Genomic DNA, 55710 nt, shown 5'->3' on the forward strand with positions numbered 1-55710 from the left:
TGCCTTCACGTTCGCATGAGGCGATGGAGTCCCAAAGCGCGATATGGTGGCGGAGCAGCATCTGGAGCCGTGCCGCATAGTCTTGCGGCGGCTCATCGCCCTCCAACAGATACGCCATGAGCCGCCAGAAGCGATTCTGCGGATAGGCATAGTATTGCTGCGCTCTGAGCGACGCCGCGCCCGGCATCGAGCCGAGAATGATATGCGTGCAGTTTGCGTCGATGCTCGGAGGAAAGCCGACGCAGGTGAAGGGAGAATGGGGCATGAGCAGGACTCCTTTGCAGCGGAATTTGACGAATCTGCCTTTACGTCGTATAATAGGCGTAGAAAAGGTGCTACTGGTAACGGTCAGCCCCGCTAGAGAAATTTGGGTTAAGAAAGCCCGCCTCTTCCGGCAAAGACTAGGCGGGTTTTCTTATGCTTTCAGAACGATAAGGATGAAAAGCGTTACCAAGAGCAACGCAATCAAATCATTAATCGTCATAAGCAACGCCCCCTTTCGAGGGCTAAGAATCGACCGCCACCGTTGTAGTAGCACCGTCTATATTATAGCACACATCCAATCTTCATGGGAAGATTCCCGAAAAGGAAGCGCCTTAAGGAGTTCTCCGATTCTTTCGATACAGAAAACGGAGGTGTTTTCTATGAGTATGATCGGGAAGATTGGCGGGCATGGCTTCGCATCTGCTGCAGGTGCGGCATACAAGAAGCCCGAGGCGGCAAAGGACGCTTTTTCCGCCATCCTGCGTCAGATGGAAACGGGCGGCGGCGCACCGCGCGGCGAGAATTCCAGCGACAAGAACGAGGAAGAAACGACGACCGTGACGAAGGTGATGGCGGACGGTTCCGTGCTCGTCACCGTCTATCGTGGGACGGAAATCATTTCGGAGAACAAGACGAAGGCGACGACTGCCGAGAAAGATCCGACGGTCATCAGCACGAGGACAGAGCACATTGGGGGTGCGAAAGAAGCCGAGCTGAATGGTCGAACTGGTGCTGCGAGCGGAGCGAGCGCAGCGATGCTTCTGCAGTCGTTGGGCTGAGCATAGCTTTCATAGGAGACGAAGGGAAGGGGCTGCCTTTTGGCAGCCCCTTGTCGTTCTTCTTAAAGTGCATTGACAAGCCGAGAGTTTTGCGGTAGCATAGGGTCTGAATTAAGTCTATTTATAATTTCATAAGTTACAGCGGAGAAAATCACGCTGTGGAGCAGGTACCCGCAAGGGTCTAAGAGAAAATCCGGTTATGCCGGAGCGGTCCCGCCACTGTGAGGGGAGCGAAGCTGCAAGGATGTCACTGGGGCATTGCCCTGGGAAGGCGCAGCCGAGCGATGAACCGAGCCAGGAGAACTGCCTGCTTGACGATCACCGTTTGACCTGCGAGCGATGGGAAGGGGATTCTTCTTTGCATCCGTGCGCCTTTGCGCCGCTGCATAAGGGAGCTTTTCTCTTCGAGGGGGAAAGGCTCTTTTTTATGGATGATTTTCCTCGCAGAAAGTTGGATTTTACCGCTATGGAAGCTCTGTCGCAGGCGGTGGGAGGAGGAAAGGGTTTGAAGAAAAGTTTCTTTGTTCTAGTCCTAGTCGTCGTCTGCTTGCTGCTGACGGCGTGCCGTACAGTGCCGGAGACGGCGCAGGGCGGCGCGGGAAGCTATACAGTTACGGACAGCCAAGGGACGGTCATCACCGTGCCGGCAAAGCCACATCGCATCGTCACGCTTTCGATGAGCACGGACGAGGTCATGCTCGGTCTCGTGCCGCCCGAAGATATGGCGGCGGTAAACGGCCTCCTCGACGATCCCGTAAGCTCGAATGTTGTCGATCTTGCGAAGAAGGTGGAAAAGCGCGTCGGTAATCCGACAGTGGAAGAACTCGTCGCGCTCTCGCCCGATCTCGTCATCGTGCCTGACTGGGGCGACCTCGCCATCGTGCCGTCGCTTCGTGAAGCGGGGCTTACCGTCGTCGTCTGCAAGGGCGCGAGGAATCTCGCCGAGATCAAGGAGACGATTGTGCTTCTCGCACAGGCGGCAGGCGTGCCCGAGCGCGGGGAAAAGCTCCTTGCGATGATGGACGAGCATCTCAAAGGCATAGAGAAGAAGGTCAGCGCCATCCCAGAGAGCGAGCGCAAGACCGTCGTCTTGATTTCCCTAATGTCGGGCTATGGCGGCATCGGCTCCAGCTTTGACGACGCCTGCCGCTATGCGGGCGTGAAGAACGGCAGGTCGGCGCTCGGCATCCGCGACGGGCAGGTCATGACGAAGGAGCAGCTCGTCGAGATCAATCCCGACATCCTCTTCGTGCCGACGTACAACGACCATGGGAAATTTGACGTCGACAAGTTCCGCAAGGAATACTTCGACGATCCGTCCCTGCAGACGGTCAAGGCCATCCGCGAACATCGCCTCGAAGAGCCGACGGAAGCTTACATCTACAACTGTTCGCAGGACTTCGTGCTCGGCGTGCAGGAAATCGCCTATCGCGCATACGGGGATGCCTTCGCCCAAGGGCGTGAAGAGCATCTCTCGGCGGTGGAATAGAAGAGTACTTTTATGTAATTTCAGGAGGATTTTTTCATGGACGCAATTATGACAGGCATAGAGTTTTTCCACAAGGGCGGCTCCATCATGTATGTGCTGCTCCTTTGTTCGATCTTCGTCGTGACGATCGGCATTGAGCGTGCGATGTACTTTTCGCGCATGGACACGGGACGCGCCTTTGCGCGGGAGTTTTATCAGTGCATGGCTAACGATGATTTTGCGGGGGCGAGGAAACTTGCCGAAGATCATCGCGGCGCACTCGCCAACATCCTTTTCGGGGCGATGAAGCTCGTAAAGAAGGATTCATCTCGCGTCTCCTCTTACATGGAGATTCAGTCGGGCATCGCGCTGTCGAAGCTTAGGAAACGGCTCTATTATTTGAGCGTCATCGTGACGATGGCGCCGCTTCTGGGACTTCTCGGCACGATCAGCGGCATGATCTCGGCATTTTCCGTGTTCAATCTTCAGTCGGGGCAGGCGACGGCGATCACGGGCGGCGTCGGAGAGGCCCTGATCGCGACCGCCATGGGGCTTTGTGTCGCCATCATCGCCCTTGCCGTGCATGCGTACTTCACGCAGCGCATCGAAAGCATCGTGACGGACATGGAGCAGTGCTTCTCGCTCGTCGAGGGTGCGAAGGACGCGCTTTCTTCCTATGAGGGGGCAGCGCGATGAGGCTCAGGGACAGGAAGGGTTTCGACAAGCCCGAGATCATTATTATCCCGATGATCGACATCATGTTCTTCCTTCTCGTCTTCTTCATGCTCAGCACGCTCTACATGGTGAATCTCAAGACGGTCGACGTCAATATGCCGAAGGCGGCAAATGTAGAAACGCAGATGCGCGTGACTTATGTCGTCACGATGAAAAAGGACGGCAGCCTTTTCCTTGAGGATCAGCCCATCGCGGAAAAGACGCTTCTTGAGCGCGCCAAGGCGGAGAATGCGAGGAACGGCAACTTCTCCCTCGTGCTGCGCGCCGACCAGGATATCGACTATGGCATGGTCTATGCACTTCTCGACAAGTTTAAGGGCGCGGGCATCACGCGCTTCGGCCTTGCCGGTGAAAGCGCAGGGGGCAAGTGACGAATGGAGAATACGAGGGATAAATACAAGGCTCTCCTCGCGTCTCTCGGTGTGCATCTCATCATCTTCCTCATTGCGGCAGTTGCCGGGGTCTTTTCCGTGGCGACGATGAAAGAGAAGAGCGATAACGTCGAGGTCGTCATTTACGACGAGGTGCAGGATGAGGGAAGTGAAGGCGGCGGCTCGCCGCCGCAGGTGGAAGCGACTCCGGCCGTCGACGAGGTTGTGATACCCGACAAGACTTTACCTCCCATCGAGCAGAAACCTCCCGAGGAGTCGGACAAGCCGAGTCAGAAGCGAGAAGCACATGCGGGCAATCCCCTGGGACAAGGCGGTGAAGGGAAAGGCGTCGGCACGGGAGTCGGCGATGGCAAAGGACCGGGCACGGGCGGCAAGGGTACGGGAGTCAGTCAGTCTGAGCCGCCGCCTCCGCCTCCGCCGCCACCCCCACCACCTCCGCCGCCGCCCAAGGAGCGCATTGAGGCGAGCCTTCGCTCGGAAGCGCGCCCTGACTATCCGCCTGACCTCATTGAGGAAGACGTCGAGGGCAGCGTCACGATCAAGATCTTCGTTGCGTCCGATGGCTCGATCGAAGATGTCGCCGTCATCTCGTCCTCGGGCTACGCCGCGATGGACAGTGCGGCAGTGGCTGCAGGCTACCGCTTCACCTTCAACCCCGGCGACGGCGGTGCACGCGGCGTCTGGACGAAGACGTTCCACTTCCGCTTGAACTGAATTTATGGAAGAAGGCTATATTTTGCAAAGCAAGAAAAAGAAGATGCTCACTCTCGCCATCGCGGCTGCATTTATGGCGACATCCGTCCCCGCTTGGGCGGCGCAAATGCCGCAGCAGACGGGGAAGGCAGCAAAGGAAGAGTCTTCTGCTGTGCCTGTGGCAGCGGCAGAAGACGATCATGCGCTTGAAGATACCGTCGTGACAGCGACGCGCCGCGAAAAGCGCGACATCGACGTGCCGGCGGCGACCATGGTCATCACAGGCGAGGCCATCAAGGAGAGCGGCGCCGCTGATGCGGCGGACGCGCTCGCCAAGGTCAACGGCTTTGCCTACAAATCCTTCGGCCCTTCGGGCGCCTCGATGGGAACGATGAACAACGAGCTGAACGTGCGCGGCTTCAAGAGCGGCACGCTCGTGCTCATGAACGGCAGCCCCATCTCGTGGCGCGGCAAGTACAACCTTGACCAGATCCCTGCCGATCAAATCGAGCGCATCGAGGTCGTCAAAGGGTCGGGATCTGTCCTCTACGGCAGCGAGGCGATGAGCGGCATCGTGAACATCATCACGAAGAAGGGCGCGAGCAACACGGCACATGTCGGCTTTGGCAACTTCGGACAGCGCCAGTACGGTGTGAGCGCAGGCGACGAGCGCTTCGGCGTCTACTACAATTACGACAAGTGGGGGCATCTGAACGGTCTTGCCGAGACGGACGTCATATCTACGAAGTTCAACGGCTCGACGCGCACCGACTTGCGCGACGTGGAGAAGACGAGCGCGGGATTGACATATCATATCAATCCTCAGTTTGATTTCCTCTTCGGCTATTACAAGACGGAAGCGACCTATCTGCGCTTCGTCGACCGTGTGGATCGCACGTCCTCGGGCGTGCGCCTCGGCGATCCGTTCCATGCGCGCACCTACACGACGGAGCAGTACGTGAGCCAGCTCAATTACCACGATCATGCGTGGAAAGGAAGCCTCTACTTCAATACGGGGACGGTGGAAGCGAAGGGGCCGACAGAGATTTCGCGCACGGGTGCGAAGACGCCCGGCGATTGGTACAACACGCGTGAGCGCAATACGACGTACGGCGTCGATCTGCAGCGCACATGGAAGATCGATCCGAAGGCGACCGCCGTGCTCGGTTTCAGCTTGGAACATGAACTCTACAAGGCGCTTCCTGCGCCGTCGACGAAAACCCCCGCGAGCTATATGCGAAACAACTGGGGCGTGTTCGGTCAATGGGAGCAGAAGTTCACCGAGCGCGATACAGGCATCTTTGGCATGCGTGAGACGTGGACGACAGCGGCGATGCGCGATGAGAACTATCATAATTTCAGCGCCTCGGGTCAGTGGCTGCACAAGCTCGACCACGAAAACAGTCTCTATCTTTCCGTCAGCCAGTCCTTCATCATGCCGAAGTTCGCGCAGATGTACGGCGCGAGCAGCCGCCTCGTGCCTGCGCCGGATCTGAAGCCGCAGACGGGCGTTACCTACGAGATTGGCTGGAAGGCGAAGCACGCAGGGCATACGTGGACGGCGGCGCTCTTTCACATGGACGTCAAGGACAACATCACGGCGACTTGGAAACCGCGGGAGGACAGGTACCAGTACACGAACGAAGATTTTCGCAACACGGGACTGGAACTTTCGTGCGAGACGCAAGGAAAGCACGGCTTTTCGTGGAACTGGGGCGTTACATGGCAGAATCCCGAGACGAAGGGCAGCAAGGGCGCGGATTGGGAGCGCACCTTCGGCAAGCTGCAGCTTACGGGCGGCGTCCTTTACAAGAAAGGCAAGTGGAGCTCGTCGCTTACAGGATCCTACCTCGCAGGCCGCGTGCAGTCGCCTTCGAGCGAGCCGGCCTATGCGTGCAAGCCGTACTTCCTCACGAGTTGGAGTACAGCGTACCATCCCGACGAAAGAAGCGAGATTCGCCTGACCGTGGAAAACGTGCTTGATCGCGCGGATGTGACGTCGCATACGGGCGCGAACTACCGCGTCGCGCCGACGAATTTCATGCTGAGCTGCAACTATACGTTCTGAGGATAGTTTCTCATTTCCCCGTGGATAGAGTGAAAGAAAAAGGTACGGCAGAAAAACTTTGGGGAAGTGAAGCATAGGCACAGAAAAAACGTAGATTGGCTGTTTTTACTGTTGTATAGGAGAAGGAGTGTATTTTCATGAAGTTGAAAAAAATTGTCTCAAGTTTGCTGCTGGGCGCGACGCTCGCCGCTGGAAGTGCCGTATGCGGTGCGGAAGGGCTCGATTGGATCACGCCGCAGGATATGTCACTTGGCGGCGTGGAGCCGGGAATGTCACTTGACTATGTGGAGAGCATTTACGGACCGATGAAAGATGTGCAGTCGCATTACGTCGAGCATCTCTTCGGCTACGGCGACACCGTGAAGATCGTGCCATCGGCGGATGGTATGAGCGTGAAGTCCGTCCTCGTCAAAGGAAACAACGGCTGGGCGACGCCTGCAGGTGTGACCGTCGGTATGGATGCTTCGATCCTGCAAAAAATCTATGGCACGGGTGCAGTTGACTCGACGAAGCATAAGAAACACCGTATGCCAGGCTACGACTACTACACGTATTGGCAGACAGACAATCCGTTTCACTATCTGACCTTTGGTGTCAAGAACGGCAAGATCGCCTTCATCAAGGTCGGTTTGATGCAGCGGTAAACTATGGAAATCCGTGTAGAAAATCTCGAAAAATCGCTTGATGGTCGCAAGATCATCGAGCGCATCAATCTCGCAGTCAAGGACAAAGAAACCGTTGGCATCATTGGGCCGAACGGCAGCGGCAAGAGCACGCTCTTGAAGTGCATCTACCGCGTGCTTGAGCCGGAACTCGGCAAGGTGTTCTTGGGCGGCGATGAGCTGCGCGATCTCTCCGTGCGTGAATCGGCGATGCGTCAGGCCGTGCTCGCGCAGCATCACAGCACGAGCTTCGATTTTACGGTACTCGAAGTCGTGCTTATGGGCAGAAGCCCCTACAAGGGCATTTTGGAGCGTTACAATGAAAAAGATTTTGTGCTCGCTCATAAGTATCTCGCATTCACGGGTATGGAGAAGTTCGCCAAGAACTCCTTTGCGACGCTCTCGGGTGGCGAGCAGCAGCGCGTGATGCTCGCGCGTGCGCTCACGCAGTCGACGCCGTGTCTCATCCTCGATGAGCCGACGAATCATTTGGACATCCGCTATCAGCTGCAGGTCATGGAAAACGTGCGGCAGATGAACCTCACGGTCATCGCTGCCATCCACGACCTCAATATTGCCGCTGCTTATTGCGATCGTTTGATTGCCATGCGGCGCGGTCATATCATTCGTGAGGGAACGCCGAGAGAGCTATTGAATGAGGAGTTCATCTATGAGCTTTACGAGGTTCATGCACGTGTTGTAGAGCTTGATGATGGTACGGTCGTGATATCGTATCGTTTGTAGAGGAATCGCTGAGTTTATCAGTGCTTCCTCAGGGGAGGAGGAATCCACCATGATGGAAAAAGAGTGGCTGCTGAACAATCCGCATCTGACGGCGGAAAAGATGAGTCCGATCGAGGAGCGCATCCCTGCGGCTCGCGCGGAGGTGCATGAAGGACTTTCGCGTGCGAAGGGCATCCTCGGGGAAGAGGGCTACAAGAAGTACCTCGCGCCGCTGCAGAATCTCGCGAAGAGTGGTACGACGCTCCTCGTCACGGTGCGCACGGCGCGTGAGCGCACGATGCTCGTGAAGGAGTGCCTGCCCGCCTTGAAGGAAGCCTTCGGTGCGAGCGTTGTCAAGGTCGTTGCCGTCTGATATGGGCGATGAGGGAATGCGCACGCAGCAGTTGACGCAGGAAGAGCGTGAGCGGTATTCGCGCCAGATGCTGCTTGCAGGCGTTGGCGAGGCGGGGCAGCAGAAGCTTCTCGCCTCGAAGGTTTTGATTGTAGGCGCGGGCGGACTTGGCTCGCCTGCGGCGATGTATCTCGCGGCATCAGGTGTCGGCGAGGTCGGCATCGTCGACGATGATGTTGTTGACCTCTCCAATTTGCAGCGCCAGATAGCGCATCGGTCAGCGGATGTTGGCAGGAAGAAGGCAGATTCGATGGCGAGGACGCTCGCCACTCTTAATCCCGCTGTGCGCGTTAACGTCTATCGAGAGAGAATCTCGGAGGACAATGCCGAGGATATTCTCTGTGACCGCAGCTATGACTTCGTTCTCGACTGCACAGATAATTTCCCTGCAAAATTTCTCATCAATGATGCCTGCGTGCACTTGCATAAGCCTTTTTCTCATGCGGGAATCACGGGATTCAGCGGGCAGATCATGACCGTCCTGCCAGGAGAAAGCCCGTGCTATCGCTGCATTTTTGAGGATGTGCCCAAAGAGGGGACAGTGCCGACGAGTCGCGAAATCGGCGTTCTGGGCGCAGCGGTAGGCGTCATGGGATCTTTGCAGGCAGTCGAGGCTGTCAAGTATATTCTGGGCATCGGAGATCTTCTTGTCGGGCGATTGCTGATTTACGATGCGCTGACGATGAAATTTCGTGAGGTGGAATTGCCAAAGCGGAATGAATCGTGCACGGCATGCAGGAATGCTTGATTGTGAAGAGATGAAGGAAAATATCGCAAGGCAGAGCGAGGCGGCGAATGTACATGGTGATGTGCATTCGCCGTCTCGCTCTGCCTTCTGGGTTTGACCTCTTGGGGTGTCATGGTAAACTACACGCACAAACGTCCACTTTGTGGACATTGTGCGCCCTTACAGAAGCCTAGCCAATCGGTCTGCGTCTTCGACTTGACCTCTTGGGGCTTCATGGTAAAATAAAGAGTGAGTCTGGAAGTGTGCATACATTCGACACTTCCTTGCAAATCAAAGGAAAAGAGGCTTTATCGTGAAGAAAATCATATTGACAGGCGACCGTCCTACAGGGCGGCTTCATCTCGGACATTATGTCGGCTCGCTCAAGCGGCGCGTGGAACTGCAGAATTCGGGCGAGTACGATGAAATATACATCATGATCGCTGATGCACAGGCACTGACCGACAATATGGACAATCCTGAGAAGATTCGTCAGAACATCATCGAGGTCGCACTCGACTACATGTCGTGCGGACTCGATCCGGCAAAGACCGTGATGTTCGTGCAGTCCGAAGTGCCGCAGCTCTTCGAGATGACGGCTTACTACATGAACCTCGTGACGGTTTCGCGCCTGCAGCGCAATCCGACGGTCAAGGCGGAGATTCAGATGCGCAACTTTGAGACGAGCATCCCCGTGGGATTCTTCACCTATCCGATCAGCCAGGCGGCGGACATCACGGCGTTTCAGGCGACGACCGTTCCCGTGGGCGAGGATCAGGAGCCGATGCTCGAGCAAACGCGCGAGATCGTGCGCAAGTTCAACGAGGTCTACGGTGAGACGCTCGTCGAGCCGCAGAGCTTGCTCGCCTCGCAGAAGGCGGCGATGCGCCTTCCCGGCACGGACGGCAAGGCGAAGATGTCAAAGTCTCTTGGCAACGGTATCTACATCTCCGATTCGGCGGCGGAAGTGAAGAAGAAGGTCATGTCGATGTACACTGATCCCGACCATATCCGCGTCGAAGATCCCGGCAAGATCGAGGGCAATACGGTCTTTACCTATCTCGACGTATTCTCGCGTCCCGAGCATTTCGAGAAGTTCCTGCCCGAGTACGAGAATCTCGATGCCTTGAAGGCGCACTATAGCCGCGGCGGCCTCGGCGACGTCAAGGTCAAGAAGTTCCTCATCGCGGTATTAGAGGATGAGCTGGCACCGATCCGCGCACGCCGCAAGGAGCTTGAAAAAGACATCCGCGCTGTCTACGCCGTGCTCGCTGAAGGCAGTGAAAAAGCGCGCAAAAAAGCCGCCGCAACGCTCGAAGCGATGAAGGCGGCGATGAAGATCAACTATTTCCAAGACGAGGAATTGATCGCTGAACAGGTAAAGCGGTTTACGAGCGAGGCGTAGGGGCTGCTTGATGATCCATCACGTTTGCAATCTGGATAAATCTCTGTTTTCTCTCGTTGAGGCGAATATACAGTCAGATGAAGTGGTATTTACTGAAGAGAGGATGGCACATGTTCGGATTCAGCATGGGAATGATTTTTTCCTATTCAAGGAACGCTTGGCAGAAGCGATTATGAATCCAGACTATATATTGGCATCTGCTTTTCCACATACGGCAATGATTTTGAAGGAATTTCATAGCGATGGAAAACGTTTGAATCTCATTTTGCGATTAGCCGTGGTGAGCGATAATTCGAAGAGGAAGAACTCGATTATTACGTATCATGTATTAAGTGGCAAGAAATGGGAGAAATATTTGCGAAATAAAAAAATCCTTTACAGAAAGGAGAGTATCATATAAGATAAAAGCAGAGAAGAAGACATCTGAGGTGGTAAATTTCGTGTCGACCACACGCTGATGGCATGACAGGGGAAACCCGAGAGATGCAGGGGCATGGCACGCCTGCCGGATGTTTTCTTGGCTCGGTTGCCGCTCAGAAATGGGCGGCTTTTGTTTTAGGAAATTTCTTCTTGCACAGTGACAACATATATGCTATCCTATAGAGCATAACTTCAAATTGCAAATGCGTTGCAGAGGAATAGTAGGCGTCGTGGAATGAATAGAGAGCCGCTGGCTGGTGGAAAGCGGAGAGGAAGCGCCGTCGAACTCGCCTTGAAGCAGCTCGCTGAAACCGACATGGAGTAGGCGGAGCCGGTGCCTGACCGTTAGAGCAGGAGGATATGATGGTATCCGTTAAAGTGCGCGCTTCGGCGCGAAATTGAGTGGTAACACGTAAGCATTGCCTTTCGTCTCTTTGGGGATGAAAGGCTTTTTTTATGAAAAGGCATGTAGGAGGCGTTATTTATGAAGAATTTCACAAAGTACGAGAAGCAGTATTTTCTGCCGCCTGAGATAGATTTGAGCTGGCTCAAGAAGGAGCATCCGACGAAGGCGCCGACGTGGTGCAGCGTCGATCTGCGCGACGGCAATCAGGCGCTGATCATCCCGATGAGCTTGGAGGAGAAGCTGGAATTTTACAAGATGCTCGTGAAGATCGGTTTCAAGGAGATCGAGGTGGGATTTCCTGCCGCATCCGATACGGAGTTCGCGTTCCTGCGCCGCCTCGTAGAGGACGATCTGATTCCCGACGACGTGACGGTGCAGGTTTTGACGCAGGCGCGTGAGCATATCATCAAGAAGACGTTCGAATCGCTTGACGGCGTGAAGAACGCCATCGTCCACGTCTACAATTCGACATCGGTGCCGCAGCGCGAGCAGGTGTTTCACAAGTCAAAAGAAGAGATCAAGAAGATTGCCGTCGAGGGAGCGAACCTCCTCGCGGAGCTTACGGCGAAGGCAGGCGCTGACTACCGCTTCGAGTATTCGCCCGAGAGCTTCACGGGCACGGAGCCGGAGTATGCTCTGGAAATCTGCAACGCCGTGCTCGACGTCTGGCAGCCGAAGCCGGAGCGCCCTGCAATCATCAACATCCCCGTGACCGTGCAGCTTTCGATGCCGCATGTCTATGGCATGCAGGTCGCCTATATTTCGCAGAATCTCAAGTACCGCGACGCCGTCCGACTGTCTCTGCATCCGCACAACGACCGCGGCTGCGGCGTGGCGGATTCGGAGCTGGGCATCTTGGCGGGCGCGGAGCGCATCGAGGGCACGCTTTTCGGCAACGGTGAGCGCACGGGCAACGCGGACATCGTGACGCTTGCCATGAACCTCTTCGCGCTCGGCGTCGATCCCGATCTGGACTTTTCCAATATGCCCGAGCTTGTCGAGCTTTACGAGCGCGTGACGCGCATGAGTGTCCACGCGCGTCAGCCGTATGCGGGTGAGCTGGTCTTCGCTGCTTTCTCCGGCTCGCATCAGGACGCGATCGCCAAGGGCATGAAGTGGCGCGAGGAGAAGCATCCGAAGTTCTGGAATGTGCCGTACCTTTATATCGATCCGAAAGATGTCGGGCGCGAGTACGACGGCGACGTCATCCGCATCAACAGCCAGTCGGGCAAGGGCGGCGTCGGCTATCTCTTGGAGCAGAAATTCGGGCTTGATTTGCCGAAGAAGATGCGAGAAGACCTCAGCTACTTCGTCAAGGGCGTTTCCGATCGCGGACACAAGGAACTTCTGCCCGAAGAGGTGCATGAGCTTTTCCAGAAGGAGTACGTCAATGTCGATGCCCCCGTGCGGCTCGTCGATTTCCTACTGCGCAAGGCGCCGGACGGCGTACGCGCGGGCGAGGTGCACATGGAAATCGAGGGCAAGCCCGTGACGTACCAGGCGCGCGGCAACGGCCGCCTCGATGCCATCAGCAACGCTTTGCAGGAAAATCTTGGCATTTCCTATAAAAATCTGACGTACAACGAGCACGCGCTTGAAATCGGCTCAACCTCGCGCGCTATGGCATACATCGGCATTACGGCGGAGAATGGCAAGGTCACATGGGGGGCAGGAATGGATACGGACATCATCACGGCATCGGCAATGGCGCTCGTCAGCGCCATCAACCGCATGAAAGCGGGCAAATGAGGACGCTTGCGACCATCGTCCTCACAAGTATCGTGACGACGCTTTTGCTCGCGGCACTCTCTGTAGGCGCTTTCGTCTATATTGTCGACGGCTACTTCGTCGACCTCGCCTTGGAGCGCGGCAGCGGCGGCGATCCGTTGGCGCCGCCCGTCATCGCCGCGAGTCTTTCCGACCCCAATGTCCATCTGCCGGAGAAGCCTAGGGCGAAGAGCGAGGATTGGACGCTTCGCTCCTTCGACGGATTGCATCTTGCGGCGACACACTTTTCACCCGCTGCACCGAGTCATCGCTGGGTCGTACTGCTGCACGGCTACGGGCGCAGTCAGGCAGATGCGTGGGATTATGCCGAAGCGTACATCGAGCACGGCTATCATGTCCTGACGCCGGATTTGCGCGCTTCGGGCAAGAGCGAAGGCAAATATGTGACGATGGGGACGTTCGAAAGCCGTGATGTTGCCGCATGGGTTTCGCGCATTGCCGAGGTTGACCCTGCAGCGCGTGTCGTGCTGCACGGCGTTTCCATGGGAGGAACGACGGCACTTCTCGCGGCAGGGCGGGACGATGTGCCGCAGAACCTTGTCGCTGTTATTGAGGACTCGGGCTATACGAGCGCTGAAGATATGTTCGTGCGAAAGATGGAGAGCTTCAACCTGCCGGCATCCGTCATCATGCGCGGCATGGATTACATGAGCCGCAAGAAGACGGGCGCTGCGCTCTCTGACGCCTCGGCGCTCGACGCCGTGCGCCGCATGAAGGCGCCGACGCTCTTCATCCACGGCACGTCTGACCTGCTCGTACCTTACAGCATGATGCAGGAGTTGGCGGCGGCGTCGAGCGCACCGCAGAAGGAAGTGCTGACGGTCGAGGGCGCGTGGCACGCAGCGGCGAAGGCGAAGGATCCGGAGAATTACTACCGCCATGTATTCGCTTTTGCCGATCGCTGGACGAACTGAGGCTTGGATGGCGGACGCCGCTTAGACTGTTGGCTTTGCGGGTGTTTTTCTGTTGGCGCGGTTTTGCTGTAGGAAGGAATGAGTTTATGCGGGCAGTCGTGACGAGGGTGAAGGAGGCTGCCGTCTCCATTGACGGCGCGGTGACGGGTGAGATCGGACAGGGCTTTCTCGTCCTTCTGGGCGTGGGGCCGGCAGATGGGGAAGAAGAGGCGAAGCGCCTCGCAGAGAAAATTTGCCGTACGCGCGTCTTTTCCGACGCGGCAGGCAAGATGAATCTCGCGCTCGAAGATGTCGGCGGCGCGCTCCTCGTCGTCTCGCAGTTCACGCTCTACGCTGACCTTTCGAGCCGCCGCCCGGGATTTTCCAAGGCCGCGAAGCCCGCGATTGCCGAGCCGCTCTACGAGAGTTTCATGGCGCATTGCCGCGCTCGGGGCTTTCGCGTCGAGCACGGCAGTTTCGGCGCAGATATGCAGGTCACATCGGTCAATGATGGGCCTGTGACGCTGCTTTTTGATACGGAGTGAGAGAATCCTCGCCCAAATTGGATTGCTCACTGCTAAGCGGACAAGAAAATAAGCCAATGTCGTAGAATCACGCTGATTTATGCGGTTTTGCTCCATATTTCGTATGGAGTAAAACCGCTTTTCTGTTGTATGAGCTTATGGTTGCAAAAGTGTATATATTGATCTGTAGGTGAGGTATTTTTATTGCGAAGAAGGGGATTTCATCCAATAGTGTGTTATAATACAGAAAGATATAAGAATCAGGACAGGAGGACGATTCCTTGAAAAAAACTTTGGAGGATGCCGTTGTCGTTTTGAACCGCGCCATATTGCCCGACATCTGGCAGATGGAACTTCTCTCGCCGAAGATTGCGGCGGGAGCAGAGCCGGGGCAGTTCGTCATGGTGAAGAAGACGAAGAGCGCGCATCTTCTGCGCCGTCCGTTCGGCGTGGCGGATATCGACGACGAGAAGGGGACGATCACGCTCTTTTACCGCATCTTGGGCGAGGGGACGACGGAGCTTTCCACGCTGCGGCCGGGCGAAACTCTGAGCGTCGAGGGCGCACTGGGCACGGGCTTTACGCTCACGGACGAGCCTGCGCTTCTCGTCGGAGGCGGCTTGGGGCTAGCGCCGCTCCTTTTGCTCGCACGTCGCCTGCGTGAAAAGCCCGTCGTCATCATCGCCGCCCGCACGGAGGCGGAGACGTTCTGGACGCGCTTCTTCACGCCGCATGCGAAGGCGGTCTACATCGCGACAGACGATGGCTCAAGCGGCTTCCATGGCTATCCGCTTCACTTGATGCCGCTCGTCCTCTGCGAGAATGAAGTGCATTCCGTTAAAGTCTGCGGCCCTGACCCGATGATGGATGGCATCGCGCGTCTGGCGCGGAGCGCGGGGCTTTCCTGCGAGGTATCGTTGGAAAAGCGCATGGCGTGCGGCTTCGGCGTCTGTCTGGGCTGCACCTTCGAGGGGAAGGCGACAGGTAGGAGGCGCAAAGTTTGCACGGAAGGGCCGGTCTTTGCGGCGGAGGAGGTTTTTGAATGAATAGGGAGAGGCTTGCCGTCGAGATCGCGGGCATCCGCATGGCGACGCCGATCATGGGCGCGTCGGGCACGTTTGGCTTCGGCATGGAGTATGAAGATTTCCTCGACCTCGCGGACGTCGGTGCCGTCGTTTCGAAGGGCATCACGCCGAAGCCGCGTGCGGGAAACGGTGGCGTGCGCATCGCCGAGACGCCCGCTGGCATGCTCAATTCCATCGGTTTGGAGAATCCCGGCATCGAGGCGTTCTGCCGTGACATCCTGCCCGAGGCGGCAAAACTGCCGACCTCGTTCATCGTCAACATCAGCGCGGGCACGGCGGAGGAATACGGCGAGATGGCGCAAATGCTCGACGTCGATGGCGTCGATGGCATCGAGGTCAATATCTCGTGCCCGAACGTCAAGGAAGGCGGGATCGTCTTCGGCACTGACCCCAGGCAGGCGGCACGTGTGACGCAGGAGGTCAAAAAGCATACGAAGAAGCCCGTGATCGTAAAACTTTCGCCGAACGTCACTGACATCCCGCAGATGGCGCGCGCCGTCGAGGAAGCAGGCGCGGACGCCGTATCGCTCATCAACACGTTGACGGGCATGGCGATCGATGTCGAAAAGCGCCAGCCGCTCCTCGGCAACATCACGGGCGGCCTTTCGGGCCCTGCCGTAAAGCCTATCGCCCTGCGCATGGTCTATCAGGCGGCGCAGGCGGTTTCGATTCCCGTCATCGGCATGGGTGGCATACAGACGGGTGAGGATGTGGCAGCGTTCCTTCTAGTCGGTGCGAGCGCCGTCGAGATCGGCGCGGAGAATTTTGCGAATCCGCGTGCCGTCGTCGAAGCCGCCGAAGGACTCGATGCGTATTTGGAACGCCAGGGCATTGAGTATGCGCGGGATTTGATAGGAGCGTTGGAACTTTGAGGCCAGGGAAAGGGCGTAGGATGCGCTTCGCCTTCCTCGTTGCGCTGTTCTTCCTGCTCGCGCTCTCTGCCGGCTGCGGCGGAAGGAGCGCCGTCTACCGCGAGCCGCCGCACCATCCCGAGTTCGTTGAAGGCGCGAAGTTCTCGGAGAATCCTGCGAAGTTCAAGGGCAAGGAAGTGCAGTTCGTCGCGCGTGTCGTTGATATCGACGGCGCGGTGATGCAGGCGGAGATGCACGAAGGCGGGCCGCGCCTTCTCGTCGAGGGCAAGGGCGTCAGCGCCGCCGAGCCGCGCCCGTCGCGCGGCGACTATGTGCGTCTCTATGGCAAGGTGGCGGAAGACGACAGGGCGGGCTACGTCGCCGTCATCGACTCCTACAAGGTCACGGTGCCGCGCTGGAGCGAACTCATGCGCACGTCGAGGAGTCTTAGAAGCGACGATGGTCATGTAGAGGTGCAGATTCTCTCGGCCGTGGCGGCACGCAATTCGCTCGAAGTCAAGGAGGGCAATATCTCCCTGATGCCTGAGAGTGCGACGACGAGGCTCTCGGACATCGCTTTCATCGGCATGACGCTGAAGATTCGCGGCGAGATCGACGACGACGGCGAGGGCGACTTCGACTACCTTGAGCGCAGCGGTCAGAGGATGCGCTCGGGCTTCACGCTCGACTTGGACGGTGATGGCACGGCGATTTTCAAGACGGAGGCGCTTTCCGTGCCTATGGAGTACAAAGAGGCACTGAAGGCGGTCGGCGCGTCGGGCGACGGCAGCGTCGCCCTGCCCGAAGGAAAGACGTACCGTCTGCGCTATCGCTGACGTTGGTACCGACAGAAAGACCCTGTATCGCGCAGGGGCAATGGATAGTCTAGGGTTTTTGGAAAGGAAGCAAGGCATGGAAGGTATGGACGAAAAGAGCCGAGAGGAACTTCTCGAAGAATATGCGCGGCTGATCGTGCGCATGGGCGTCAATCTGCAGGCGGATCAACCGCTCGTCATCAACGCGCCGCTCGCGTGCGCCGACTTCGCGCGCCGCGTCGCGGGCGCGGCGTACGATGCGGGTGCGCACGATGTGACGGTCGCGTGGAACGACGAACGGCTCGCGCGTCTGCGCTACGACAAGGCGAAGAAGAGCGTTTTTTCGGAGTTTCCCGAGTGGCGCCGCCGTCTCTACGAGGACAGTGCGGCAGAGGGGGCAGCCTTCGTCACGATTCATGCTTCCGACCCAGAGATCTTCAGCGGCGTCGAGCCAGAGCGCCTGACGCTCGCGCAGCAGGCGGCGGGCGCGGCGCTCCTCGAATACCGCCAGCGACTGATGAGCAACAAGAACTCTTGGTGCGTCGTCTCAATTCCGACGGAAAGCTGGGCGAGCAAGGTCTTTCCCGAGGATGCGCCTGACGCTGCCGTTGAAAATCTCTGGCAGGCGATCTTCGCTGCCGTGCGCCTTGCGCCCGGCGAGGATGCGGCTGTGCGCTGGCAGAAGCACATCGAATTTTTGGCGTGTGCGGCGAAGTTCATGAACGACCATGCTTTCTCGCGCTTGGAGTACAAGAACGCTCTCGGCACGAACCTCTCCATCGAATTGCCCGAGGGTCATATCTGGATGGGCGGCGCGGAAAAGACGCAGGCAGGCGTGACCTTCGTTGCCAATATGCCGACGGAGGAAATCTATACGCTTCCCAAGCGTGACGGCGTAAACGGCACGGTCAAAGCGACGCGCCCCCTGAACGTCAACGGCAATCTCGTCGAGGGATTTTCGCTGACCTTCAAAGAGGGCAAGGTCGTCGACTACAAGGCGGAGCGCGGTGCAGAAATCCTCAAGGAGCTTTTCTCGACCGACGAAGGTGCGAGCTATCTCGGTGAAGTCGCGCTCGTGCCTTACGATTCGCCGATCTCGAAGAGCGGCGTACTCTTCTTCAACACGCTTTTCGACGAAAATGCCGCGTGCCACCTCGCCTTTGGCAAGGCGTACCCGACGTGCATCAAAGGCGGCGAGGCGATGACCAGCGTTGAGCTTTTGCAGCGCGACGTCAACGATTCGCTCGTGCACGAGGACTTTATGGTAGGCTCAAGAGATCTCGCCATCGACGGAATCGAGGCGGACGGCACGCGCGTCCCTGTGTTCCGCGAGGGGAATTTCGCATTTGCTTGAGGGCGGCAGACTTCAAGTGCGTCGTATCAATAGAAAAAGCCCGGATTTTCCGGGCTTTTGTTCATCATCGTTGGTGCGGACGAGAGGGTTCGAACCTCCATGCCTTGCGGCACTGAATCCTAAGTCCAGCGCGTCTGCCAGTTCCGCCACGTCCGCATTGTACATTTGACGGTTCTTATTCTAGCATGGTGGTTGGATGCTGTCAAACATTGGGAATCATAATCCTATATTTGTTGAAATAGCAGGAGAAATATGAAATTCATAGAATATTCCATATATGGAAGAATGAATGCGAAATCGTCTTGCTAGAGGTGCAGTTCTGCTTAGGAGGCTGAAACCATGCCGATGTTCAAGAAGTCGATGCTTGTTCTTTTGGCTGTCGTTGCCCTTGCGGCGGGTGGCGCGTTCTATGCAGGGATTCATGGGCAGGAGGAAGTTGTCGAGCTGGACGCGGGCACGGCGCCCGTGCAAGAAGCACAGGCGAAAGAGATCGTTGTTTATGTTGCGGGCGCGGTCAATCATCCGGGCGTCGTGCAGCTCGCTGAGGGCGCACGCGCGAAGGACGCTGTCGACGCCTGCGGCGGCTTTTTGCCGACGGCGGACACGAACGGCGTGAACCTCGCGCAGAAGCTCAAGGACGGTGTGCAGATTACCGTGCCCGAGAAATCTCCGCAAGGCACGGCGGTGCAAGGCGCGGCGGCAGGAGCGCAGGCAGGGACGGCGAAGCCCCTGCCCGAAGGCATGGTGAACATCAACACGGCGGACGAGAAGGAGCTTGACAAGCTGCCGGGTGTTGGCCCTGCCATGGCGAAGCGTATCGTCGAGTACCGCACGGAGAACGGCGCGTTCCAAGCCCCTGAGGAAATCAAACGTGTCAAGGGTATCGGCGATGCGAAGTATGCGAAGATGAAGGACAAGATTGCATTGTGAGGGGAGCGATGGCGCTTCTTCGAGGAATGTGATGCGTATAAGGAAGTTGAGGGGCAGGGTTTGCCATGCGGTATGGACAGCAGCAGCTTGTTTTTCTCAATGGGCTTTTCCTTGCGCTTTTGCTCGGCATTTACGGCGAGGATTTGCTGCATGTCTCGCTTGGCACTCTTGCCCTTGGCATGGCGGGGTTCTTCTTTTTGTCGCTTTTTCTGCTCGTGCGCGAGAGCAGCAGGACGTGGCTGGCGTTCTTGCTGCTCTTTCTTTTTTTCGGCGCGTGGCGCTTCGCTTGGGGCGAGGCTCTGCCTGCCGATGATGTTTCGCATTTAATTGGCCGTGAGGCGGCGGTCAAGGGCGTGCTCGTCGAGGCGCCGCATGTGCGGCGGACGGCGCAGGGGACGTTCGTGCGCTATACGGTGGAGGCGAAGCGCGTGCGCCAGCGCGGCGAGGAGCAGGCGGCGTCGGGAGCAATCTATGTCTCGGAGATGCGCGAAAATGTCGGAAACTTGCCCGAGATTGGCGCGGAAATCACGGCTTTTGGGAAGGTCAAGGGCATCTACGGCTACGGCAATCCTGGGCGCATTGATGTGGAGCGTGCGGCGGCGGTCAAGGGCGTGCGCGCGCGTCTATCGGCAAAGAAGCCGGGCGTGGCATGGGAAGCGGGAGAGGTGCATCCCGTACTGCGTTGGAGCGAGCGGGTGCGCTCGGCATACCGCGCTTCGATGGAGAGCGTGATGCCCAAGGAAGATGCGGCGGCGATCTTCGCCATGCTCTTCGGCGGTTACGAGGGCATAAAGCCCGAGCTTGTCGAGGCGTTCACGGCGACGGGCATCGTGCACATCCTTTCGGTGTCCGGCTCGCATATCACGCTGTTGGCGGCGGTCATGGCATGGCTCGGCGCACTCCTTCGCCTGCGTCCCGTCGTGACGGCTGTTTTCGTCACCGTCGTCGTCGTGCTGTACTGCGTGCTTGCGGGCTGCGTGCCGCCGGCTGTGCGTGCGGGTGCGATGGGATTGCTCGCGTTCTTCGCGCTCGCCTTGGAGCGTGAGAGCGACGCGCGACGGCTCTTGGCTCTTGTCGGCATGGCGCTGCTCTTCTTCGAGCCGCTCATGGCGTTTGACGTCAGCTTCCAGCTGTCGTTCGCGGCGACAGCGGGGCTTCTCTACCTCGCGCCGCCTTTTTGCGAGCGGCTTTCGACCTTGCGCTTTCTGCCGCGCTTTGCGGCTCTGAGCCTCGCCGTCACGCTCGGGGCGCAGCTCGCGACCTTGCCGCTCCTCGCATGGTACTTCCATCGTTTGTCGCTTTCTTCGCTCGTCGCCAACATCATCGTCGTGCCCGTCGTGGAACTCGTCATCGTCGCGGGGCTTTTCGCGGGGCTTGCATCCTTCGTACTGCCGTTCTTGGCGAAGGCCGTCTTTCTTGCGGACAGTCTGCTCTTAGGGGTTGTTTATGAAAGTACTCGGCTTTTAGCAGTTATGCCCGGCGGCGAGGTGTATCTGCCAACGCTTTCTGTGCCGCTTGCGCTCGTCTACTTCGCCATGCTTGCTGTATTTGTGCAGCCTGAGGAGCGGCGAAAGATTATTTTGGCATGGTGCAGCGAGCGTCGCAAGGCGCTCTTTGCCGCAGTTCTGCTCGCTGCTGCCGCCGTCGCCTTATGGCAGTTTTCGCGCCCGCAGGAGATGGTGGTGCATTTCATCGCCGTGGGGCAGGGCGATGCGGCTCTCGTCGTGACGCCGCACGGCAGAGCCTTGATGATCGATACGGGTGGCACGCGCGACGGCGGTTATGACATCGGCTCGCGCGTCGATGTGCCGTACCTTTCGCATTACGGCGTGCGAAGGCTCGACTACATGATCCTCACGCATGTGCACGAGGATCATGCGGGCGGTGTGGGCGGCATCCTGCGCCATATTCCCGTCGGCATGGTCTTGACGGCGCACGAGCCGCGCAGCGAGTATGCACGCGTGCTCGGCTGTTCCCTCGATGCGCCTGAGATGCAGCATCTAGCTCCTGCAGAGGCGGGCGAGCATATCGATCTCGACGGCGTGACGGTCGACATCCTCTACGCGCCGCAGGTGGAGGGCGGTGCAGCGGAGGGCGCTACGGGAAACGAGTATTCGAACGTCATCCGCGTGAACTATGGTGCGGCATCATTCCTCTTCACGGGCGATCTCGTAGCGGAGCAGGAGAAGGCCATGCTCGCGGAGGGGAAGAATCCTCAATGCACCGTCTTGAAGGTCGCACACCACGGCTCGAAAACCTCGACGACGGAGGAGTTCCTCGCCGCCGCACAGCCGCGCTTCGCCGTCATCAGCGTCGGCAGGGACAACAACTTCGGTCATCCTGCCCCAGAGGTCATCGAGCGTCTACAGAAGGACGGCATAAAAATCTATCGCACCGACGAGGATGGTGCGGTCGTATGCAGGACGGACGGAAAGACGCTGCGAATAGAGACGTTTCGCTGATATAGGTGCAAGGACATGATTCGCATCATGAAAAGATTGAACACCACAATAGTGTACGCTATAATGTACACGGAGAGTTTACATCCTTGAAGTGGAGTGCGCCCTTCGGATTTGGCTCTTGGATTTTCACGCTAAAAAGAATAGATTTTGGTGGGTATGGAGGAAGATATGAGCTTTAATTATGGAGAAGTCATTGAAGTTCAGCCGGAAGGGGAAAGCTCTGAGATCCGCAAGAGGAATGCTTTTATCCGACGTGAAATTGTAGCAAATTTTTGTGTGGGAAAAAATCCGCCATTGGTGACCGTATGTTTTCAGGCGTATAATCATTTGGAAGATCAGACGAAGATGGCGATTCATGCGCTTCTTCAATATACACAGAATGTTGATTATGAGTTGATTCTTATCGATAACGGGTCGACGGATGGGACGTTAGAGTTTTTTCGTAGTATTCCGTATGAGAAGAAGCGTATTTTTCATGTGAGAGAAAATCGCGGAGCATTAGCTGGATACATTGCGGCGAAAAATTCGGCGGGTGGTGAATTTATTCGCGGGAGATACGTTTCATTCGTTCCAGGGGATGTTATTGTCACAAAAGATTGGCTTAAAAATCTCGTTACTTGCATGGAATCGGATCCGCGCATTGGGATGGTTGTTCCTGTTGCAAACTATACGAGCAATCATCAGCAGATCACGTTGCCATTTTCCAATTATGAAGAAATGCAGGAAGTAGCGGCTGCCCATAATATTAGTAATCCTAAAAAGTGGGAGGAGTGCCTGCGCGTTATTCCTACGACGTCGCTGCTTCGTTCATCTTTGCGGAAGCTGTACGAGCTGGATCATGCTTTTTATTATAATTTTTCTGATGACGATCTTTCCTTTACTTATCGCCGTCTGGGCTATCGCTTGATGATTTGTCGTGATACGTTTGTTTATCATGCAGAAGGAAGCACGATGACAGGCGAGGATTATCAGTTGGATATACAGACGGGACGTGAGATTTTCCGACGTAAATATTTTGGAATCGATCCTTGGGATGATACGCGCTTGGATGCGGAACTTCGAGATAAGTGCCTGAGCTTTGTTCCTGTACGCAAGGAACATCGCATTTTGGGGATCGATATACGCTGCGGTGCCGATTTGCTTCATTTTAAGAATGGGCTTCGGGGCGTTGGGTTTGAGCCTGTGAAGCTTTCCGCTCTTGTTCAAGATGCAAAATATTGGCAGGATCTCCAGACGGTTTGCGATGAGGAAGTTTTCTGTCGATCGCAGCGCGATTTTGCCGAGACTCTGCGTGGGCGTACCTATGATTATATTATTCTTGGTGAGCCGCTTTGCAACTATGAAGAACCACAGGCGATGCTTGAAATGATGCGAGATCATCTTTCCATGGGAGGAAGGATGACGGGGCGCATAGAAAAGGGCGGAGAAGTGTTTGTATTGGAACGCAATGCGTAGGGTCTGAGGCCTCGATTTCGGGATATTAAGATGAATAATTCCAGCAGTCCAAAAGTTGCTGGAATTATTTTATTTGTAATTGATCTATAAAATTAATGTATTATTAATGTCGAAGAAATAGAGCGGATGTGTGAAGATGAGTGGCTGATTTTATTCGCAATTTCTATAGCTATGATTTTGCTTCAATGATATAATGGAGCACATAGATAGTTCTTTTGCGCGATCGGCAGTCGTATTCATAGGAGGGGGCGAGCGTATGCGCTATCTGTGGCTGATTTTCGCAATCACTGCCTTGGGTGGTGGCGCTTGGCTCGGTTATGAGGAGGAATGGTGGAAGGCCGGCATGATGGTTTTTCTCGGCGGCTTTACACTTTTTCAGGTGAGAGGACTGCGCGGCGGAAAGCAGAGGCTGAAGCTCAAGAGGGCGCAGCTGCAGAAGCTGCCTGATGTGCGAGCGGAGCTTCTGGAAGCGAGTTTTGCCAAGGCGGTGGGCGACTACGATGTTCTGCAGGATTTGCGGCAAAAGGTAAAAGATCGTGAGATGTCACAGGAACTTGTCGCCCTGCAGCATGTCGCGGGCAATATGCTGCGCTATCTGGAGCGCAATCCTGAACGCATCGCGGCAGCGGAGGATTTCATCGAAATCTATCAGGAGAAGGCGGCCGTCATGCTGCGCCAGTATGTCGAGCTTGAGGAAACGCAGCTCGCCTCCGAAGAGGTGGTGCAGGCGAAGCGGCGTGTCAAGGAGATGCTTTCTTCCCTGCGCATGACGTATGAGGAAGAGTTTAGGCGTGTTATCAACTATCAGCTCATGGATCTCAACGCTGAGATCGAGGTGCTGCAGCACTCGATGAAGGGGCAGGCGATGGGGGCAGCATGCACCGTGTCTGAAGCGACGGAGCAGCCCTTCGTGAGACGAGGCGCGCAGCATCCGAGGAAGGCGTCGAACGCGACGCCGGTCTTCCTGCAGAAGGTCTCTAGTCTCGCGCGAGGCACGAGCGTCATACCGCAGGAGCTTTACTGGCAAGTCGTACGCCGCAAGATCAAGGCGTCGCTGCTCGGCATATTCCTCGGTGGTTTCGGTGCGCACAAGTTTTTTCTGGGCAAGAATTTTCAGGGCGTTGGCTACATCTTGTTCCTCTGGACAGGACTGCCGATCTTCGTCGGCTTCATCGAGGGCGTGCGTTGGCTCTTCATGCCCGTCGATGATTTTTATTTCGATTACTGTGATGAGGATTAGGCAGAGCAGATAAAGGAGAGGGAGAAATGGCGGAAATCAATCTGGACGATCTCTTGAGCAAACGTGTGCAGCAACCGCAGGAAAAGGCGCTGGAAATTGCGCCCGAAAAGGAGCTTGAGCGCATCGCGCAGGAGGTCGAGGAACTGACGCCTGCGGAGCGTGCTGAGGTGGAGAAGATCAAGGAGGGCCTCGACCTCACGGACTCGGCGGCGATCATCGACTTCGGCACGGCGGCGCAGAAGAACATTGCCGACTTTTCGGATAGCATTCTTTGCAACGTGCGTGCGAAGGACAGCGGCTATGTCGGCGAGCTTTTGGGCGAGCTTCTGACGAATGTCAAGAGCTTCGAGCCGAAGTCATCGGGCGGCGGATTTCTGAAGAAATTGCCGCTTGTCAGCTCCCTCGTCGGCAAGGCGGAGACGATGATGCAGGGCTACGAGAAGGTGTCCGTGCAGGTTGAGAAGGTCAAGACGTCACTGCAGAAGGCGCGCATGCTCATGATGAAGGACGTCACGATGCTTGATACTCTCTTTGCGAAGAATCTTGAGTATTTTAAGACGTTGGAGCTTTACATTCGCGCGGGCGAGGAGAAGATGCAGGAGATGCGTGAAGTCACGCTGCCCAAGCTGCGTGCGCAGGCCGCCGCTTCGAGCGATCCGATGGCGGCGCAGGTCGTCAGTGATTTTGAGAGTTCCGTCGAGCGCTTCGAAAAGAAGGTGCACGACCTCAAGATCAGCAAGACGATTTCCATCCAGACGGCGCCGCAGATCCGCCTCATACAGAACAACGACAAGGTTCTCATCGATCGTGTGCAGAGTGCGATCTACAACTCGATTCCGCTGTGGAAGAATCAGATGGTCATAGCGCTCGGTCTCGCGAACCAGAAGAAGGTTCTTGAGATGCAGCATTCGGTCAATGAGATGACGAACGACCTTTTGAAGAAGAATGCGGAAATGCTCAAGATCGGCACGATCGAGACGGCGAAGGAGAACGAGCGCAGCATCGTGGACATCGAGACGGTGCGCAAGGTGAACGACGACCTCGTGACGACGATCGAGGAAACGCTGAAAATCCAGCAGGAAGGCAGGGCGAAAAGACGCGCGGCGGAAGCCGAACTCGTTGCGCTGGAAAGCAGGCTTAAGAAAGCGCTCGAAAGCACGCTCGACGGGCGAAGCGGTTGACAGCGTTTCCTTTCATCTGCTATCATACACTAAAGAGAAAAGGAGATGGATCTTTCATGAAAGCAGCTCTTTTTATGGGCAGTGACTCAGATTGGCCGATCATGAAGCCGGCGGTGGAGTTTCTCAAGGAGTTCGGCATCGAGGTCGACGTCATCGTGGCATCGGCGCACCGCACGCCCGCGAAGGTGCATGAATATGCTGAAAACGCGCGTGAAAACGGCGTAGGCGTCATCATTGCAGCGGCGGGCGCGGCAGCGCACTTGGCGGGCGTCATCGCGAGCTACACGACGCTTCCCGTCATCGGCGTACCGATCAACGCGACGCCTTTGAACGGCCTCGACGCGCTCTTGAGCACAGTGCAGATGCCGTCGGGCATCCCCGTCGCGACGATGGCGGTCAACGGCGCGAAGAATGCGGCGGTATTTGCCCTTGAGATCTTCGGTGCGAGAGACGCTGCCGTCGCAAAGCAGCTCGAAGGGTATCGCGAGAAGCTCAGGGAAGGCGTAGCGAAGAAGGCGGCGCGTGTAGCGTCCCAGGTCAATCAGTAGAAGTTTAACGGAGGACAGGAAATCATGAGCAAGAAGGTTCTGTACGAAGGCAAAGCAAAGATCATGTATGAGACGGAGAATCCCGACGAACTGCTCGTCTATTACAAGGACGATGCGACGGCAGGCAATGGCGCGAAGAAGGGCACGATCGTCGACAAGGGCGTCATGAACAACAAGATTACAGCTTTTTTCTTTGACCTCCTGAAGAAGAACGGCATCGACCATCACTTGATCAGCATGCCGAGCGACCGTGAGATGATCGTCAAGAAGCTTGAGATCATTCCGCTTGAGGTCGTCGTGCGCAATATTGCGGCAGGCAGCCTTGCCGAGCGCCTCGGCCTTGAAGAAGGCACGAAGATGGCGATTCCCATTGTGGAACTTTACTACAAGAGCGACGAGCTCGGCGACCCGATGATCAACCACTACCATGTCAAGGCGATGGCGATGGCGACGGATGAGGAGATCCGTGAGATTGAGCGCCAGGCCTTGAAGGTCAACGAGATCATGCGCGATTATTTGAAGACGAAAAAGATCACGCTCGTCGATTTCAAGCTGGAATTCGGCAGGGACAAGAACGGTACGATCATTCTTGCCGACGAGATCTCGCCGGACAACTGCCGCTTCTGGGACAGCGATACGAACGAGAAGCTCGATAAGGACAGATTTCGCCGTGACCTCGGCAACGTGGAGGACGCCTACAAGGAGATTCTGCGCCGCCTGACAGGCGAGGAGAGATAATAGCCCGCAGCCCGCCGCCATTCTGTTGGATGGCGGTGGGTTTGTGTATTTCTTTACATTTTTTCGTTTTCGATTGTGTTGGAGGAGGCAGAATGGAAAAGAAACTTACCTATCGCGATGCGGGCGTCGATATCGACGCGGGCAATGAATCCGTCAAACTCATTAAGGACAGCGTGCGTGCGACGTACCGCCCCGAAGTGCTCGGCGACCTCGGCGGCTTCGGCGGCCTCTTTGCGCTGCAGGCAGCGAAGTACAAGGAGCCGGTGCTCGTTTCGGGCACGGACGGCGTGGGCACGAAGCTGCGACTTGCCTTCATGCTCGGCAAGCACGATACCGTGGGGCAGGACGCCGTCGCCATGTGCGTCAACGATATCCTTGTGCAGGGTGCAGAGCCGCTTTTTTTTCTCGACTACCTCGCCGTCGGCAAGCTCGTTCCCGAGCAGGTGGCTGCTGTCGTCAAGGGCGTTGCCGCCGCCTGCAAGGAGTCGGGATGTGCGCTCATCGGCGGCGAGACGGCGGAGATGGCGGGCTTCTATGCGGATGGCGAGTACGACATCGCAGGCTTTGCCGTCGGCGTCGTCGAGAAGTCGAAGATCATCACGAGCGAGCGCGTCCAGGAGGGCGACGTGTTGCTCGCGCTGCCGTCCTCGGGCGTTCACTCGAACGGCTTCTCGCTCGTGCGCAAGATCTGCTTCGAGCATAAGGGCTTCACGGGGGCTGAAACCTTCCCTGAGCTTCAAAAGACGCTTGGCGAGGAGCTTCTGACACCGACGCGGCTCTATCCGCGCGTGTGTCTGCCGCTCATCGAAAAGTTCGACATTCATGGCATGGTGCACATCACGGGTGGCGGTTTCTACGAAAATATCCCGCGCGCCCTGCCCGAGCATCTTGCGGCGGAGGTCGATGCTTCCGCATGGCAGACGCCGCCGATCTTTCGCCTGCTGCAGGAGTGGGGCAATGTCGATGGACATGAGATGTACCGCACGTTCAACATGGGCGTCGGCATGGTCATCATCGCCGCGCCTGAGGAGGCTGCGAAGATTCGCGCACATCTTGAGGCGGCGGGCGAGGAGGTCTACGAGATCGGCTGCGTCAAGAAGGGTGCGCACGATGTGACGATCAAAGGCGGGGTTCTCGATGCGTAAGGAAGTTCTCGGCATCCTGTGCTCGGGGCGCGGCACGAACCTCGAATCCATCATCAAGGCGCAGAAGCAGGGTGAGATTCGCGCTGAGATCGCCGTCGTCTTGACGGACAAGCCCGAGGCGAAGGCCTTGGAACGCGCGGCACAGGCGGGTATAGCACATCATTGCGTCGATCGCAAAGCGTGTGCGACGCGCGAGGAGTTCGAGGAAAAGCTCGTTGCGGCGCTTGAAGAGGCAGGCGTGACGCTCGTTGTGCTCGCAGGTTTCATGCGCATCTTGAGTCCGTACTTCGTGCGCAAGTTCTGCGGGCGCATCTTGAACATCCATCCGTCGCTCCTGCCGTCGTTTGGCGGGGCGCATGCCCATCGCGACGTGCTCGCCTACGGCGTCAAGGTCTCGGGCTGCACGATTCACTTTGTCGACGAGGGTATGGACTCAGGGCCGATCATCCTGCAGGCGGCTGTGCCTGTCATGGATGACGATACGGAAGATACGCTCGCCGCGCGGGTGTTGGAGCAGGAACATATCCTCTATCCGCGCGCCATCGCGCTCTATGTGGATGGGCGGCTCAAGGTGGAAGGCCGCCATGTGACGATTTTGGAATAAGCTATTTGTTTGTTGTAGATGAAAGGTGGAGGTTGACCATGAAAATCAAGCGTGCTCTCATCAGTGTATCGGACAAGACGGGCGTCGTCGAGTTCGCACGCAAGCTGCATGATGCCGGTGTTGAGATCGTCTCGACGGGCGGCACGATGAAGGCAATCCGCGATGCGGGCATCCCCGTGCTCTACGTCAGTGATGTCACGGGTTTCCCTGAGATCATGGACGGCAGGGTCAAGACGCTCAATCCCTACATCCACGGCGGCATTCTCGCCGTGCGCGACGATCCCAAGCATGTACAGCAGATGAAGGAGCACAAGATCACACCGATCGATCTCGTCGTCGTCAACCTCTATCCGTTCGATGCGACTGTGGCGAAACCAAACGTGACGCTCGCCGAGGCGATCGAGAACATCGACATCGGCGGCCCTGCGATGATCCGCGCTGCCGCGAAGAACTTCAAGTTCGTTGCCGTCGTGACGAACCCCTCGCACTACGACGAGGTCGCGGAGATGATTCAAAAGGACGGCTGTGTGCGCGGCATGAAACGCATGGAACTCGCTCGTGAGGCGTTCCGTCACACGTCGGTCTACGACGAACACATCGCCGCATATCTTTCGGAGCAGATTGAGAAATAGGAGCAACGAGATGAAGATTTTGGTCATCGGCAGCGGCGGGCGCGAGCATGCACTTGCCTGGAAGCTCAAGGATAGTCCTCAGACGGAAAAACTTTATGCGATTCCGGGCAATCCGGGCATGGCGGCAATCGCCGAATGCGTGCCGCAGATCTTTCCGACGGACAATACGGCAGTCGTCACTTTTGCCAAGGAGAACGACATCGATCTCGTCGTCGTCGGCCCTGAGGCGCCGCTTGCGGGCGGCCTCGTCGACGCACTGGCGGCGGAGGGAATCAAGGCATTCGGTCCCGCGAAGCTCGCGGCGGAGATTGAGGGTTCGAAGGCATTTTCCAAAGACCTCATGAAGAAGTACGGCATCCCGACGGCGAAATACGAAGTGTTTTCCGATGCCGCCGCCGCACGCGCCTACGTCAAAGCCGAGGGTGCGCCCATCGTCATCAAGGCGGACGGACTCGCGGCGGGCAAGGGCGTCGTCGTCGCCATGACCGAGGAGGAAGCGCTTGCCGCCGTCGACGAGATCATGGAGGGCGAAGCATTCGGCGCAGCGGGCAGCCGCGTCGTCATTGAGGAATTCATGGCGGGCGAGGAGGTTTCCATCCTCGCGTTCACCGACGGCAAGACGATTCGCGCGATGATTCCGTCGCAGGATCATAAGCGCGCCTACGACGGCGACAAAGGGCCGAACACCGGCGGCATGGGCGCTTATGCGCCCGCTCCCGTCGCGCCTCCCGCTCTCGTCGCCGAGGTGCAGCGGACGATTCTGGAGCCGACGATCCGCGCGATGGAGCAGGAAGGGCGGCTCTACAAAGGCTGCCTCTATGCAGGACTCATGGTCACAGAGGAAGGCGCGAAGGTCGTCGAGTTCAATTGCCGCTTCGGCGATCCTGAGACGGAGGTTGTGCTGCCGCTCCTCAAAGGCGACCTCGTCGAAATCATGCTGTCGTGCGTCGACGGCAATCTCGCCGATGTCGAGATTCCGTGGAGCACGGGCGCGGCGGTGACCGTCGTCCTCGCGGCGGGCGGCTATCCGAAGACCTACGAGAAGGGCGCGGAAATCACGGGTCTCGCCGATGCTGAGGCGGAAGGATGCCTCGTCTTTCATGCGGGAACGGCAGAGAAGGACGGCAAGATCGTCACGGCGGGCGGCCGCGTGCTGAACGTCGTCGCTGAGGCAGCGGACATCCGCGCGGCGGTTGAGAAGGCATATCGCGGCGTCGGGTGCGTACATTTCAAGGACGCCTTCTGCCGCAAGGACATCGCGCACCGTGCATTGGAAAGGATGAAATGAACCTCTATGAAGTTGAACCTCAAGGAAAATGAGATTCTCCACGGTTTCCGTCTGCTCAAGCAGCAGACGGTGCCGGAGATCGATGCGAAGGCCTATGCGTTCGTGCATGAAAAGAGCGGCGCCCGCCTTTTCTTTTTGGAAAACGACGACGACAACAAAGTCTTTTCCATCAGCTTCCGTACGACGCCGGCGGATGATACGGGCGTGGCGCACATCGTCGAGCATTCGGTGCTCTGCGGCTCCAGGAAGTACCCGCTCAAGGAGCCGTTCGTCGAGCTTGTCAAAGGCTCTTTGAACACCTTCCTCAACGCCATGACCTTTCCCGATAAGACGATGTACCCTGTGGCGAGCCGCAATGACAAGGACTTCCAGAACCTCATGGATGTCTATCTCGACGCGGTCTTTTATCCTTCGATGAAGGAGACGCCTGAAATCTTCCAGCAGGAGGGTTGGCACTACGAGATCGACAATGCCGAAGAGCCGCTTCGCTACAGCGGCGTCGTCTACAACGAGATGAAGGGCGCTCTGTCCTCGCCCGATGACGTGCTTGAGAACAAGATCATGCTCTCCCTTTATCCCGATACGACGTACGGCTTCGAGTCGGGCGGCGATCCCGATGCGATTCCGACGCTGACGTATGAGGATTTCTGCGCCTTTCACAGCCGCTACTACCATCCGTCGAACAGCTATATCTACCTCTACGGCGCGATGGACATTGAGGAAAAACTCGCCTATCTCGACCGCGAATATCTCGCCGCGTTCGACCGAATTGAGCCGCATTCCGAGATTGCTTTGCAGCAGTCCTTCCGTGATATGGCTCGCAAGGAGGACTTTTACTCCATTAGCGAGGGGGAGAAGGTGTCGGAGAAAACCTTCTTGGCGCTGAATTGGCTCGTGGGAGAGGCGGACAATGCCGAAGCGATGCTCGCTCTCGAAATTCTGCAGCATGCTCTCCTGCAGACGGAAGCCGCGCCCCTCAAAAAAGCGCTGATGGACGCGAAGATCGGCAAGGACGTCAGCGCTTCCTTCGAGGATGCGCTGCGCCAGCCTTACCTGAGCATCATCGTCACGAGTTCGGAGGCGGAGCGCGCCGAGGAGTTTTGCCGCCTGACGGAAGAGGCGATGCGCGGCCTCATCGAGAACGGCATCGACAAGACGCTGCTCGAAGCGTCGATCAACCGCCTCGAATTCAAGGCGCGTGAGGCGGACTTCGGCACGTTTCCCAAGGGGCTTGTCTACAATATCAAGATCATGAACAGCTGGCTCTATGATGCTGACCCTGCGCTCTACCTCTATTATGAGGAGCTTTTTCGGAAGATGCGCGAAGGACTCAAAGGGCGCTACTTTGAAGAGGTCTTGGAAAAGTACCTCGTGAAGAATGCGCATCGTTCTCTCGTCGTACTCAAGCCTAGCAAGACGCTTTCCTCTGAGCGCGAGGCGGCGCTTTCCGAAGCGCTGGAAAAGAAGAAGCAGGCGCTCACGCACGAGGAGATTGAGCGCATCATCGAGATGAACAAACGCCTGAAGGAACGGCAGGAAAGCTCCGAGACAGCGGAGGCCCTGGCGACGATCCCTCTTCTTGAACTCTCCGATATTCGCAGGGAAGTGGAGAAACTGCCGCTCACCGAGCGTGAGATCGAGGGCTGCAAGGTGCTCCACAGCGACATTTTCACGAACAAGATCGCCTACGTCAACCTCTATTTCGATGCGCAGGGCGTGCCGCAGGAACACATCCCGTATCTTTTTTTGCTGACCGAGCTTCTTGATGCGGTTGACACAGAGAGCCATACGTACGCCGAGCTGTCGAATCTCTCGAACCTCCATACGGGCGGCATATCGTACGAAAATTCCGCCGCCGTCCGAAACGGCGAGCCGGATTCCTGCATGCCGATGTTCCGCGTGCGTGCACGCGCCTTCGTGCGCAAACTACCCGAGCTGTTCTCGCTTCTCGCGGAGGTTCTGACCGAGAGCAAGTTCACGGACAAGAAGCGCATCGAGGAGCTTTGCGGACAGTGCCGCGCCGTCATGGAGGCTCGCGTCATGAGCGCCTCGCAGCGCAGTATGGCGGCACGCATCGCGTCTTATCTGTCGCCGGCGGGCGCTTACAACGAGCAGGCGATGCTGTCCTTCTATAGCTTCATCGCCGACCTCACCGATCACTTCGAGGAACGCTTCGAGGAGCTTTCTCAGATACTCGCAAGCCTCCTGCCGCTTGTGTTCACAAAGGGCAATTTGACCATCGGCGTGACGCTCGCCGAAGCCGAATATGCCACGTTCGCCGAGGAGGCCGCAAAGTTCTGCCGCCGTCTGCCGCAGGTGAAGTCAGAGCCGCAGGTCTATCACTTTGATGTGCGTGCGAAGAACGAGGGGATTCTGTCGTCGAGTCGCGTGCAGTATGTGGGCAAGGCGGCGAACTTCCTGCACCTCGGCTTTTCCTACACGGGCAGCATGAGCGTTCTGGAGACGATCCTGCGCTACGACTACTTCTGGACGAAAATCCGCGTGCAGGGCGGTGCCTATGGCGCATTTACGCAGTTCAGCCGCGTCGGCTTCCTGTTCTTCGGCTCGTACCGCGATCCGAACCTCAGGGAAACGCTCGAAATATTTGATAAGACGGCGGATTATCTGCGCGGGTTTGACGTGTCCGACCGCGAGATGGTGAAGTTCATCATCGGCACGATCAGTACGGTCGACGCGCCGCTGACGCCGCAGCTCAAGGGACTTGCCGCGCAGGATGGCTTCCTGCGCCATGTGACGGAAGCCGATCGTCAGAAGTCGCGCGATGAGATTCTTGCGACGCGGCAGGCGGACATTCGCGCTCTGGCGGATGTCGTCGACGCCTGCATGCAGGAAAACGTCCTGTGCGTCTTCGGCAATGAAGAAAAACTGAAGGAAAATGCAGGCCTTTTCGGCGGGCTTCTGCACGCTCTGGGCAGTGCGGCTGATTGACTTTCTTCCCTTGTCATGCCATAATGAAGAGAAACGCTGCACACGTCGGCGTTTCTCTCCAAATGAGATAATATCAAGGGGGACTTCGGAATGAAAGAACCAATCTTTACTGGTGCGGGCGTCGCCATCATCACTCCCTTTACGGAAGATGGCGTGAACTTCGAGGAGTTCGGCCGCATCATCGAAGATCAGATCGCGGGCGGCACGGACGCCATCGTCGTCACAGGAACGACGGGCGAGGCGGCAGCCATGAGCGATGCCGAGCACAAGGAAGCCATCAAGTTTGTCGTTGAGACAGTCGGCGGACGCATCCCCGTCATCGCGGGCACAGGATCGAACGATACGAACTACGCGATCCAACTTTCGCAGTATGCGGAGAAGGCGGGGGCGAACGGGCTGTTGCTCGTGACGCCGTACTATAACAAGTGTACGCAGGGAGGCCTTGTCAAGCATTTCTCGAAGATTGCCGACAATGTCAATATCCCGAGCATCGTCTACAATGTGCCGTCGCGCACGGGCGTCAACATTCTGCCCGCGACGTATGCCCGTCTCGCCGAGCATCCGCGCATCAACGCGACGAAGGAAGCGAGCGGCAACCTCGCGGCAGTGGCGCGCATCCGTAAGGCTTGCGGCGATTCGCTCAACGTCTATTCGGGTAACGACGATGAGATCGTGCCGATCCTCTCCATCGGCGGCAAGGGCGTCATTTCCGTTCTTTCCAACGTCGCGCCGAAGGCGACTCACGATATGTGTCGTCTGTACTTCGAGGGAAAGGTTGAGGAAGCAGCGAAGATTCAGATTGACTACATGGATCTGATCGAGGCGCTTTTCTCCGAGGTTAATCCGATTCCTGTCAAGACGGCGATGCGCCTCATGGGCTACGAGACGGGGCACTTGCGCATGCCGCTTTCCGAGCTGGAGCCTGATCATCTGGAGCCGTTGAAAAAGGCGCTGAAGAGTCACGGCCTTTTGCAGTGACTTCATGCCGATTGAGAAAGAGTCAAGGAGGAAGATTCAATGAAGAAGATTGTCCAAGTCATGCTTTTCATCTGCCTGACCGTGTTCGGCATGCAGGTCGCTTTCGCCAATGCCGACAAGGTCACGATCCCGGAGGGCGCCGACATTGTCAGCGTCAAGCGTCTTGCTCTCGCAGCGCCGCTCTACACGCCGACGAAGGACGCTCCGACGAAAGATGAACTGCTCGCTTCGATGTATGAGGCAAGCAATGTGGCGCGCAGCTATGTGCTTTCCTATGATATGGTTGCCGCCGACATTCAGAAGAATACAGGCGTTGACATCAAGTCGCTTGACCGTCGCCAGGCCGCAAAGGTCTACAAGGAAAACGTGGCCGCCGATGCCGATGCTTATGTCGTCTTGACAGTCGCGAACAACAGTCGCATCGTCTTTTTCTTCGATGTCTATCGCTCGGGCACGAACGAGCTTCTCTACACCTATCAGATTGTAGCGAACAGAAGCCAGAAGGCGAATACGGAAACGTACAAGGCTCTGTCGGAGCAGTTCTACAAGAACTTCGAGCGCTCCGCCAACGAACAGGCAAAGAAATAAAAGGAAGGGGGGCTGCGCATAAGTCGATCGGACTTGTGCGGCAGCCCCTTCTTTATGCGGCAGGGTGCAGCTGAAAATCTGCACGGACAATACGGACAGAAAGGAAGATCGGATGATTTCAGCGAATCGCTTGATGCGCTATCTTTGGCTCGGTGTTGGCATGACCTCCCTTGCCTTGGGCACGGCGGGCATCGTTTTGCCGCTGTTGCCGACGGTGCCGTTCTATCTTCTGGCGGCATTCTGCTTTGCCAAGAGTTCGGAGCGTCTCCATCGGTGGTTTGCCGCCACAAAATTGTATCAGAAATACGTCGTCCCGTTCAACGACGGCAATGGCATGACGCGGCAGGCGAAGCTCAAAACCATGGCGCTCGTGACGGGAGTCATGAGCATCAGCGGTTACTTTCTTTTGGATAACCGCATGGGCTTGATGATGCTTGGCGGCGCATGGCTTCTTCAGTGCGCCGCGATGCTCTTTTTCGTCAAGACGAGGAAGTGTGAGAAGCCTCCTGTCGGTCAGTGTGCGAAGTAGAGCGGCTTGATCTTGGCGGATTCTGCGACGGATTCCGTGATGCAGCCCGTCCGTACCATGGCGTCGAGCACGACGATCTGCCGCTTCTTTGCAAGCATGAAGTCAACGTAGGGCGAATAGACGGAAGGCGCGTTGGGGATTCCTGCGAGCATTGACGTCTCGGGCAGGTCGAGTTCGTGCGGCTCTCTGCCGAAGTAGCCGACAGAAGCTTCGTGTATACCGTAAAAGCCTGAGCCGAAGTAGATCGTGTTGAGATACAGCTCCAGAATCTCATCCTTGGAGTAGTGCATCTCAAGATCGAGCGAAAGCAGCGCTTCTTCCAACTTGCGGTCGAGGGACTGCTCGTCAGACAGAAAGAGGTTTTTGGCGAGCTGCTGTGTGATCGTGCTCGCGCCTTCCTCGATGCGTCCATATTGCAGATTGACGAGCGTCGCGCGTGCGATCGCTTCGGGATCGAAGCCGTGATGCGAGTAGAAGCGGCTGTCTTCGACGGCGACGACGGCGTCGAGGAGCGAGTCGGGCATTTCGTCGATCGTCACATAGTGCTCGCGTTGGTGCACGCGCTCAGCGACCGCATCGCGCAGAAAGATGAGGCGGCGAGCTTCCTGCATCTTCGGCATGGAGTCGAAGAACGCGGGACGAAAGATTGCCGCACTGCCCGTGACGAGGAAGGCGAGACAGAAAACGGTGAGGAGAAAGAGGGAAAAGCGCAAGAGCCGCTTGATTTTCTTCATGATGGCAAAAGCGTCCTCCTTAAAGTATATTCGTCTTTATTATAAGTTATACCGTCCTTTTTTGGAATACATTTCGCAAAAACAGCAATGATACAATTTGTTTAGAAGATAAATCACCCAAATCTATTGCATAATTATGCAATAAAATGTATAATTATAAACGTCGTTCGACAAAGGAATTCGGGAAGGGGCGGTCGAGCACATGAAAGTGAGCATTATCGGAGCTACGGGCTACGCGGGGGCGGAGCTTCTGCGGCTTCTTTACGAACACCCGCAGGCGGATGTCGTGCACATCACGTCGGAGAGCCATACGGGGGAAAAGATCTCGAGCATCTATCCACATCTTCGCGGTATTTACGACGAAGCGCTCGAAAGCATGAAGGACATCGAGCGCATCGGCAGAGACAGCGATTTCGTTTTCATCGGCCTGCCGCACGGTCATGCGATGGCGGCGGGCAAGGCGCTCGAAGGCGAGAAGACGCGCATCATCGATCTCGGCGCAGACTATCGCTTCGCTGACACAGCGGTCTATGAAGCGTGGTACAAGGTTAAGCATACGCACAAGGAAGCCGAGCGCGTCTACGGTCTGGCGGAGCTCAATCGCGAGGCGATTCGCGGTGCGAAGATCATTGGCAACGCGGGCTGCTACACGACGGCGAGCATCCTCGCGCTCGCACCTCTCGCCAAGAATCACCTCGTTGACATGGCGAGCATCGTCGTCGACGCGAAGTCCGGCGTATCGGGCGCGGGGCGCTCGGCGAAGCAGGCGAATCTTCTGCCCGAGCTTTACGACAGCTTCAAGGCGTACGGCGTCGCTACGCATCGCCATACGCCTGAGATCGAGCAAGCGATGACGGAGCTTTCGGGCGAAGCGTGCATCCTGTCCTTCACGCCGCACCTCGTGCCCATGTCGCGCGGCATCCTCGCGACATGCTATGCGCGGTTGAAAGAAGGCATCGAACCCAATATGGTCGATGCAGCATACGAAACGATGTACGGCGAGGAATACTTCGTGCGGCTTCTCGGACGCGGCGGCTATCCGGCGACGAAGGCGGTGCGCGGTTCGAACTTCTGCGACATCGGCTGGCATATCGACGAGAGGACGCGTCGCGTCGTCGTCCTCTCTGCCATCGACAATCTCGTCAAGGGGGCGGCGGGACAGGCCGTGCAGAACTTCAACATCGCCTGCGGCTTCGATGAGAAGCTCGGGCTTGATCATATCGCAGTTTATCCATAATACAGGAGGGTATACAACATGTTTTCTGATACAGGAGCAAAAAAAGGCGTGACATTTCCCAAGGGATTCAAGGCGGCGGGCGTCAAAGCCAGCATTAAGAAGAGCGGCAACCTCGACGTCGCCGTGATCTATTCGGAGACGGAAGCTGCCGTCGCGGGCGTCTTCACGCAGAACGCCGTGGCGGCGGCACCCGTCTACGTTTCCAAAGCGGCGGTCGAGGACGGCAAGGCGCGCGCCATCGTGGCCAATGCGGGCTGTGCGAATGCCTGCACGGGCGAGCAGGGCATGAAGGATGCAAAGCGTACGGCAGAGATTGCAGCGAAGGCGCTCGGCTGTACGGCGGATGACGTCCTCGTCGCCTCGACGGGCGTCATCGGCGTGAATCTGCCGATGGACAAGCTTGAGCAGGGCGTCAAGGATGCTGTGGCAAGCCTTTCCACGGAAGGCAGCGTCGATGCAGGTAATGCCATCATCACGACGGACACATATTCTAAGGCGTGTTCGACGGAGGTCGAGATCGGCGGCAGGAAGGTGCGCTTCGGCGCGATTGCCAAAGGCTCGGGTATGATCCAGCCGAATATGGCGACGATGCTCTCTTTCATCACGACGGACGCGGCGATCGACAGCAAACTCCTGCAGCAGGCGCTTTCCGAGATCACTGAGGTCACGTTCAACATGATCTCGGTCGACGGCGACATGAGCACAAACGATATGGTGACGGTGCTTGCGAACGGTGCGGCGGGCAATGCGAAGATCACGGAGAAGAACGCTGACTACGAAATTTTCTATCGGACGCTCAAGGAGATCTGCACGGGGCTTTCCGAGCGCATTGCGGCGGACGGCGAGGGCGCGACGAAGTTCCTGACCGTGCATGTGACGGGTGCGGAGTCTTTCGATGCGGCGAAGCAGGTCGCGATGAGCATCGCGAAGTCGCCGCTCGTCAAGACGGCGTTCTTCGGTGAAGATCCGAACTGGGGGCGCGTCATCTGCGCCGTCGGCTATGCGGGTGTGCCTATGACGCCCGAGAAAACCGTCGTGAAGTTCGGCGGCATTCCCGTCTATGCGAACGGCACGGGCGCTTCCTGCGATGCAGACGCCTTGCGCAAGGTTATGGGACAGCATGACATCGTCATCGATGTCGAGATGGGCTTGGGCAGTGCCGAAGCGACGGTCTGGACATGCGACTTTTCCTATGAGTATGTGAAGATCAACGGCGAGTACCATACCTGAGGCGGTGAAGTGATGTTTGCGGCAAACGACAAGGCGGCGATCCTCGTCGAGGCGCTGCCTTATATACAAGAGTTTTATGGCAAGACTGTCGTCATCAAGTACGGCGGCAACGCCATGATCAATGAAGAGCTCAAGGAAAAAGTCATGCAGGACGTGGCGCTGATGAAGTATGTCGGCATACAACCCGTCATCGTGCATGGCGGCGGCCCTGAGATCACGGGATTTCTCGGCAAGGTCGGCAAGGAGACGGAGTTCATCAGCGGCCTGCGCGTGACGGATGAAGAAACGGTCGAGATCGCTGAGATGGTGCTCGACGGCAAGATCAACTCCGACATCGTGACGCTCCTCAATCGCCGCGGCGTCAGTGCCGTCGGATTGTCGGGCAAGGATGCGAACCTCATTCGCGCGCAAAAGAAGCTCGCGACGGTCTACGAAGGGGAAGAGAGCCGGAAGGTGGACATCGGCTATGTCGGTCAGGTCGAAAAAGTCGACACGCGCCTCCTGCAAGACCTCATCGCGCACGACTACATCCCCGTCATCGCGCCCATCGGCGTCGGTGCGGACGGCGAGAGCTACAACATCAACGCCGACTACGTGGCGGCAGAGATCGCGGGTGCGCTCGGGGCGGAGAAGCTCCTGCTCCTGACGGACGTCGAGGGCGTCTACAAGGACTATGAAGACAAATCATCCTTCATCTCGACGCTCACGGCAGCCGAGGCGCGCCGCTATATCGAGGACGGCACCTTGACGGGCGGCATGATCCCGAAGGTAGAAGCGTGCCTGAGGGCGCTCGATGCGGGTGCGGCAAAGACGCATATCATCGACGGCAGGCTCGGCCACTCCATCATCTTGGAAATCTTCACCTCGGCGGGCATCGGCACGCAGGTCGTGAAGTGACGGCGCATGGAAAAGCGGGGGAAATTATGAAAGAAACAGATGAAGCAATCTACGCGAAGGACGCGGCGGGCTATCTGCCCGTGTTCAACCGCTACAAGATCGTGCTCGACCACGGCGAGGGCGTCTACGTTTTCGACAACAACGGCAGGAAGTACATCGACTTCCTCGCGGGCATTGCGGTCAACGTACTCGGCCACGCCTATGCGCCGCTCGTCGAGACGATCGCCGAACAGGCGGGGCGCATGATCCACTGCTCGAATCTCTACTACACGCAGGCGCAGGCGGATGCAGCGGAAAGGCTCGTGCGCCTATCAGGGCTCGGCAAGGCGTTTTTTGCCAATTCGGGCGCGGAAGCGAACGAGGGCGCAATTAAGGTCGCGCACAAGTATGCGCACGCGAAAGATCCTGAAAAGTCGCAGATCATCACGGCGTGGCATAGTTTTCACGGACGCACGCTCGCGACATTGACGGCGACGGGACAGCCGAAGTATCACGAAGGCTTTGGTCCACTGCCCGAGGGATTCGACTATGTGCATTACGGCAATATCGAAGAGCTGGAAAAGATGATGAGCGCGAAGACGTGCGCCGTCATGCTCGAAACGATTCAAGGCGAGGGTGGCGTCCATGTGCCGACGGCAGAATATTTGAAGCGCGTGCGCGAGCTTTGCGACGAGCACGGCGCACTCTTGATCTTCGATGAGATCCAATGCGGCATGGGGCGCACGGGCAAGATGTTCGCTTACGAGCATTTCGACGTGCAGCCCGACATCGTGACGCTTGCCAAGGGTCTTGCGGGCGGTGTGCCCATCGGTGCGTTCATCGTGACGGACGAGGCGGCGGCTGCTCTCCATGCGGGCGATCACGGCACGACCTTCGGCGGCAATCCTCTCGCGTGTGCGGCGGCAAACGTCGTGCTCGACACGGTGCAGAACGAGGGCATCTTGGGTCACGTCGACAAGGTCGGTGCGTATTTCCGTGAAAAGCTCGAAGGCTTTCGAAAGAAGCATCCGGCACTCATCAAGGAAGTGCGCGGCATGGGGCTTCTTCTCGGCATGGAGCTTTCCATAGAGGGACGAGGCATTGTCAACGAATGCTTGGAGCACGGCGCAATCATCAACTGCACGGCAGGAAATATCCTGCGCTTCGTGCCGCCGTTGATCGTCAAGGAAGCGCATATCGACGAACTCTGTGCGATCTTGGAGCCGATTCTGGCGAAGTATGCCAAGGGTTGAAGGGGAGGAGAACGTATGTTAAAAGGCAGAGATTTACTTTCCATTCACGATCTTTCCGTTGAGGAGGTCGAGGCGATTCTCGCTCTTGCCGAAGAACTCAAGGCGATGCAGAAGGCGGGCATCGAGCACCGCGTTCTCGCGGGCAAGACGCTCGGCATGATCTTCGAGAAATCCTCGACGAGGACGCGCGTTTCCTTTGAGACGGGCATGTTTCAGCTCGGCGGACAGGCGCTCTTCCTCTCGAACCGCGATCTGCAGATCGGGCGCGGCGAGCCGATCAAGGATACGGCTCGCGTCCTATCGCGCTATCTCGATGGCGTGATGATCCGCACCTTCGAGCATGAGAAGGTGGAGGAGTTCGCCAAGTATGCCGACGTCCCTGTCATCAACGCCTTGACTGATCTCCTCCATCCGTGCCAGGCGCTGACCGACCTTCTGACGATTCGCGAGCACAAGGGAAAGAATCTCAAAGGGCTGAAGATGGCGTACGTCGGTGACGGCAACAATATGACGCATTCTCTGATGTATGCGGCGGCAAAGACGGGCATGAACTTCGTCGCCGCGACGCCTGCAGACTACGCGCCCGATGAAGGGGTGACGCAGAGGGCGCAGGAAGATGCGAAGGAGACGGGCGCGAGCATCGCGCTCGTGACCGACCCGTTTGCAGCGGCGAAGGACGCCGACATCCTCGTGACGGACACATGGGCGAGCATGGGGCAGGAGGCGGAGCACGAGGAGCGCAAGAAAATTTTTGCGCCGTACCAGATCAACGGCGACCTGCTCGCTGTCGCCGACAAACGCGCCATCGTCATGCACTGCCTGCCCGCCTATCGCGGCGAGGAGATCACGGAAGATGTTTTAGAGAGATTCTCCAACGTCATCTTCGACGAGGCGGAGAACCGCCTGCATACGCAGAAGGCAATCATGGCGCTTTTGATGGCGGACTGACGTCATCTTATCTGCGATCTCCGGCAGGAAAAATTTATGAAAGCGCGTATTCTTAAGGAGACGCTGAATTTATCAGTGCTTCCTTGATATAAAATATTTTAAGGAGCTGTTTTTCATGGCAAAGGCAAAAGTGAAGAAAGTCGTACTCGCATATTCGGGCGGTCTGGACACCTCCGTCATCATTCCGTGGCTCAAGGAGAACTATGACGGCTGCGAAGTCATCGCGGCGTGCGTGGATATCGGGCAGGGCGATGAGGTCGCGCCCGTGCATGACAAGGCGCTGAAGTCCGGCGCGTCGAAGGCATACGTCGAAGACCTCACGCAGGAATTTCTCGAAGATTACGTCTGGCCGACGCTCAAGGCGCAGGCGGTCTACGAGGGCAAGTACCTCTTGGGCACGTCGTTCGCGCGTCCCTTGATCGCCAAGCGTCTCGTCGAGATCGCGAAAGCGGAGGGCGCGGATGCCATCGCGCACGGCGCGACGGGTAAGGGCAACGACCAGGTGCGTTTTGAGCTGACGATCAAGGCTCTCGCGCCGAATCTCACGATCATCGCCCCGTGGCGCGAATGGGAACTTGGCGCGCGCACGGAGGAAATCGAGTACGCGAAGAAGCACGGCATCCCCGTCGCTGAGGAAAACAAGACGTACAGCATGGATCGCAACATCTGGCACCTGTCGCATGAAGGCTCCGACCTCGAAGATCCGTGGAACGAGCCGAAGAACGAGATGTTCCTGATCTCGAAAGCTCCCGAGGACGCGCCCGACAAGCCCGAGTATGTCACGATCGACTTCGAGAAGGGCATTCCCGTCGCCGTCAACGGCGAGAAGCTCGGCGCGGTCGAACTTCTGACGAAGCTCAACGAGATCGGCGCGAGAAACGGCGTCGGCATCACGGATATATGCGAGAATCGCCTCGTCGGCATGAAGTCGCGCGGCGTCTACGAGAATCCCGGCGGCGCGATCCTCTACTATGCGCACCGCGAGCTTGAGTATCTGTGCCTCGACCGCGCGACGTACCACTACAAGGAAGGTGTCGCCATCCGCTTCGGCGAACTCGTCTACGACGGCATGTGGTTCTGCCAGCTCAGGGAAGCGCTGCAGGCGTTCGTCGACAGCACGCAAGAGAGCGTCACGGGCACGGTGCGCCTGAAGCTCTACAAGGGCAATATCATCAGCGCCGGCTCGAAGTCGCCGTATTCGCTCTACAGTCAGGAATTCGTGACCTTTGAGCGCGACGAGGTCTACGACCAGTCCGACGCGACGGGTTTCATCAACCTCTTCGGCCTGCCCTTGAAGGTGCGTGCCCTCATGCAGGAAAAGGCAGGGAAGAAATGAGCGAACAGCTTTGGGGCGGTCGTTTCTCCAAGAGCACGGACGAGATGATCAACGATTTCCAGGCATCGATTTCCTTCGACAAGCGCATGTACCGCGAGGACATCGCGGGCAGCATCGCACACGCGAAGATGCTCGCCAATCGCGGCATCATCACGGAAACGGATAGAGATGCCATCATCTCTGGGCTGCGTGATATTTTGCAAAAAATCGAGCACGGCGACTTCGACTTTTCTGTCGCGCTCGAAGACATTCACATGAACATCGAGAAGCGACTGACCGACGCGATCGGCGAGGCGGGCGGCAGGCTGCACACGGCGCGCAGCCGCAATGACCAAGTTGCGCTCGACACGCACCTCTATATGCGCGGACAGACGCTCGCCGTGCTCGGCTGCATTGCCGACTTGCAGCGTGCGCTCGTCGAGACGGCAGAGCGCTATCCCGACGTGATCATGCCGGGCTATACGCACTTGCAGCGTGCGCAGCCGATCCTCTTCTCGCATCACATGCTCGCCTACTTCTCCATGCTCGCACGCGACTTCTCACGCTTCCTGGGTGTTTACGAGCGTGCGGACATCATGCCGCTCGGCGCGGGTGCGCTTGCGGGCACGACGTTCCCCATCGACCGCGAATTCGTGGCGGAGGAACTTCACTTCGATGCCGTCTACACGAACAGCCTCGATGCCGTCAGCGACCGCGACTACATCATGGAATTCCTCTCCGCCGCTTCCATCCTCATGGTGCATTTGTCGCGGCTCTCCGAGGAAATCATCCTCTGGTGCTCGCGCGAATTCTCCTTCATTGAGCTTGACGACGCGCACTGCACAGGTTCTTCGATGATGCCGCAGAAGAAGAATCCCGACGTCTCCGAACTCGTGCGCGGCAAGACGGGACGCGTCATCGGCCACCTCATGGCGATGCTCACGATCGTCAAGGGTCTGCCGCTCGCCTACAACAAGGATCTGCAGGAGGACAAGGAAGGCGTGTTCGACGCCATCGACACGGTGAAATTCAGCCTCGCCGTCTACACAGCGCTCCTGCGCGGCATGACGGTCAAAGGCGACGTCATGAAACGCGCCGTCACGGAAGACTTCTCCAACGCCACCGACCTTGCTGACTACCTCGTGAAGAAAGGCATGCCGTTCAGAAAAGCGCACGCCGTCGCAGGACGCGCCGTGCATCTTTGCATCGAGCAGGGCAAGTGGCTCGAAGACATGACCATGGAGGAATTCCACGCCCTGTCCGACCTCTTCGACGAGGACATAAAAGAAGCCATCCGTCCCGAAACCTGTGTAAAGAACCGCAATTCTTTGGGCGGCACCTCGTACAGCCAGGTTGCATGGCAGCTTGAAAAAGCGAAAGCGCTGCTTGATGAGGAAGGCAAGAAGCAGGAAAAATTGAAGAAGAAAGAGATTCGGCTCGATTGATGGGCAAGCCCCCTTGCTGGGCACGTTGTATTGAATCGTGCATCTCAACAGCAAAAAACGGAGTGTCGCTGTCGGCACTCCGTTTTTTCTGTTGAGAGGGCGTGCGTACGGCTTCGCAGGGGGAGGCGGATTTCGTCGTGCTGCATCCGAGGCACGGCATCCTCGCCATTGAGGTGAAGGCGGGCGGGATTGCCTACGAAGATGGCTCATGGCAGCAGACGAACCGTCGCACGGGCGAGCGGAAGGTCATCTATCCGTTTCAGCAGGCGGAGAACAGCTGTCAGCGCATCCTTGCGGAGTTGCGCCAAAGGATGCCGCAGCATGTGCCTCTCGTGGGCAAGGCGGTTTGGTTCACCTCTGTGGAGATTCCTCAAGGCAAGCCTTTACCGTTGGAATCGCCGCGCGACATCATCCTCGACGCGGGCGATTTGCGTGAGCCGAAAGCGAAATTGGAGAAGATTTACAGCTATTGGCGCAAGCTGTTCCATATTCCTGAACGCGTGCAGTCGCCGAGCGTGTTCAAACAAGTCATCCAGACATTGCAGCCCGTGTTCCGCATCGTGGAGACGGTTTCTGCCGCGTCGCAGGCAGTCGAGCAATCGATGGCGCGGCTGACGAATGCGCAGTTCGCGCTCTTGTGCTACGCGATTTCGAGATGTTTTTTTAGAATGAATTTGATGATACTCTGTGGGAGTATCCGAACATCGTCATCGATGAGGCACAGGACTTCCCGAGCGCATTGCTCGAACATCTTGCGCTCTTGGCTGAGCTTCATGACGAAGCGTTCTATTTATTTTATGATCGCGGGCAGACAATCATTTCGCGCCGCCCGACAGGGCAGACGCAGCAGATGGCGGCAGAGTGGATCGACGCACACATGGACTGCCGGCTCGTTCTCTATCGCAACTGCCGCAATACGGCGGAGATTGGGCGCACGGTGCAGAGCTTCCTTGCGGGCAGACACAAGAATTATCTCAATGCCATCCATGGCAAAAAGCCTCGTACCGTATTCGTTCCCGATGTAGAAGCGCTTGCAGCCGCCGCCGCCGATTTCGTGCGCCGTATGAAGAGCGAAGAGAAACTGGAACTTCAGGACATCGTGATCCTCACGGTGAGCACGCTGGAAAAGAGCATGTTCGCAGGCGTGATGTCGCTCGCAGGGATTCCTCTCGCTCATCAGCCAGCGGAGGGAAAGGTCTGGTTCACGACGGTGCGTCGCTACAAGGGCCTGGAGGCGAAGGCCGTCCTCCTCGTGGATGTGCATGTGTCGAAGCTCGTGAAGCCGACCTGCCAACGACTCGTCTACGTCGGCAGCTCACGCGCTTCTGCGTATCTTGAGACGATATTTCTTAGCGATATTTCGGCAGAGGAGTATCCAGTATTGGTTGAGCAGTTGGATACCAATATGGAACCGTCTCCACAAGGAGTTGCGAGGTGGCTTGGAATGGAGGCGCAATGATTTCCGCATCGTGCGCTTTGAGCATGAAAAATCCCGCCTGTTGCAGATTGTCTTCTGAACGGGCGGGATTTTTCATGTTGGGGGAATACGTGCTTTCGTGAGCGGTGGTCTCAATAGTACCAGTATTCCTTAATGTAATATGGCCAACCTAGAGAATCCATGCAAAACTCAAAGATCTGATCCCTGGGGAGGACGACCGTCGTATGGTCTCCGCGCATGGTGCTTGTTTCATATCGCCACATATCCGATTTGTATTTGCTGAAAGTCCAATGGACGATGCGTATCAGATCTCCGTTTCGCACCTCCTTGGTAGATACCTTGAAATATTTTATGTTGTCCGATGAACCACTTGTAAGCGTATCATCCATAACGTAGATATCGACATTCTCAGAATTCCAATGGTCGACCCATACGTCCTTTGCCTCGCAGACGTATGATGGTAGCAGAATGGCTGCAGATACGAGCAAAGCCATGAGAAAAAGTTTTTTCATTTTACACTCCTCCTGAGAATTCCTTAACCCCAGCGTATCTTGAGATGCTCATAAGAGAAATCTCCGTTTTGAGCAACCATTGTCCAGCCTGTTGTCCCATCGCTCTTGCGAAGGCAGTACCATGCCTCGATGGAAAGGAAATGCACCTAGGTACAGCTTGTCATTTATATTCGTATAAACCCCCTCCATAAAGCCTTTTATATAATGTATATTCTGCATATTATATGAGATTCCTCTAAATATTTCGGGGTAAAAAGCGGTGTTTTGAAAAATCCCTTGACGTACGGTGCATTGATATGATAACATAGGCAAGTAATTCAAGAAGAGGCCGCCGCTTCTCACCTGTCGACATGCGTCGAGCGGGTCTTATATGCAGGTTTTGCAAAGGAAGGGGTGGCGTCTGCCGCCCTTTTTATTTGCTCGTTCACCAGGAGGTGTTTTCCCATTAGCAGGGACTCTTTAAGAATCAACGAAGAAATCCGCATTCGCGAGGTGCGCGTCACGAGCGCGTCCGGCGAGCAGCTTGGCATCATGGCGACACGCGATGCCTTGCGCATGGCGGAGGAGCAGCATCTCGATCTCGTCGAGGTTGCGCCGAAAGCGAAGCCTCCTGTCTGCCGCATCATGGATTTCGGCAAGTACCGTTACGAGCAGCAAAAAAGGGAGAAGGAGGCGAAGAAGAAGCAGAAGATCGTCACGATCAAGGAGGTCAAGCTGCGCCCGAACATCGAGCAGCATGATTTCGACGTGAAGCTCAAGAATGCTCTTCGCTTTCTGGAAGAAGGAAACAAGGTCAAGGTCACGATCATGTTCCGTGGCCGCGAATTGTCGCATCCAGAGCTTGGCCGAGAGGTATTGAACAAGGTGGCCGACCGGCTCAAGGAGCTCGTTTCCATCGAGCGTGATGCGAAGCTGGAGGGCAAGAATATGACGATGATTCTCGCCCCGAAGGCGCAGACTAAAGGAGGAAAATAAACATGCCAAAGGTAAAGACACGCAGGGCCGCTGCCAAGCGCTTTTCGATAACGGGTTCCGGTGAGTTCAAGCGGAACAAGGCGTTCAAGAGCCATATCCTTGAGAAGAAGACGAGGAAGCGCAAGCGCAACCTGCGCAAGGCTACGCTTGTCGCCGCCGCTGACCACAGGCGCGTGCGCGATATGCTGAACAAGTAAGATTCGAGCGAAGATAATGGAGGAATAAGATATGCCAAGAGTAAAATCCGGCGTTACGGCGCATCGCCGCCATAAGAAGATCCTGAAGCTCGCCAAGGGCTATCGCGGCGCAAAGAGCAAGCAGTTCAAGAAGGCGAACGAGACGGTCATGAAGGCGCTCTACTATGCGCGTCGTGATCGCCGCGCGAAGAAGGGCGAGTTCCGCAAGCTCTGGATCGCCCGCATCAATGCGGCTGCACGCATGAACGGCATTTCCTACAGCCGTCTCATCAACGGCTTGACGAAGGCCGGCGTCGAGGTCAATCGCAAGATGTTTGCCGATCTTGCCGTGCACGATGAGAAGGCGTTTGCCCAGCTCGTCGCTATTGCTAAGGAAAATCAGTAAGAAGATTGACGAAAGGGGAGCTTTCCACAGCTCCTCTTTTTTTATGAAAGTCAAGAAGTCAAACTCGAAGGGTGCAGACTGCTTGGGAGGCTTTCTGTAAGGGCGGTGCACGATGTCATGAAAGTGGACGTTCGTGCATATAATATGTACAGTTTTTGCGGAGGAACGATGGAAAAGATCGAGAGCGCACAGAATAAGAGGATCAAGTGGCTTGCGAACTTGAAGAATACCAGGCGGCGGAAGGAAGAAGGCGTCGTCGTCGCCGAGGGTGTGCGGCTCGTCGAGATGGCGGCGGAGGCGGGCTGGGCGATGCGCTTTTGCCTCGTCACAGCCGAGGCGGCGCGGGAGGAGCGTACGGAGCGCATCCTCGCGCGGCTTGCGTCCCTCGGCTGCCCGCTCGCTGAGGTGACGCCGGAGGTCTATAAGAAGGCGAGCGATACCGATGCGCCGCAGGGCATTTTGCTTGTACTGGAAGAGCGGGGCGCTAGTCTTGCGGCTCTTGCGACGCGGCAGGAAATGCATGTCGTCGTGCTCGACGGCGTGCAGGATCCGGGCAATGCGGGAACGATCGTGCGCACGGCGGATGCTGCGGGCGCGGATGCCGTCGTCTGTCTGGAGGATACGATCGACGTGTTTTCTGCCAAGGCGGTTCGCGCAAGCATGGGATCAGTCTTTCATGTGCCCGTCGTGCGGAACGTGTCTCGCACGGCGCTGTGCGAGTTCCTGCAGCAGGGACGCGTGCGGCTCTTGGCTGCCGATCTCGACGAGACGGCACAGCCGTACTATGCGGCGGATTACAGCGGCCGGCTCGCGCTCGCCTTCGGCAACGAGGGCAACGGCGTGTCGGACGAGGTTCGTCGGATGGCTGAGGCAAAGCTCTTCATCCCGATGTTCGGCAAGGCGGAATCGCTCAACGTGGCGACCGCCGCCGCCCTTGTGCTCTATGAGGCGGCGGGCGTGCGCCGCGGCTTTCGGCGTCATTGCCAATAGAGATAGACGGCGAGCGTGCCCGCTTGCAGGCTGACGCGGAAGGAGGAGCTTCCTTCCGCCAGTTCGTTGCTCACGGCGTAGGGTTCTTCCTGGCGCAGGACGGCGTCTTCGAGCGGCCATTGTGTTCCTGCTAGAGAGATGCCGCGACATTCACCGCCCAAGGCGAGGAGAGAGAGGGCCTTGGGCGTTTGTTTTGCCGTGAAGGAAAGGCTGTCTTCCTCGTGCAGGAAGAAGCACGCTTCCTGCTCGTCCGCCAGAATCATCGGGATGCCGCTGAAGGCGCAGGAAAAGAACGTGCTCATGGCGTGATCGAAGCGGCCGCCGAAAGCCCCCGTGAGCAGGAGAAACGTGTCGGGGGATTTCTCCTTGATTTTGGCAAGTGCGAGCTGCGTGTCCGTGAGATCCTTCTTGACATCGAAGCGCTCGCAGGGAACGCCTTCGGCGAGCGCCCAAGACCAGGCGGCGGGCGAGGCGCTGTCTGCGTCGCCGAGCAGGAAGTCGGGCACGCATTTCATCGCGTGGCAGAGGTCGACGCCGTGATCGATCGCCCAGAGCTTGCCGCGCCGCGCCTTTTGCATCCAGTCGGCGGCGGGCGGGCGGCCTCCTGTGACCAAGGTGCAGATGTGTGCGGGAAGCGCACGAGAGAACGCGATCGTGCCCTGCGGCAGGGAAAATTCATGGGAGCGCATGTTTTTCCTCCTCCATTTCCGTTTGTAGGAAGGTTTTTCAATTTTTTTGTTTAATTATACAATATATAGCTTTTTTGTGCTCGACTAAAATGAGAGGAGTCAAATGCGATGATCAAGTATACGTATTACGGGCACGCTTCGTTCCTGCTCGACGACGGCACGTCGAAGGTTCTGACCGACCCGTTCCTCACGGGAAATCCGCTCGCTGCGATCCAGGCGGATGAGGTGGAGTGCGACTACATCTTACTGACGCATGCGCACGGCGATCATCTCGGCGACGCGCCTGCCATCGCCAAGCGCACGGGCGCGATGGTCTTAGGCATCCCGGAGGTTCTCGATGTCTGTTTGCAGGCGGAGAGCGACATCAAGACGCACGGCATGAACATCGGCGGCTCGGTCAAGCTTCCCTTCGGCAAGGTGCGCATGACGATGGCGCTGCACAGCTCGGGCGTCGCGGGCGGCATCGCCTGCGGCTACGTTATCCAGATCGGCGGCATCAACGTCTACTTCGCCGGCGATACGGCGCTTTTCAGCGACATGAAGCTCATCGGGCAGAAGGATCCGCTCGACTACGCGGTTCTGCCCATCGGCGACAATTATACGATGGGACTTGAGGATGCGGCTCTTGCCGCACAGTGGCTCAACACGAAGAACGTCATACCGATTCACTACAACACTTGGCCCGTCATCGCGCAGGAAGCGGGGCGGTACAAGGAAGTGACGGAGGGCATGACGCGTGCCGCCGTGCATATCGTAGAGCCGGGCGGTACGTTGGAGCTTGCATGAAGAAGGAGCGGCTCGTCGTCCTCATAGGGCCGACGGCGGTCGGCAAGACCGCGCTTTCCCTCGCGCTTGCCCGACGGCTTGATGCGGAAATCATCTCGGGCGATTCGATGCTCTTTTATCGGGGCTTCGACATCGGCACGGCGAAGCCGACGAAAGAAGAGCGCGCCGCCGTGCCGCATCACTTCATCGACATTCTTGCGCCCGAGGCGTCGTTCAACGTCATGGACTTTCAGCGCCTCGCGCGGGAGGAGATCGGGCGCATCGCCGCGCGCGGCAAGCTGCCTCTCGTCGTCGGCGGCACGGGGCTTTACATCAAGTCGCTCTTGGAAGGGTATGTCTTCAACGAGACTTCGGGCGATCGCGCTTATCGTGAAAAGCTTGAGAGGCTGGCACAGGAAAAGGGCAAGGCGTTTGTCCACGGCCTTTTGCAGGAAGCCGATCCGGAGGCGGCGGCTCGTCTGCATGTCAACGATTTCCGCCGCGTCGTGCGTGCCTTGGAGGTCGCTTCCTTGGGAAACGAGCATATCTCCGAGCAGCGCGAGGCGGCAGGCGGGGAGCTTGCCTACGATGCCTATGTCATCGGACTGCGGCGTGAGCGGCAGGCGCTCTATGCACGTATCGAGGAACGTGTCGATGCGATGTTGGAGGCAGGCTTTGCCGACGAGGTGCGCTCTCTCTTGGCGGAGGGCGTGCCTCGTGACTGTCCGGCGATGAAGGGCATCGGCTATCGCGAGATGCTTGCCTATTTTGCGGGAAGCATGGACTTGCCGCTTGCCACAGCGGAAATCAAGAAGGCGACGCGCCATTTCGCGAAGCGCCAGCTCACTTGGTTTCGCAAGATGCCGTATGTACATTGGTATGCAGCGTCGCAGGGGGAAGAGCTGCTGCTGGAAAAAATTTGTACGGATATAAGGAGGTCTTTCCATGCCGGTAAAACCGCTGAACCTACAGGATAATTTTCTCAATCAGATGCGCAAGGAGAACCGGGCAGTCAGCATCCATCTGCTCAACGGCTTCCAGATGAAGGGATATGTCAAGGGCTTCGACAATTTCACAGTGATTCTTGAGGTGGCGGGCAAGCAGAATCTTGTTTACAAGCACGCCATATCGACGATCGCGGCGACGAAGCTTGCGTCGGCCGGCGAGGCAGAAAAATAAGAAAAGAGCCTTCTCCCGCAGAGGGGGAAGGCTCTTCTTCGTGACGCGGCGAAGATATTAGGAGGAAATACTTTGCGAAAGCGTGGATTTGAAATCATCAAAGCGTATGAGGCGACAGGGCTTTCTCTGCCGCAGAGGAAGACGGCGGCGAGCGCGGGCTACGATCTCGCGGCGGCGGAGGACTGCGTATTGCCGTGCGGCAAGGTGACGATCGTGCCGACGGGACTCAAGGCGTACATGCAGAAGGATGAGTATCTCGGGCTGCACATCCGCTCGGGAATCTCACTCAAGCATCAGCTCATGCTCGTCAATGCGCAGGGAATCATCGACGCGGATTACTACGACAACGAGGAGAACGAGGGGCATATCATGGTGGCGATCCTGAATCTCGGCGCGGCGGATTTTCGTGTGGAGAAGGGCATGCGCATCGCGCAGGGCATCTTCTACAAGTATCTCGTTGCCGATGATGACGAAGCGGGCACGGGCGAGGTGCGCACGGGAGGGTTCGGCTCGACGGGCAAGCGCTGAAGCGGGCGGCTGTCAGCGCTCTTCGGGAAGCAGCCTTGCCGCATCTTCTGCTGAAGGCGTCACGTAAAGCGTCTTCTGGTGCGTGAAGATGACGAAGCCCGGACGTGAGCCGGAGGGCTTTTTCACATAGCGCCGGTAGGTGTAGTCGACGGGCACGTTCGAGGAATCCTGCGCTTTGCTGAAGTGTGCGGCGAGGATGGCGGCGTGGTGCAGGCCCTCTTCGCTCGGCTCTTCGCCCGAGAGGCGCAGGATGACGTGCGAGCCGGGGATGTCCTTGGCGTGCAGCCAAATGTCGTCGGGCGCTGCCGTGTGGAAGGTCAGGCGGTCGTTCTGGTAGTTGTTCTTGCCGACGAGGATGCTCTTGCCGTCCTCGGTCACGAAGCGAAAGGGAGCGGAAGGCTTGTCCTGCCGCTTTTTTTTCATGTTCTCTTTGAGGAAGCCGCTTTGAATCAGCTCATCTTTGATTTCTTCGATTTCGGGCAGTGTCGAGGAGGCGGCGAGGGAGCTTTCGACGCTGGAGAGGTAGCGGATGTTCTCCTCGCAGAGTGCGATCTGCCCGTCGAGCAGCTTCTGCGCACGCTTGAGCTTGTCGTACTTGTGGTAGAACGCCTGCATGTTCTGACTGAGCGTCAATCTCTGGTCGAGTTTCAGCGTGATCTTTTCACCCGCTTCGCTGTAGATGTTGTCGACGGTCAGCGAGGCGTCGGCGTGGTCTTCGTAGAGATGCGCATACGTCATGAGATTGTCGCCAAAGATTTTGTAGTCCTCGGCATTTTCTGCTTGGCGAAGCTCTTCCTGCAGGACGCCGAGCTTGTTTTCGGCACGCGTGAGCTCGGTCTTGACGAATTTCTTCAGACGATCCTTTTCGGGTGGCGTGTAGGCTCCCGCAAGCTGCGTGGCTTTTTCGAGCATCGCGCTGATTGTGGAAAAGGAGAGCTGAGTGCTTTCTGCCGGGAAGTAATGGAGCGGAAAGGGAGAGGTCGCGAGCACCTTGTTGTTCTTGTCAAGGGTGAGGCTGGGCGCCGCTTCTTCCTCTATGCAGGCAGCATAGACTTCAGCGAGGGCGCACTGTAGCGCTTCCTTGTCCTTTGCGTCCAAGTCGGCGCAGCTCATCTTCTCAGGCAGTCCAGCAGAAAAGATGACCTCGCGGGCGCTCACCGGGCCGAAGCCCAGACAGGCGTTCAAAAGTCCTTTGCAAAGCGTCGCTTCCGCATCTTGTGCGAGGCGTTCGACGATGATGTCGGGCTTCACGGTGCGCAGGTCGAGCTTTTCCTGAGCGGGCGGCGGCGCGTATTCGCGTGCGGGCAGAATGAGACGCGTGCGGCTGTTCGCGCTGCCGACTTTCTTGAGAGCGTCGATGACGACGCCGTCCTGCACGAGGATGATGTTGCTGTACTTGCCGATGAGCTCGACGATGAGCGTCTTCGTGACGATCTTGCCGCCGGCCGCGAGGGAGTCGAAGTCGAAGCAGAGGATGCGGTCGAGCGAGTGCTGACGGATGTCGGCGATGCGGCTTCCTTCGAGCTGTTTGCGCAGAACCATGCAGAAGAGCGGCGGTTCTGCTGGATTCTCGGGAGGCTTCGTCGCGAGGAAGACGGCGCTTGCCTGCGGGCTTGCCGCGATGTGCAGCAGGTGATTCCTGCCAGGCTGGCGTATGCTCAAGAAGACGGAGGCTTTCGTCGGCTGCGTGATCTTGTCGATGCGTCCGCCTAGCAACGCGGCGCGCAGTTCCCTGACTAAGGGCTGTGTGGAAAATCCATCGAGGCTCATGGTCGTCACCTATTCTTTCGTAAACTTAATACGAAGTATAGCATTGATGAAAGGAGTGGTCAACGGCGTGCATCTTGCATGGGCGCATGATGAGAAGCGCGCATTTCGAATTGGTCGTCATACGCTCCAGAAGCGTGCGCGCATTCCAATAACTGAATACGGACACCGCGAAGAAGATGATGCAGAAGGGAATTCCTACCCAAAGAAGAAGTTTTACTCGTAAATTCATTTCTGCATCTCTTTGCATATTTTATTGCAAGAATTACTTCGACGTAGTCAATTTACACTATAATATTTCGGAAAAAGCAAGACATTTACCCTATAAAATAGATATTTTACCTATTGCTTTATGAGGAAATGCTTAGGTTTGCAGGAAAATGATGCACAGATTCATTGGGCAGATCATCAAGAGCAGAAAATCTTATCTCTCTGCCAAGGAAAAAACTTGACAGGATGCCTCGCCTTGCTTATAATAGCCTAGTCGGGGGAGATTCCCCTGCGCATGTCCGTTTTGTAAACGTGCCTTGCAGGAAGGCGGGTGGAGTGATGCTCGAAAGACTCTTTCATCTGGCGGAACTGTTCGATATGTACGGCATGCTGCTCACAGAAAAGCAGCGGCGCTGTCTGGAACTTCATCTCTTCGACGATTTCTCCCTCGCGGAGGTCGGCGAAGCGGTCGGAGTTTCGCGGCAGGCCGCTTACGATATCATTCATCGCTCGGAGCAGGCGCTGGAAGGCTACGAAGAAAAACTCGGCCTGCTGCGGCGCCTTGCCAAAGAGCACGAGGAACTTGCGACGATCGGCGAGGCGATTCGTAAGCTGCGCACGGAAGAGAACGATGTCGCCGTAGAGGTGGTCTTGCAGCGAATTTCGCGTCTTTTAGGGACGCAGCGGGAGGTACAGCATGATTTTTGAAAGCTTGGCGGATCGCCTGCAGCAGACATTCAAGAAGCTGCGCGGACATGGCAAGCTGACGGAGGACGACGTAAACGAGGCGATGCGCGAGGTGCGCATGGCGCTCCTCGAAGCCGACGTCAATTTCAAGGTCGTCAAGGACTTCATCAAGAAGGTGAAGGAGCGCGCCGTCGGGCAGGATGTGCTCGACACCTTGACACCGGCGCAGGTTGTCGTCAAGATTGTCGACGAAGAGCTTACAGAACTCATGGGCGGCACGCAGAGCCGCCTCAATATCTCGTCTGTGCCGCCGACCGTCATCATGATGGCGGGACTTCAGGGCGCGGGCAAGACGACCTCAGCGGGAAAGCTCGGCCTTTCTCTCAAGAAGCAGGGAAAGAAGCCGTTGCTCGTTGCGGCCGATATCTATCGACCTGCCGCCGTCAAGCAGCTCCAGGTGTTGGGCGAGCAGCTTGGCATCCCCGTCTTTTCCATGCCGCAGGGCACGGATGCCGTGACGATTGCCAGAAGTTCGATCGAACATGCGCGTTCGCACATCAACGACGTCGTGATCATCGATACGGCGGGTCGTCTGCACATTGATGAGAAGCTCATGCAG

The 55710-nt window shown here is 57.2% G+C and carries 57 protein-coding genes, 1 tRNA gene, 1 pseudogene, 1 riboswitch and 2 other annotated features (2 of these 62 only partly in view); of the genes and pseudogenes, 53 read left to right on the forward strand and 6 right to left on the reverse strand.

What is annotated here, in order from left to right; genetic code table 11:
* On the reverse strand, positions 1 to 265 hold the 5' portion of the coding sequence (locus RWS31_RS01400; RefSeq protein ID WP_314595494.1) for a DNA-deoxyinosine glycosylase. The gene continues 251 nt to the left of window position 1, outside the view; only the first 265 of its 516 coding nucleotides appear in the window; the start codon lies at positions 263 to 265; its stop codon lies off the left edge, out of view.
* 379 nt (positions 266 to 644) lie between these two features.
* On the opposite strand from RWS31_RS01400, the gene RWS31_RS01405 reads away from it, so the two are divergent.
* The 19 genes from RWS31_RS01405 to RWS31_RS01495 all read left to right on the forward strand — a co-directional run bounded on the left by RWS31_RS01405 (position 645) and on the right by RWS31_RS01495 (position 18464).
* The gene (locus RWS31_RS01405) at positions 645 to 1043 is read left to right on the forward strand and encodes a hypothetical protein (protein WP_294176843.1); all 399 of its coding nucleotides are present in this window, start codon (positions 645 to 647) and stop codon (positions 1041 to 1043) included.
* A gap of 148 nt (positions 1044 to 1191) precedes the next feature.
* Positions 1192 to 1369, forward strand: a riboswitch (cobalamin riboswitch).
* Positions 1370 to 1548: 179 nt separating this feature from the next.
* Positions 1549 to 2532, forward strand: coding sequence for an ABC transporter substrate-binding protein (locus RWS31_RS01410; protein WP_314595496.1), 984 nt, complete (start codon positions 1549 to 1551; stop codon positions 2530 to 2532).
* A gap of 36 nt (positions 2533 to 2568) precedes the next feature.
* On the forward strand, positions 2569 to 3207 hold the full coding sequence (locus RWS31_RS01415) for a MotA/TolQ/ExbB proton channel family protein (protein ID WP_314595497.1): 639 nt from the start codon (positions 2569 to 2571) through the stop codon (positions 3205 to 3207).
* A complete protein-coding gene (locus RWS31_RS01420; RefSeq protein WP_009646437.1) occupies positions 3204 to 3617 on the forward strand; it encodes a biopolymer transporter ExbD in 414 nt (137 codons plus the stop codon). Before RWS31_RS01415 ends, RWS31_RS01420 begins: the two co-directional genes overlap by 4 nt.
* Before the next feature lie 3 nt (positions 3618 to 3620).
* The gene (locus tag RWS31_RS01425) at positions 3621 to 4352 is read left to right on the forward strand and encodes a TonB family protein (protein ID WP_314595499.1); all 732 of its coding nucleotides are present in this window, start codon (positions 3621 to 3623) and stop codon (positions 4350 to 4352) included.
* Positions 4353 to 4356: 4 nt separating this feature from the next.
* Entirely contained in the window at positions 4357 to 6399 is a 2043-nt protein-coding gene (locus RWS31_RS01430) for a TonB-dependent receptor domain-containing protein (protein WP_314595501.1), read from the forward strand.
* A gap of 137 nt (positions 6400 to 6536) precedes the next feature.
* A complete protein-coding gene (locus RWS31_RS01435) occupies positions 6537 to 7043 on the forward strand; it encodes a hypothetical protein (protein WP_314595502.1) in 507 nt (168 codons plus the stop codon).
* Positions 7044 to 7046: 3 nt separating this feature from the next.
* Entirely contained in the window at positions 7047 to 7805 is a 759-nt protein-coding gene (locus RWS31_RS01440) for an ABC transporter ATP-binding protein (RefSeq protein WP_314595505.1), read from the forward strand.
* Positions 7806 to 7854: 49 nt separating this feature from the next.
* Complete coding sequence (locus tag RWS31_RS01445; protein ID WP_314595506.1) at positions 7855 to 8157, forward strand: RNA helicase; 303 nt, start codon at positions 7855 to 7857, stop codon at positions 8155 to 8157.
* A 1-nt stretch (position 8158) separates the two neighbouring features.
* The gene (locus RWS31_RS01450) at positions 8159 to 8944 is read left to right on the forward strand and encodes a HesA/MoeB/ThiF family protein (RefSeq protein WP_399553725.1); all 786 of its coding nucleotides are present in this window, start codon (positions 8159 to 8161) and stop codon (positions 8942 to 8944) included.
* A 292-nt stretch (positions 8945 to 9236) separates the two neighbouring features.
* Positions 9237 to 10328: a tryptophan--tRNA ligase gene (gene trpS / locus RWS31_RS01455; protein ID WP_314595509.1), complete on the forward strand. Its 1092-nt coding sequence runs from the start codon at positions 9237 to 9239 to the stop codon at positions 10326 to 10328.
* A 10-nt stretch (positions 10329 to 10338) separates the two neighbouring features.
* A complete protein-coding gene (locus RWS31_RS01460; RefSeq protein WP_314595511.1) occupies positions 10339 to 10728 on the forward strand; it encodes a PBECR2 nuclease fold domain-containing protein in 390 nt (129 codons plus the stop codon).
* A 219-nt stretch (positions 10729 to 10947) separates the two neighbouring features.
* Positions 10948 to 11185: a binding site (T-box leader), on the forward strand.
* Positions 11186 to 11232: 47 nt separating this feature from the next.
* Positions 11233 to 12903 carry a 2-isopropylmalate synthase gene (locus RWS31_RS01465; protein WP_314595513.1) on the forward strand — a complete coding sequence of 557 codons (1671 nt, stop codon included), beginning with the start codon at positions 11233 to 11235 and terminating at the stop codon, positions 12901 to 12903.
* Positions 12900 to 13856, forward strand: coding sequence for an alpha/beta fold hydrolase (locus tag RWS31_RS01470; protein WP_314595514.1), 957 nt, complete (start codon positions 12900 to 12902; stop codon positions 13854 to 13856). Before RWS31_RS01465 ends, RWS31_RS01470 begins: the two co-directional genes overlap by 4 nt.
* 86 nt (positions 13857 to 13942) lie before the next feature.
* On the forward strand, positions 13943 to 14380 hold the full coding sequence (gene dtd, locus RWS31_RS01475) for a D-aminoacyl-tRNA deacylase (protein ID WP_314595516.1): 438 nt from the start codon (positions 13943 to 13945) through the stop codon (positions 14378 to 14380).
* 260 nt (positions 14381 to 14640) lie between these two features.
* A complete protein-coding gene (locus tag RWS31_RS01480) occupies positions 14641 to 15405 on the forward strand; it encodes a dihydroorotate dehydrogenase electron transfer subunit (protein WP_314595518.1) in 765 nt (254 codons plus the stop codon).
* Positions 15402 to 16316 carry a dihydroorotate dehydrogenase gene (locus RWS31_RS01485; RefSeq protein WP_314595520.1) on the forward strand — a complete coding sequence of 305 codons (915 nt, stop codon included), beginning with the start codon at positions 15402 to 15404 and terminating at the stop codon, positions 16314 to 16316. Before RWS31_RS01480 ends, RWS31_RS01485 begins: the two co-directional genes overlap by 4 nt.
* The gene (locus RWS31_RS01490) at positions 16313 to 17131 is read left to right on the forward strand and encodes a hypothetical protein (protein WP_314595521.1); all 819 of its coding nucleotides are present in this window, start codon (positions 16313 to 16315) and stop codon (positions 17129 to 17131) included. The genes RWS31_RS01485 and RWS31_RS01490 overlap by 4 nt, the downstream gene beginning before the upstream one ends.
* A gap of 76 nt (positions 17132 to 17207) precedes the next feature.
* Positions 17208 to 18464, forward strand: coding sequence for an aminopeptidase (locus RWS31_RS01495; protein ID WP_314595524.1), 1257 nt, complete (start codon positions 17208 to 17210; stop codon positions 18462 to 18464).
* A gap of 71 nt (positions 18465 to 18535) precedes the next feature.
* Here RWS31_RS01495 and RWS31_RS01500 read toward each other — a convergent pair.
* Positions 18536 to 18620: transfer RNA gene (locus tag RWS31_RS01500), tRNA-Leu, on the reverse strand.
* Positions 18621 to 18803: 183 nt separating this feature from the next.
* Between RWS31_RS01500 and RWS31_RS01505 the strand changes: the two genes are divergently transcribed.
* The 15 genes from RWS31_RS01505 to RWS31_RS01575 all read left to right on the forward strand — a co-directional run bounded on the left by RWS31_RS01505 (position 18804) and on the right by RWS31_RS01575 (position 35731).
* Complete coding sequence (locus RWS31_RS01505; protein WP_314595526.1) at positions 18804 to 19394, forward strand: ComEA family DNA-binding protein; 591 nt, start codon at positions 18804 to 18806, stop codon at positions 19392 to 19394.
* A gap of 65 nt (positions 19395 to 19459) precedes the next feature.
* Complete coding sequence (locus RWS31_RS01510) at positions 19460 to 21856, forward strand: DNA internalization-related competence protein ComEC/Rec2 (protein WP_314595528.1); 2397 nt, start codon at positions 19460 to 19462, stop codon at positions 21854 to 21856.
* A 168-nt stretch (positions 21857 to 22024) separates the two neighbouring features.
* Complete coding sequence (locus tag RWS31_RS01515; protein WP_314595530.1) at positions 22025 to 23311, forward strand: glycosyltransferase; 1287 nt, start codon at positions 22025 to 22027, stop codon at positions 23309 to 23311.
* Between the two features lie 256 nt (positions 23312 to 23567).
* Positions 23568 to 24551, forward strand: a complete 984-nt coding sequence (locus RWS31_RS01520; RefSeq protein ID WP_314595532.1) for a 5-bromo-4-chloroindolyl phosphate hydrolysis family protein — start codon at positions 23568 to 23570, stop codon at positions 24549 to 24551.
* Between the two features lie 26 nt (positions 24552 to 24577).
* The gene (locus RWS31_RS01525) at positions 24578 to 25732 is read left to right on the forward strand and encodes a toxic anion resistance protein (RefSeq protein WP_314595533.1); all 1155 of its coding nucleotides are present in this window, start codon (positions 24578 to 24580) and stop codon (positions 25730 to 25732) included.
* Between the two features lie 56 nt (positions 25733 to 25788).
* A complete protein-coding gene (gene purE, locus RWS31_RS01530) occupies positions 25789 to 26280 on the forward strand; it encodes a 5-(carboxyamino)imidazole ribonucleotide mutase (protein ID WP_314595535.1) in 492 nt (163 codons plus the stop codon).
* A 24-nt stretch (positions 26281 to 26304) separates the two neighbouring features.
* Positions 26305 to 27018, forward strand: coding sequence for a phosphoribosylaminoimidazolesuccinocarboxamide synthase (purC, locus tag RWS31_RS01535; protein WP_314595536.1), 714 nt, complete (start codon positions 26305 to 26307; stop codon positions 27016 to 27018).
* 92 nt (positions 27019 to 27110) lie between these two features.
* Positions 27111 to 28163, forward strand: a complete 1053-nt coding sequence (gene purM / locus RWS31_RS01540; RefSeq protein WP_314595537.1) for a phosphoribosylformylglycinamidine cyclo-ligase — start codon at positions 27111 to 27113, stop codon at positions 28161 to 28163.
* The gene (purN, locus tag RWS31_RS01545; RefSeq protein ID WP_009646488.1) at positions 28156 to 28767 is read left to right on the forward strand and encodes a phosphoribosylglycinamide formyltransferase; all 612 of its coding nucleotides are present in this window, start codon (positions 28156 to 28158) and stop codon (positions 28765 to 28767) included. The genes purM and purN overlap by 8 nt, the downstream gene beginning before the upstream one ends.
* Before the next feature lie 38 nt (positions 28768 to 28805).
* Positions 28806 to 29399 carry an IMP cyclohydrolase gene (locus RWS31_RS01550; protein ID WP_009646364.1) on the forward strand — a complete coding sequence of 198 codons (594 nt, stop codon included), beginning with the start codon at positions 28806 to 28808 and terminating at the stop codon, positions 29397 to 29399.
* 10 nt (positions 29400 to 29409) lie between these two features.
* The gene (gene purD, locus RWS31_RS01555; RefSeq protein WP_314595539.1) at positions 29410 to 30687 is read left to right on the forward strand and encodes a phosphoribosylamine--glycine ligase; all 1278 of its coding nucleotides are present in this window, start codon (positions 29410 to 29412) and stop codon (positions 30685 to 30687) included.
* Positions 30688 to 30693: 6 nt separating this feature from the next.
* Positions 30694 to 33636 carry an insulinase family protein gene (locus RWS31_RS01560; protein ID WP_314595540.1) on the forward strand — a complete coding sequence of 981 codons (2943 nt, stop codon included), beginning with the start codon at positions 30694 to 30696 and terminating at the stop codon, positions 33634 to 33636.
* Between the two features lie 90 nt (positions 33637 to 33726).
* Complete coding sequence (gene dapA / locus RWS31_RS01565; RefSeq protein WP_314595542.1) at positions 33727 to 34614, forward strand: 4-hydroxy-tetrahydrodipicolinate synthase; 888 nt, start codon at positions 33727 to 33729, stop codon at positions 34612 to 34614.
* A gap of 39 nt (positions 34615 to 34653) precedes the next feature.
* Positions 34654 to 35202 carry a coenzyme F(420) biosynthesis enzyme gene (locus RWS31_RS01570; RefSeq protein ID WP_314595544.1) on the forward strand — a complete coding sequence of 183 codons (549 nt, stop codon included), beginning with the start codon at positions 34654 to 34656 and terminating at the stop codon, positions 35200 to 35202.
* A 112-nt stretch (positions 35203 to 35314) separates the two neighbouring features.
* Positions 35315 to 35731, forward strand: a complete 417-nt coding sequence (locus tag RWS31_RS01575) for a YbaN family protein (RefSeq protein ID WP_314595546.1) — start codon at positions 35315 to 35317, stop codon at positions 35729 to 35731.
* On the opposite strand, the gene RWS31_RS01580 is transcribed toward RWS31_RS01575, so the two are convergent.
* Positions 35716 to 36465 carry a transglycosylase domain-containing protein gene (locus RWS31_RS01580; protein ID WP_314595548.1) on the reverse strand — a complete coding sequence of 250 codons (750 nt, stop codon included), beginning with the start codon at positions 36463 to 36465 and terminating at the stop codon, positions 35716 to 35718. The two genes, RWS31_RS01575 and RWS31_RS01580, sit on opposite strands and share 16 nt — an antisense overlap.
* A 202-nt stretch (positions 36466 to 36667) precedes the next feature.
* Here RWS31_RS01580 and argC point away from each other — a divergent pair, with 202 nt between their 5' ends.
* The 9 genes and pseudogenes from argC to RWS31_RS01625 all read left to right on the forward strand — a co-directional run bounded on the left by argC (position 36668) and on the right by RWS31_RS01625 (position 46228).
* Positions 36668 to 37702 (forward strand): N-acetyl-gamma-glutamyl-phosphate reductase, encoded by a 1035-nt coding sequence (gene argC / locus RWS31_RS01585; RefSeq protein WP_314595549.1) that lies wholly within the window; start codon positions 36668 to 36670, stop codon positions 37700 to 37702.
* Between the two features lie 18 nt (positions 37703 to 37720).
* A complete protein-coding gene (argJ, locus tag RWS31_RS01590) occupies positions 37721 to 38932 on the forward strand; it encodes a bifunctional glutamate N-acetyltransferase/amino-acid acetyltransferase ArgJ (protein ID WP_314595552.1) in 1212 nt (403 codons plus the stop codon).
* Between the two features lie 12 nt (positions 38933 to 38944).
* Positions 38945 to 39829, forward strand: a complete 885-nt coding sequence (argB, locus tag RWS31_RS01595) for an acetylglutamate kinase (RefSeq protein ID WP_314595554.1) — start codon at positions 38945 to 38947, stop codon at positions 39827 to 39829.
* Positions 39830 to 39855: 26 nt separating this feature from the next.
* Positions 39856 to 41061, forward strand: a complete 1206-nt coding sequence (locus RWS31_RS01600; RefSeq protein ID WP_314595556.1) for an aspartate aminotransferase family protein — start codon at positions 39856 to 39858, stop codon at positions 41059 to 41061.
* A 15-nt stretch (positions 41062 to 41076) separates the two neighbouring features.
* Positions 41077 to 42009, forward strand: coding sequence for an ornithine carbamoyltransferase (argF, locus tag RWS31_RS01605; protein WP_314595557.1), 933 nt, complete (start codon positions 41077 to 41079; stop codon positions 42007 to 42009).
* A 115-nt stretch (positions 42010 to 42124) separates the two neighbouring features.
* The gene (locus RWS31_RS01610; RefSeq protein WP_264919229.1) at positions 42125 to 43345 is read left to right on the forward strand and encodes an argininosuccinate synthase; all 1221 of its coding nucleotides are present in this window, start codon (positions 42125 to 42127) and stop codon (positions 43343 to 43345) included.
* Positions 43342 to 44769, forward strand: coding sequence for an argininosuccinate lyase (gene argH / locus RWS31_RS01615; RefSeq protein WP_314595561.1), 1428 nt, complete (start codon positions 43342 to 43344; stop codon positions 44767 to 44769). The genes RWS31_RS01610 and argH overlap by 4 nt, the downstream gene beginning before the upstream one ends.
* Positions 44770 to 44942: 173 nt before the next feature.
* Positions 44943 to 45023: pseudogene (locus RWS31_RS01620) on the forward strand (hypothetical protein); the annotation flags it as partial.
* A 485-nt stretch (positions 45024 to 45508) separates the two neighbouring features.
* Entirely contained in the window at positions 45509 to 46228 is a 720-nt protein-coding gene (locus tag RWS31_RS01625; RefSeq protein WP_314595563.1) for an ATP-binding domain-containing protein, read from the forward strand.
* Positions 46229 to 46338: 110 nt separating this feature from the next.
* On the opposite strand, the gene RWS31_RS01630 is transcribed toward RWS31_RS01625, so the two are convergent.
* Positions 46339 to 46719, reverse strand: coding sequence for a hypothetical protein (locus RWS31_RS01630; RefSeq protein ID WP_314595565.1), 381 nt, complete (start codon positions 46717 to 46719; stop codon positions 46339 to 46341).
* Between the two features lie 313 nt (positions 46720 to 47032).
* Positions 47033 to 47140 (forward strand) — a sequence feature (ribosomal protein L20 leader region).
* A gap of 23 nt (positions 47141 to 47163) precedes the next feature.
* Here RWS31_RS01630 and infC point away from each other — a divergent pair.
* The 4 genes from infC to RWS31_RS01650 all read left to right on the forward strand — a co-directional run bounded on the left by infC (position 47164) and on the right by RWS31_RS01650 (position 49266).
* Entirely contained in the window at positions 47164 to 47694 is a 531-nt protein-coding gene (infC, locus tag RWS31_RS01635; protein ID WP_049781183.1) for a translation initiation factor IF-3, read from the forward strand.
* Positions 47695 to 47696: 2 nt separating this feature from the next.
* Positions 47697 to 47891, forward strand: coding sequence for a 50S ribosomal protein L35 (rpmI, locus tag RWS31_RS01640; protein ID WP_006192168.1), 195 nt, complete (start codon positions 47697 to 47699; stop codon positions 47889 to 47891).
* A gap of 31 nt (positions 47892 to 47922) precedes the next feature.
* Positions 47923 to 48276 carry a 50S ribosomal protein L20 gene (rplT, locus tag RWS31_RS01645; RefSeq protein ID WP_006192170.1) on the forward strand — a complete coding sequence of 118 codons (354 nt, stop codon included), beginning with the start codon at positions 47923 to 47925 and terminating at the stop codon, positions 48274 to 48276.
* Positions 48277 to 48444: 168 nt separating this feature from the next.
* A complete protein-coding gene (locus RWS31_RS01650; RefSeq protein WP_314595567.1) occupies positions 48445 to 49266 on the forward strand; it encodes an RNA methyltransferase in 822 nt (273 codons plus the stop codon).
* Here RWS31_RS01650 and RWS31_RS01655 read toward each other — a convergent pair.
* On the reverse strand, positions 49254 to 49955 hold the full coding sequence (locus tag RWS31_RS01655) for a thiamine diphosphokinase (protein ID WP_314595569.1): 702 nt from the start codon (positions 49953 to 49955) through the stop codon (positions 49254 to 49256). The two genes, RWS31_RS01650 and RWS31_RS01655, sit on opposite strands and share 13 nt — an antisense overlap.
* A gap of 108 nt (positions 49956 to 50063) precedes the next feature.
* Here RWS31_RS01655 and RWS31_RS01660 point away from each other — a divergent pair, with 108 nt between their 5' ends.
* From RWS31_RS01660 to dut, 4 genes are all read left to right on the forward strand, one after another.
* On the forward strand, positions 50064 to 50741 hold the full coding sequence (locus RWS31_RS01660) for a metal-dependent hydrolase (RefSeq protein ID WP_006192175.1): 678 nt from the start codon (positions 50064 to 50066) through the stop codon (positions 50739 to 50741).
* Complete coding sequence (gene miaA, locus RWS31_RS01665) at positions 50738 to 51697, forward strand: tRNA (adenosine(37)-N6)-dimethylallyltransferase MiaA (RefSeq protein ID WP_314595570.1); 960 nt, start codon at positions 50738 to 50740, stop codon at positions 51695 to 51697. The genes RWS31_RS01660 and miaA overlap by 4 nt, the downstream gene beginning before the upstream one ends.
* Positions 51666 to 51899, forward strand: coding sequence for an RNA chaperone Hfq (gene hfq, locus RWS31_RS01670; protein WP_009646425.1), 234 nt, complete (start codon positions 51666 to 51668; stop codon positions 51897 to 51899). Before miaA ends, hfq begins: the two co-directional genes overlap by 32 nt.
* Before the next feature lie 72 nt (positions 51900 to 51971).
* The gene (dut, locus tag RWS31_RS01675) at positions 51972 to 52427 is read left to right on the forward strand and encodes a dUTP diphosphatase (protein WP_314595572.1); all 456 of its coding nucleotides are present in this window, start codon (positions 51972 to 51974) and stop codon (positions 52425 to 52427) included.
* Positions 52428 to 52439: 12 nt separating this feature from the next.
* Here the strand turns inward: dut and RWS31_RS01680 are convergent, their stop codons facing one another.
* Entirely contained in the window at positions 52440 to 54197 is a 1758-nt protein-coding gene (locus RWS31_RS01680; RefSeq protein WP_314595574.1) for an NFACT RNA binding domain-containing protein, read from the reverse strand.
* 546 nt (positions 54198 to 54743) lie between these two features.
* Between RWS31_RS01680 and ylxM the strand changes: the two genes are divergently transcribed.
* Both ylxM and ffh read left to right on the forward strand, forming a co-directional pair.
* Positions 54744 to 55112 (forward strand): YlxM family DNA-binding protein, encoded by a 369-nt coding sequence (ylxM, locus tag RWS31_RS01685; RefSeq protein WP_314595575.1) that lies wholly within the window; start codon positions 54744 to 54746, stop codon positions 55110 to 55112.
* Positions 55102 to 55710, forward strand: partial view of a signal recognition particle protein gene (gene ffh / locus RWS31_RS01690; protein WP_009646459.1) — the start only. 762 nt of this gene lie beyond the right edge of the window; the window shows 609 of its 1371 coding nt (coding positions 1–609); its start codon is at positions 55102 to 55104; its stop codon lies beyond the right edge, outside the window. The genes ylxM and ffh overlap by 11 nt, the downstream gene beginning before the upstream one ends.

The organism is uncultured Selenomonas sp. (assembly GCF_963528755.1).
Taxonomy (GTDB): Bacteria; Bacillota; Negativicutes; order Selenomonadales; family Selenomonadaceae; genus Selenomonas.

What these genes read in the sequence shown, in the direction of transcription:
- RWS31_RS01660 (WP_006192175.1), top strand. Translation starts at nt 50,064, where the DNA reads ATGATCAAGTATACGTATTACGGGCACGCTTCGTTCCTGCTCGACGAC.
- RWS31_RS01405 (WP_294176843.1), top strand. Translation starts at nt 645, where the DNA reads ATGAGTATGATCGGGAAGATTGGCGGGCATGGCTTCGCATCTGCTGCA.
- RWS31_RS01655 (WP_314595569.1), bottom strand. Translation starts at nt 49,955, where the DNA reads ATGCGCTCCCATGAATTTTCCCTGCCGCAGGGCACGATCGCGTTCTCT.
- RWS31_RS01680 (WP_314595574.1), bottom strand. Translation starts at nt 54,197, where the DNA reads ATGAGCCTCGATGGATTTTCCACACAGCCCTTAGTCAGGGAACTGCGC.
- purN (WP_009646488.1), top strand. Translation starts at nt 28,156, where the DNA reads ATGCGTAAGGAAGTTCTCGGCATCCTGTGCTCGGGGCGCGGCACGAAC.
- purM (WP_314595537.1), top strand. Translation starts at nt 27,111, where the DNA reads ATGGAAAAGAAACTTACCTATCGCGATGCGGGCGTCGATATCGACGCG.
- RWS31_RS01575 (WP_314595546.1), top strand. Translation starts at nt 35,315, where the DNA reads ATGATTTCAGCGAATCGCTTGATGCGCTATCTTTGGCTCGGTGTTGGC.
- RWS31_RS01415 (WP_314595497.1), top strand. Translation starts at nt 2,569, where the DNA reads ATGGACGCAATTATGACAGGCATAGAGTTTTTCCACAAGGGCGGCTCC.
- RWS31_RS01440 (WP_314595505.1), top strand. Translation starts at nt 7,047, where the DNA reads ATGGAAATCCGTGTAGAAAATCTCGAAAAATCGCTTGATGGTCGCAAG.
- RWS31_RS01515 (WP_314595530.1), top strand. Translation starts at nt 22,025, where the DNA reads ATGAGCTTTAATTATGGAGAAGTCATTGAAGTTCAGCCGGAAGGGGAA.
- hfq (WP_009646425.1), top strand. Translation starts at nt 51,666, where the DNA reads ATGCCGGTAAAACCGCTGAACCTACAGGATAATTTTCTCAATCAGATG.
- RWS31_RS01525 (WP_314595533.1), top strand. Translation starts at nt 24,578, where the DNA reads ATGGCGGAAATCAATCTGGACGATCTCTTGAGCAAACGTGTGCAGCAA.
- RWS31_RS01495 (WP_314595524.1), top strand. Translation starts at nt 17,208, where the DNA reads ATGGAAGGTATGGACGAAAAGAGCCGAGAGGAACTTCTCGAAGAATAT.
- rplT (WP_006192170.1), top strand. Translation starts at nt 47,923, where the DNA reads ATGCCAAGAGTAAAATCCGGCGTTACGGCGCATCGCCGCCATAAGAAG.
- RWS31_RS01510 (WP_314595528.1), top strand. Translation starts at nt 19,460, where the DNA reads ATGCGGTATGGACAGCAGCAGCTTGTTTTTCTCAATGGGCTTTTCCTT.
- RWS31_RS01580 (WP_314595548.1), bottom strand. Translation starts at nt 36,465, where the DNA reads ATGAAGAAAATCAAGCGGCTCTTGCGCTTTTCCCTCTTTCTCCTCACC.
- purD (WP_314595539.1), top strand. Translation starts at nt 29,410, where the DNA reads ATGAAGATTTTGGTCATCGGCAGCGGCGGGCGCGAGCATGCACTTGCC.
- purC (WP_314595536.1), top strand. Translation starts at nt 26,305, where the DNA reads ATGAGCAAGAAGGTTCTGTACGAAGGCAAAGCAAAGATCATGTATGAG.
- dtd (WP_314595516.1), top strand. Translation starts at nt 13,943, where the DNA reads ATGCGGGCAGTCGTGACGAGGGTGAAGGAGGCTGCCGTCTCCATTGAC.
- RWS31_RS01445 (WP_314595506.1), top strand. Translation starts at nt 7,855, where the DNA reads ATGATGGAAAAAGAGTGGCTGCTGAACAATCCGCATCTGACGGCGGAA.
- RWS31_RS01425 (WP_314595499.1), top strand. Translation starts at nt 3,621, where the DNA reads ATGGAGAATACGAGGGATAAATACAAGGCTCTCCTCGCGTCTCTCGGT.
- RWS31_RS01520 (WP_314595532.1), top strand. Translation starts at nt 23,568, where the DNA reads ATGCGCTATCTGTGGCTGATTTTCGCAATCACTGCCTTGGGTGGTGGC.
- RWS31_RS01630 (WP_314595565.1), bottom strand. Translation starts at nt 46,719, where the DNA reads ATGAAAAAACTTTTTCTCATGGCTTTGCTCGTATCTGCAGCCATTCTG.
- ylxM (WP_314595575.1), top strand. Translation starts at nt 54,744, where the DNA reads ATGCTCGAAAGACTCTTTCATCTGGCGGAACTGTTCGATATGTACGGC.
- RWS31_RS01465 (WP_314595513.1), top strand. Translation starts at nt 11,233, where the DNA reads ATGAAGAATTTCACAAAGTACGAGAAGCAGTATTTTCTGCCGCCTGAG.
- RWS31_RS01650 (WP_314595567.1), top strand. Translation starts at nt 48,445, where the DNA reads ATGGAAAAGATCGAGAGCGCACAGAATAAGAGGATCAAGTGGCTTGCG.
- RWS31_RS01505 (WP_314595526.1), top strand. Translation starts at nt 18,804, where the DNA reads ATGCCGATGTTCAAGAAGTCGATGCTTGTTCTTTTGGCTGTCGTTGCC.
- argF (WP_314595557.1), top strand. Translation starts at nt 41,077, where the DNA reads ATGTTAAAAGGCAGAGATTTACTTTCCATTCACGATCTTTCCGTTGAG.
- RWS31_RS01560 (WP_314595540.1), top strand. Translation starts at nt 30,694, where the DNA reads ATGAAGTTGAACCTCAAGGAAAATGAGATTCTCCACGGTTTCCGTCTG.
- purE (WP_314595535.1), top strand. Translation starts at nt 25,789, where the DNA reads ATGAAAGCAGCTCTTTTTATGGGCAGTGACTCAGATTGGCCGATCATG.
- RWS31_RS01470 (WP_314595514.1), top strand. Translation starts at nt 12,900, where the DNA reads ATGAGGACGCTTGCGACCATCGTCCTCACAAGTATCGTGACGACGCTT.
- RWS31_RS01420 (WP_009646437.1), top strand. Translation starts at nt 3,204, where the DNA reads ATGAGGCTCAGGGACAGGAAGGGTTTCGACAAGCCCGAGATCATTATT.
- argJ (WP_314595552.1), top strand. Translation starts at nt 37,721, where the DNA reads ATGTTTTCTGATACAGGAGCAAAAAAAGGCGTGACATTTCCCAAGGGA.
- RWS31_RS01570 (WP_314595544.1), top strand. Translation starts at nt 34,654, where the DNA reads ATGAAGAAGATTGTCCAAGTCATGCTTTTCATCTGCCTGACCGTGTTC.
- argH (WP_314595561.1), top strand. Translation starts at nt 43,342, where the DNA reads ATGAGCGAACAGCTTTGGGGCGGTCGTTTCTCCAAGAGCACGGACGAG.
- argB (WP_314595554.1), top strand. Translation starts at nt 38,945, where the DNA reads ATGTTTGCGGCAAACGACAAGGCGGCGATCCTCGTCGAGGCGCTGCCT.
- dapA (WP_314595542.1), top strand. Translation starts at nt 33,727, where the DNA reads ATGAAAGAACCAATCTTTACTGGTGCGGGCGTCGCCATCATCACTCCC.
- RWS31_RS01610 (WP_264919229.1), top strand. Translation starts at nt 42,125, where the DNA reads ATGGCAAAGGCAAAAGTGAAGAAAGTCGTACTCGCATATTCGGGCGGT.
- RWS31_RS01430 (WP_314595501.1), top strand. Translation starts at nt 4,357, where the DNA reads ATGGAAGAAGGCTATATTTTGCAAAGCAAGAAAAAGAAGATGCTCACT.
- argC (WP_314595549.1), top strand. Translation starts at nt 36,668, where the DNA reads ATGAAAGTGAGCATTATCGGAGCTACGGGCTACGCGGGGGCGGAGCTT.
- RWS31_RS01600 (WP_314595556.1), top strand. Translation starts at nt 39,856, where the DNA reads ATGAAAGAAACAGATGAAGCAATCTACGCGAAGGACGCGGCGGGCTAT.
- RWS31_RS01460 (WP_314595511.1), top strand. Translation starts at nt 10,339, where the DNA reads ATGATCCATCACGTTTGCAATCTGGATAAATCTCTGTTTTCTCTCGTT.
- RWS31_RS01435 (WP_314595502.1), top strand. Translation starts at nt 6,537, where the DNA reads ATGAAGTTGAAAAAAATTGTCTCAAGTTTGCTGCTGGGCGCGACGCTC.
- RWS31_RS01550 (WP_009646364.1), top strand. Translation starts at nt 28,806, where the DNA reads ATGAAAATCAAGCGTGCTCTCATCAGTGTATCGGACAAGACGGGCGTC.
- RWS31_RS01485 (WP_314595520.1), top strand. Translation starts at nt 15,402, where the DNA reads ATGAATAGGGAGAGGCTTGCCGTCGAGATCGCGGGCATCCGCATGGCG.
- rpmI (WP_006192168.1), top strand. Translation starts at nt 47,697, where the DNA reads ATGCCAAAGGTAAAGACACGCAGGGCCGCTGCCAAGCGCTTTTCGATA.
- RWS31_RS01450 (WP_399553725.1), top strand. Translation starts at nt 8,159, where the DNA reads ATGGGCGATGAGGGAATGCGCACGCAGCAGTTGACGCAGGAAGAGCGT.
- miaA (WP_314595570.1), top strand. Translation starts at nt 50,738, where the DNA reads ATGAAGAAGGAGCGGCTCGTCGTCCTCATAGGGCCGACGGCGGTCGGC.